Raw genomic sequence first — 57,222 nt, 5'->3', positions numbered from 1 at the left:
CGCATCGGCGAGATCCTCGACCTCCCCGCCGAGCAGCGCGAGGCGGCGGCAGCGGACGGCGCGGACGGCGACGCGGGCCCCTTCGAGGGGCGCATCGAGATCCGCGGGCTGACGTTCGCCCACCCCGGGGCCGCCCCCTCGACGCGGCACCTCGAGGGGCTCGATCTCGCCGTGGCGCCGGGGGAGGTCCTCGGGATCCTCGGGACCGTCGGATCGGGCAAGTCCACCCTCGTCGGCCTCCTGCCGGGGATCCTGAAGCCTCCCGCCGGGACGATCTTCATCGACGGCGAGGACGTGACGCGCATCCCGCTCCACCGCCTGAGGCGTCACATCGCGGTCGTCCCCCAGGAGCCCTTCCTCTTCAGCCGGAGCGTGAGGGAGAACGTGGCGTACGCCCCCCGCGGCTTCGACGAGGAGGAGATCCTGAAGGCGGTGGAGGCGGCGCGCCTCGCGCGCGACATCCCGGCCTTCCCGAGCGGCCTCGACACGGTCGTGGGCGAGCGCGGCTTCACCCTCTCCGGAGGGCAGCGGCAGCGCGTCACGCTGGCTCGCGCGATCCTCACGAGGCCGTCGATCCTGGTCCTCGACGATCCCCTCTCGAGCGTTGACGCCGAGGTCGAGGAGGAGCTGCTCGCGCGGCTCAAGGAGACGGCCCGGGGGCGGACGGTGATCCTGATTTCGAACCGGATCGCCGCCCTCTCGTGGGCCGACCACATCGTCGTCATGGACGCCGGGCGCATCGTGGAGCGGGGCGGCCACGCCGATCTTCTCAAGCTCGGAGGGCTGTACGCGTCGGTCGCCAGACGCCAGAGCCTCCAGGCGCTCCTCACGCTATGACGGCCGACGCCCACGAGGAGGACGTCCTCGGGAAGGCGTACGACGCGCGTCTCGCGCGGCGCCTGCTTCCGTACGTGCGGCCGCACCGCGCCCTCCTGTCGTTCTCGATCGCCTTCCTGCTGCTCATCTCGGCGGCCCAGCTCGCGCAGCCCTACATCATCAAGCTCGTCATCGACGGCCCGCTGGCGGCGGGCGACCCCGCGGGACTTCTCCCCCTCGCCCTCCTCTTCGCGCTCACGGCCGCCTTCGAGTTCGGCTTCCGGTTCGCCCAGATGTACAGCCTGGAGATCACAGGGCAGCGCGTGATCCGAGACCTGAGGAGCGACGTCTACCGCCACCTCCAGCGCCTCCCCGCGGCCTACTTCGACCGGAACCCCGTGGGGCGTCTCGTCACCCGCCTGACGAGCGACGTGGAGAACCTCGCCGAGATCTTCAGCTCCGGGATCGTCACCCTCCTCGGCGACTCGATGAAGCTCGTCGGGATCGTCGCGATCCTGCTCGTCATGGACCTGAAGCTCGCCCTCCTCACGCTGCTGAGCCTCCCCGTGCTCGCGGCCCTCGCCTTCTTCTTCCGCGTGAAGATCCGGGACGCCTTCCGCCTGGTGCGCTCGCGCGTCTCCCGCCTCAATGCCTTCCTCCAGGAGCAGATCACCGGGATGGTGGTGGTCCACCTCTTCCAGCGCGAGAAGGTCAACGACGCCGAGTTCGACGCCGTCAACCGCGCGCACCGCGACGCCGACATCTCGTCCGTGGTGTGGGACTCGATCTTTTCTTCCTTGATAGAGCTGTTCGGCTCGCTGACCGTGGCCGCGATCCTCTGGTACGGCGGCGTCCAGGTCGTCTCGAAGGCGATCACGTTCGGCACGCTCGTCGCCTTCATCGAGTACGTGCAGAAGTTCTTCGGCCCGATCCGCGAGCTGGGGGGGTACTACTCGGTGATGCAGTCGGCGATGGCCTCCGCGGAGCGCCTCTTCCAGGTGATCGACGAGCCCCCCGAGACGGACGCCGGGACCCATGCGGCCGCCGCGCCGGCGCGGGGGGAGATCGAGTTCCGGGACGTGAGGTTCGGCTACGCGGCGGGCTCGGAGGTGCTCCGGGGGCTGACCTTCCACGTCCGCCCCGGGGAGCGCGTGGCGCTCGTGGGGTCGACGGGCGCTGGGAAGACGACGATCGCCCGGATGCTCCTTCGCCTGTACACCCCCGGGAGCGGGTCGATCCTCTTCGACGGCGTGGACTCGCGCGAGATCCCGCTCGCGGAGCTTCGTCGCCGCGTCGGCGTCGTGCTTCAGGAACCATTTCTCTTCGCGGGAACGATCGCCGAGAACATCTCGCTGGGCGATCCGTCGGTCACGCGCGAGCGGGTCCTCTCCGCGGCCCGGGCCGTCTCGGCGTCACGCTTCATCGAGGCGCTCCCCGGCGGCTACGACGCCGAGGTGCGCGAGGCGGGGTCAAACCTCTCCGTGGGACAGAAGCAGCTCCTCTGCTTCGCCCGCATCCTCGCCTTCGATCCCCCCGTGCTCCTCCTCGACGAGGCGACCGCCTCGGTGGACTCTGAGACCGAGGCGATCGTCCAGGCGGCCTTCGAGAGGCTCACCAGCAGCCGGACGTGCCTCATCATCGCGCACCGGCTGTCGACGGTGAGAGGGTGCGACCGGATCGTGGTGCTCCACCGCGGTCGCGTCCACGAGGAGGGGAGCCACGAGGAGCTGTTGAAGCTCTCGGGGATCTACGCCGATTTCCACCGGCTGCAGACGGGTGGTGCGGCTCTTTAGCTCGCCGTGCCCCGGAGCACCACCCCTGCCGCGACGTGCGCGGGATCTCGCATGAACCGAGCATCCATCCTTCCGGCGAGCGCCCCCTTCGGATGGTCGGCGAGCACACGCGCCCGGTACATTCCGTGCCGCGGGTCGAACTCCACCTCGACGTCGTGGAAGTCGAGCGGGGTGCGCGTCACCGGGAACCAGCACTTGTAGAAGGCCTCCTTCGCGCTGAAGAGGAGCTTCGCCGCCTCGGCGCGCGCCAAGCCGGACGCCCCGGAGGCCCGCGCCAGCTCGGTTTCCGAACAGACGAGGTGAATCGTCTCCTCCGGGAGTCCCTGAGACCCCTCCACGTCGAGGCCGATCGACTCGAAGTGGGACGCCCGCGCGATCGCCACGGCGCAGAGGCCGTCGCAGTGCGAGATGCTCCCCACGAACCCCGGAGGCCAGATCGGAGTCCTGTCGGCCGCGGCCACGATCGGCACGCCGCTCACCCCGGCGAGCGCCAGAAGACGCCGCGCGCCGACCCTTCCCGCCGTGAACTCGCGCCTCCGCTTCGGCACGGCGCGGACGACGCACGCCTCCTCCTCCGGAAGGAGGGTGCCGTCCCACATGTCGGGGGTGGCGACGAGGGTCATCACTTCGGCCGGAAACAGGCGCTCGATCATGGGTGCGGGAAGCGTATCACCGTGCTAGCTTCGCGCGTGAATCTGAGAGCCCTGAGGGCGACCGCGTTCGCCGCCGCGCTCGCCCTGACCACCGCCGTCCGCGCCTCCGACTCCCCCGCCGAGATCCGGATCGGCGTGACGGACACCCCCGTCCGCCTCGACGGCATTCTCGACGAGGAGGCGTGGCGGCACGCCGCGATCATCCCCGACCTCACGCAGCAGGATCCGAAGCCCGGCGAGCCCACCCCCTTCACGACCGAGATCCGGATCGTCCGCGACGCGCGCTTCATCTACATCGCGGCGATCTGCCGCGACCCCGACCCGTCGAAGATCGCCATCCACACGATGCTGAGGGACGGCGGCCTCACCGGCGACGACTCGATCGCCGTCCTCTTCGACACCTTCGAGGACGCGCGCACGGGCTTCTACTTCGCGGTGAACGCGGCCGGCGCGCGCACCGACGGGCTAGCGTCGGGATCGGGAGACCCCTCCCTCGACTGGGACGGGATCTGGGACGCGCGCGCGCGGCGCACGCCCGACGGATGGACGGCTGAGATCGCGATCCCCGCGCAGACGCTCCGCTTCGCGACGAACGGCGCGACATGGGGATTCAATGTTCAGCGGCGAGTTCCGAGAAACCGGCTCGTCGTGCGCTGGGCGGGAACCACTCTCGATTCGTCCTTCTACGACCTGAAGCGCGCCGGGAAGATCACCGGGGTCGACGGCTTTCGCCAGGGAACGGGGCTCTCGGTCAGCCCCTACGCGCTCGGGCGACGCACCGCGGAGTTCGATCCGAGCGCGGCGAGCGGCGGCGGGGAGGCCGGGCTCGACGTCACCGAGAACTTCGAGTCCGGTTTTTCCGCCGTCGGGACGCTCAACACCGACTTCGCCGAGACCGAGGTCGACACGCGCCAGATCAACCTGACCCGCTTCCCCCTCTTCTTCCCCGAGAAGCGGACCTTCTTCCTCGAGGGGTCGAACCAGTTCGACTTCGGCGGCGGCACGGGGCTCGACCAGGATTTCATCCCCTTCTTCTCCCGCCGGATCGGCCTCGTCGACGACCACCCGGTCCCGATCCGCGGCGGGATCAAGCTCGTCGGCCAGAGAGGGCCGTTCGGGATCGGGATCCTCGACACGTCGGCGGACGACTCACCGAGATCGCGCGCCACGAACCTCTTCGCCGGCATGACGACCCTCGACGCCTCGGATCACCTCCGCTTCGCGGCGCTCGCGACGGTCGGCGATCCCACGGGGGCGGGACAGAGCTGGCTCGGCGCCGTCAACGCGGTGTACCGGACGGAGAAGTTCCTCGGCGACAAGAATCTCGGCGCCGGCGCGTGGAGCGCGAGATCGGGAGGGGACCCGGCGGGATCGGGGGATCGCAACGGCTGGGGGGCTCACGTCGAGTACCCGAACGATCTGTGGGACCTCTACGCGACGTTCAGGGATTTCGGGGACTCGCTCGAGCCCGCCCTGGGGTTTCTCCCGAGGCGCGGGACGCGACAGTACGATTTCGGGGGGGCGTATCAGCCCCGGCCGACGTCCGTGGGGTGGTCGCGATGGGCGCGCCAGTTCTACTACGAGACCTTCGTCACGTACGTCACCGACATGGACGGAAACCCCGAATCGTGGCGGGCCTTCGTGACCCCCTTCAACGTGGGAACGCTCGGAGGCGGGCACACCGAGGCCAACTGGGTCCCGTACTACGAGCGTCTCACGTCGCCGTTCGAGATCTCGCGCGGGGTCGTCATCCCGCCGGGCGACTACCACTTCACGCGCTACCGGTTCGAGTCGCAGACGTCGCTCGCCCGTCGGCTCCGCGCGGGGACGAGCGACTGGTTCGGCGAGTTCTACGACGGGAAGCTCACCCAGCTCGGCGCCTTCGTCAGCTACACCACGACGGAGGGACACGTCTCGGTTCTCCTCAACACCGAGAACGATCTCGCGAGCCTGCCTCAGGGGGACTTCACCGACCGGCTTTTCCTTCTCCGCGCGGTCTTCGCGGCGACGCCGGACCTCGTCTTCTCCTCGAACGCGCAGTACGACTCGACCAGCCGCACGCTCGGGTTCAACAACCGCGTGCGCTACACGATCCGCCCCGGAACCGACCTCTACGTCGTGTGGAATCGGGGGTGGACCCGCCCGTTTCCCGATCCGGGCGATCTCACGCTCGGCCCGCAGCGCGACGAGATCGTCGTGAAGCTAAGGCACACGTGGCGCCCCTGATCCGACGCCACCGCCCGGCCGCCCCTCCCAATCGTGCACAGCGGATCCGGGCCATTTCCACAGGATTCCCGCAGCGTTTCCACCCCAAGATCGTGGGGCTTATCCACAGGTACATCACCATATCTTGCGATTCGAGCACGATTTACCCTTGACACTCCTCTCGCGATTCTGTTAGGTTCCACAGCACTCACAATCATCTCCGCAATCACCGTTTTCCAGGGAAGCCCCGCGCATGCTCACGGCCAACGCGCTCCGCGTCCTCGAGAAGCGATATCTCCGCCGGGATGCGGACGGGACGACGATCGAGACCCCCGAAGAGATGTTCCGGCGGGTCGCCTCGGCCGTCGCCGAGCCCGACGCCCGCCTCCCCTTCCGCGGGCGCCGCGATCCATCGGCCACGGCGCGCGAGTTCCACGACATCCTCTCCTCGCTCGAGTTCCTCCCGAACTCGCCGACCCTGATGAACGCGGGGCGCGACTACCCGCAGATGTCGGCCTGCTTCGTCCTGCCCGTGGAGGACTCGATGGAGGGGATCTTCGACGCGCTGAAGCACACGGCGATGATCCACAAGACCGGCGGGGGGACCGGCTTCTCGTTCTCGCGGCTCCGCCCGAAGAACAGCCAGGTGAGATCCACGAGCGGCATCGCGAGCGGCCCCGTCTCCTTCATGAAGGTCTTCAACGCGGCCACGGAGGCGGTGAAGCAGGGAGGGGCGCGGCGCGGGGCGAACATGGGGATCCTCAGGGTGGATCACCCCGACATCCTCGAGTTCATCCGGTGCAAGCGCGACCAGGCCGAGGTGACCAACTTCAACATCTCGGTCGCCGTCACCGACGAGTTCATGCGGGCGGTGCGCGAGGGGAAGCGCTACCGCCTCGTCTCCCCCGTGCCGGGGGGTGACGCCGGCACCCTCGACGCGCGGGAGGTCTTCGAGGAGATCGTCGAGGGGGCGTGGCGCTGCGGCGATCCCGGCGTCGTCTTCATCGACCGGATCAACGAGCACAACCCCACGCGCCACATCGCGGAGATCGAGGCCACCAACCCCTGCGGCGAGCAGCCGCTCATGCCGAACGAGGCGTGCGTTCTCGGATCGATCGACCTCGGAAGGATGGTGGCCGGCACCGCCGTCGACTGGGCTCGCCTCGCGCGGGTCGCCGCCGCGGCGACGCACTTCCTCGACAACGTCATCGAGGCGAATCTGTACCCGATTCCCGCGATCGAGGCGGTCACGCGCGCCAACCGGCGCGTGGGGGTCGGGGTGATGGGGTGGGCCGACATGCTCATCCGCCTCGGTCTCCCGTACGATTCGCAGGAGGCGGTCGAGATGGGCGGCCGCGTCATGGCCTTCATCGACTCCGAGACCAAGAAGGCGAGCGCCCAGCTCGCCGCCGAGCGCGGGGCCTTCGCGAACTGGCAGGGAAGCTCCTGGGAGCGCGAGGGGGGACCACCCCTGAGGAACGCGACCACCACGACGGTGGCCCCGACGGGGACGATCAGCATCATCGCCGGGGCGAGCAGCGGCATCGAGCCCCTCTTCGCCGTCTCGTACGTGCGCCGCAACGTCCTCGACGACGACGAGCTCTTCGAGGTCCACCCCCTCTTCGAGCAGGTCGCGCGCGAGCGCGGCTTCCACACGGAGGCGCTGATGCGCCGGGTGGCCGAGAGCGGGGGGGTCCAGCACGTCGACGGCGTCCCCGCCGACGTGAAGCGGCTCTTCGTCACCGCGCACGACATCGCCCCCTACTGGCACGTGCGCATGCAGGCCGCCTTCCAGGAGCGGGCCGACAACGGCGTCTCGAAGACCGTGAACTTCGCGTCGCACGCGACGCGCGACGACGTCCGGTCCGTCTACATGCTCGCCTACGAGATGGGGTGCAAGGGGGTCACGGTCTTCCGCGACGGGTGCCGCGACAAGCAGGTCCTGAACGTCGGAGTCAAGCCGGCCGCCCCCGGCGTCCCCGAGCCGCCTCCCGTCCTCCTCCGCATCGCGCCGAGGGCGCGCCCCGTCGAGACGAGCGGCTCGACGCGGCGCGTGAAGACCGGCTGCGGGAATCTCTACGTCACCGTCAACACCGACGAGAAGGGCCCTTTCGAGCTCTTCACGTCGATGGGAAAGTCGGGAGGGTGCGCGTCGGCCCAGTCCGAGGCGATCAGCCGCCTCGTCTCGCTCGCCATGCGGGCGGGCGTCGAGATGGAGGCGATCACGAAGCACCTTCGCGGCATCCGCTGCCACCTGCCGGTCTACGACGCGGGGTCCCAGGTCCTCTCGTGCCCCGACGCGATCGGCATCGCGCTGCAGCACGCGCAGCAGCGCGGAGCCGCCGGCTCGGCCGGGATCGCCGTCGCCCCGAACGCCGACCCCCCCGAGCTCGAGCCCGCCTACGTCGCCTCTCCGGCCCGGCTCGCCTCTCCCGCCGCCGTCCTCACGCGCCCCGGCGGAGGCCTTGGATGTCCCGATTGCGGGAGCACCCTCGCCCACGAAGGCGGCTGCGTCGCCTGCTACACCTGCGGGTTCTCCCGATGCGATTGACCCTCTCTCATCCCCGGATCACGACCGGACGGACACACCTCACGGCGCCCCCATCCCCGGCGCCGGCACTCCTCAATGGGCCAGCAGCCCCCTCACACTTCGCCCTTCGCGCACCACTCAATCCGTAGATCCGGGATCCCGCGACCGGAGGAGCACCCCGCTCCTCCGGTTCTTTTCACTCGAGCTTCGCGGTCACGCTCTTCGTCTCATCGCCCTTCGCCAGGGAAGTATCCGCCGACGGGTGCCCATCCTTGAGGGAAGGCGTGACGCTGAACGCGCGGTAACCGTCGTTGGCCTTCACGGCCTCGGCGACAACCACACGGAGCGACTTCTTCGCCTTCGTCATCGCGCCGCCCTGAGCCTTCGCGGCCGCGAGATCCTCTCCGCTGGTGATGGCCTCGACCTTCACGACCTTGCCGCTCACGTGGTCCACGACGACCTCGAAGAACTTCTCGGCCTTCATCGTGTAGACGGAAAGCTGGAGCTTCCCCTCGTCCATTTCGAACTTGGCCGAGATGGGAGTCCCCTCGTGCTCGCCTGCGAGCAGCGCCTGTTCCAACGAGACCTTGGCCTGTGGGAGCGCCTTGAGCAACGTCGCCTGATCTTCGTCGTCGTCATCGTCGTCGTCCTGCGCCAGGACACGCGGAGCGCCGAGGACGAGCAGGGCCGTCAGGATGACCAGGACCACTTCCATCCGTCTTCTCATTGCCAGATCCTCCTTGCGCCGAGATCCTCGGCGTAGCAGGTGGGACTCAAGGCGCCGGCGGCACGTAGGTGACGTAGCCGCGCCCCACCTTCATGCCGTGGAGAAGCGCGGGGCCGAAGCCGATCGAGAGGGCCGCGCTGCTCACGGCGTGCGCGGCGGCCAGCGCGAAGAGGTTGGGGTTGCGCCGGTAGAGGATGGACCAGATCCACCCTCCGGTGAAGGTCGCGATCATCAGCCGCCAGTTCGGGAGATGGCAGAGGGCGAAGATCGCCGCCGTGGCCAGCTCGCGGGCGGCGTTGCCGCGCACGATCTCGTTCACGCGGCGGTGGACGAAGGACTGAAGGACGAACTGCTGGAGGAAACCCCACACGACGAGCCACGGCAGGCGCGAGACGGTCACCGCCCAGTCGGGACGGATCGTGCCGAGCCACCCCCCGGCGACGAGGAGCCCCGCCGCCGCCGCGATCGTGACGATGCCTGCCTCGGAAAGCGCGCGCGCGAGGTTGTCGAAGCGCGCGCCGATCTCCCGCGCCCGCTCCCGCCGCGTGAGGGCCCCGGCGATCGCGATCCCGAGCACGCCGGCCGACACGAGGTAGATCCCGCGGGGGATCAGCCCCGACCAGAGCCAGAGGTACGACTGCACCAGCGCGAGCATGAGCGAGAGCTCGGCGAGCGCCTGGCGCGGCCGGGGGGCGCTCAGAGCGCCAGCTCCATCCCCTCCCACGCGACCTCGCATCCGGCGTCGCGGATGGCGGCCGCGGCCGCCGAGCCGGGATCGAGGGCGGGGTTCTCGTGGCTGAGGTGGGTGAAGATCACGCGGCACCGCGACGGCGCGGCGCCCCGGAGCGATTCGATCGTGGCGCGGATGAGAGGGTGAGGGACCTCGGCCGGATCGCGCCCGGGGATCTCGCCGGCGTCGAAGAAGGTGCCGTCGAGGAGCGCGGCATCCACCTCGCCGAGGAAGGACGCGAGCGGCCGCTCCCACCGATCGAACGCGTCGGTGTCGGGAACGTAGAGGAGGCGCTTCGAGGGTCCCGTCACGACGAACCCCACCGTGTCCGAGTCCTCGTCGCGGTGCGGGACCGTGATCGGGCGGGCCTCGATCCCCGGGGCGAGGGCGACGCTCTTCCCGGGCTCGAGCGGGCGGAGATCGACGTGCCCCCACTCGACGAGGCGGCTCCAGGGCTTGTTCGCCTTCAGGAAGGCGGCCATCCTCGGTGTCGCGTGCACGGGAAGGGCGCGCGCCGCCATCGACTCGCGCCCGAGGTACATGAGGCCGGTGTAATGTCCGATGTGCGCGTGCGTCAGGAGAATCGCGCCGACCGGCGCGCCGAGCTCCGCGGCCTGCGATCGGATGTCCGGTGTCGCGTCGATCAGGAACGCCTCCCCCGACGGAGCGCCGGAGATCCCAAGGCACGCGACGCGGCGCGCGCGCGAGGGATCTCGGCGCGCGGCGACGCACGCGCTCCGCGAGCAGCCGAGCTGGGGGATCCCTGCGTCCTGCGCGATCCCGAGGACGCGCGCCCTCACCGAGGGCGCTGCGGGCGTCGGCACCGGAGTGGCTTCTCCTCGCGCGAGAGAGGCCGAGACCGCGGCCGCGGCCGCGCCCGCCGCGCCGGCGAGGAAGTTGCGGCGGCTCGGCACCTCAGAACTCGCGGACCTGGGCGAGGTAGGTGTGGAGGTTGCGGCGCGTCTCCTCGACGCCGTCGCCGCCGAACTTCTCGAGGAAGGTGTCCGCGATCGTCAGCGCCACCATCGCCTCGCCGATGACCCCCGCCGCGAGAATGGCGCAGGTGTCGGTCCGCTCGACGACGGCCTGGGCCTCCTCCTTCGTCACGAGGTCCACGGTGCGGAGCGGCTTCGGCAGCGTCGAGAGGGGCTTCATGAAGCCGGTGACGCGGATCTCCTCGCCGTTCGACATCCCCCCCTCGATCCCGCCGGCGCGGTTCGTGCGCCGGAAGAACCGCTTCACGCCGGCGTCGTAGAAGATCTCGTCGTGCACGGCGGAGCCGCGAAGGGAGGCCGCGGCGACCCCCTCGCCGATCTCGACCGCCTTGATCGCCTGGATCGACATGACCGCGCGGGCGAGCCGGGCCTCGAGGCGCGTGTCCCACTGGCGCGAGGAGCCCAGCCCCGGCGGCACGCCGCGCGCGACGATCTGGAAGGCGCCGCCGACGGAGTCCTTCGCCCGCTGCGCCGCGTCGATCTCGACCATCATCGAGGCCTCGACGGCGACGTCGACGCACCGCAGCGGCGAGTCGTCGGGGATGGAGGCGATCTCGTCCCACGAGGCGTGCCGGTCCCTGGGGAGGGCCGCCTCGCCGACGGCCACCGTGTGGCCGAGGACTTTGATCCCCATCTCGCGGAGAAAGATCTTGGCGAGCGCCCCCGCCGCGACGCGCGCGGCCGTCTCGCGCGCGCTCGCCCTCTCGAGGACGTCCCGCGCGTCGTGGAGATCGTGCTTGAGCGCCCCGGCGAGGTCGGCGTGGCCGGGGCGGGGGTGCGTCACCCGCCTGAGGTCCTGTTCCGCCGTCCCTTCTGGGGGGATCTCAGGCGACATCGCGATCGACCAGGAGGCGAAGTCGCGATTGTCGATCGCGAGGCTCACGGGGCCGCCGAGGGTGCGGCCGTGGCGCACGCCGCCCGTGATGCGCGCCGCGTCGCTCTCGATCTTCATGCGGCCGCCCCGGCCGTATCCCATCTGCCGGCGCTTCAGGTCGCGATCGATCGCCGCCGCCTCGACGGGGAGGCCGGCGGGAAGGCCGTCCACGATGACCGTCAGGAGCGGCCCGTGGCTCTCGCCCGCGGTGAGGAATCGGATCGGCATGGGAGGTCAGGTTAACCCATGGAGCGTGATTCCGGGATCAGGGCTCTTCCGGGGCGCGGCTCTTCGTTACTGTGACAATCGCCGACGCCTCGCGCGCGTTTCCCGAGACGTCCGTCGCCCGGTACGTCACCGTGTACGCGCGGGCGCCGTACCTTGCGGCGCGCTCAGCCCGCAGGCTGAAAGCGAAATCCGCCGTGCCGATGTCCGCCCCTCGAATATCCCCCCGGGTCCTCCCGTCTCCCGTGCCGTTCGCGTCGTCGGGGTCGCTGCTCGTGATCGAGACGAGCTCGACCGGCGCCGCTCCGCACAGATCCGCCGCGAGGACCTCCGCGGTGGTGTCGACGAGACGGTGGTTCGGCGGCCAGAGAAGATCGGGCGTCAGCGTCACCGAGATCGATGGCGCGGTTGTGTCGACCACGCGTGCAACGATGTCATCGGTGGACGTGAGGCCGCCCCGGTCCGTGACGCGGAGCGCGATACGGTGGGCTCCAAGGGGAAGCTGCGCCATGATGCGGGCCCCCTCGCCCAGCGGGCGTTCCGACGGGAGCCCGAGATCCTCGATCCACTCGAACCGGGTGATGTCGTCGTTCGTACCCGGCGAGGAGTCCGGATCGCTCGACGCCGATCCGTCGAGGCTCGCCCATGCCCCCGAGGGCGACGTGCACTCCTCTCGGAGATCGCCTCCCGCGACGGCGACGGGCGGGAGGTTGTGCCCCTTCCGGACCGTGAAGTCGTCGCGCACGGCGCCTGTGGCGTCGAGGAAGCGGGCGTGGAGCTCCTTCCCGTGGACGTCGAGGACCATCGAGCCGAGCGTGTTGAGCGAGAGATACATCGCGGGATGGTTGAGGGGCCCCCCGGCGATCTGCCCCGAGCTCCCGGCGACCGCGTAGACGGCCCCCTCGTGAGGGGCCGGCCCCACGGTGAACTTCGAGTACGGCCCGCCGGCGCCGACCCGCCCGCTTCCCGGATCGAGCTTCATCGACGGCGTCAGCGTGTTCGACGTCCCGTAGTGTCCGTCGAGGAGGAACGACCTCTCGTAATCGTGGCTGTGTCCCGCGAGGACGAGATCGACCCCGACCCCCTCGAGGATCGGGAGCGCGAACTCCCGCATTTCAGTCGACTCGCTGAAAAAGTCCGTGTCGTGCGACCCCTTGCTGTAGGGAGGGTGGTGCCAGAAAGCGATCACCCAATCCTGCTTCGTCGCGCGCAGATCGGCCGCGAGCCACGTCATCATGGCGCCGCCCGGCGACCGATCGATGTCGTACGAGTCGAGGCAGACGAAGTGGATGTTCGCGTGGTCGAACGCGTAGTACGCCTCGGTCCCCGAGGGGACCCCTCCCGCCTCCGCCGCACGGGGGAGCGTGAAGATGTCGTAGTACGGGCCCGACTGGCTGGATGATCGCGCGGAGATCCCATCATGGTTTCCGAGCGTCGGCCAAAGCACCGACCTCGCCAGCATTTTCGGGTAGACGTCGAAGACCGCCGCCTGGTACTCCGCGTCGGTCCCGCTCTGGTAGGCGTTGTCGCCCAGCATGAGCCAGAGATCGGTCGCACGCGATCCCGTGTAGGCCTCGTAGGCATCCCGCACCGCTCTCGGCCGCGCGTCGGCGGTTCCCGAATCGCCGATGACCCAAATGCGCGTCGGCTTTGGCGTGCCCGGTTGCGGAGGCGTGGTGAAGGTGTGGTCGAGGTCGTCCCCAGCGATGTCCGCCGAGGACGATCCGATCGCGTAGACGTAGTTCGTCGCAGGCGCGAGTCCCGTGACGGAGACCACGTGCTCCGTCGTGACGGCCGCATCCTCGACGGTCACCGCGAGATTACCCGGCGCCTCGCCGAGCCGCACGCGGCTGTCGGTGGCCGTATCGGTCCGCCACCTCACGACGAGCCCGGTCGGCGTGCCGCGCTGCAGGTAGGGACCGCGCGTGAGTTTCGCCGACCGATTGACGTCGAGCCGCGGGACGAGGACGAGATCGCTCGAGGGAAGCGTCGTGTTGAAGACCGCCGCCGCGAAGAGGTTGTCGCCGCTCCGGAGCGCCGGAAGCGCCGTCGCCGTGATGTCGATCCCCGCGCCGTAATTCGGGACCGGGGCGTTGCTCGACTCGTGCGACACGGCGCGCGTGTTCCAGAGGAGAGCCCCCGCCGGCATCTGGGGCGAGCGGAAGATCTCGACGCCGTTGATCCACGCGACGTACCCGTCGTCGTAGTCGGCGCCGAGGAAGAGGGTTCGCACCGCTGAGACGTCAGCGATCTGAAACGTCGTGCGCGTGAAGACGGACGCGGTGTTCACGGGAACGTTCGTGCGAATCAGGTTCTGCGCACCGGTCCCGGCTTCGTAGCCGACACCGAACAGGCCGACTCCCCACGACGAGTCGTCGAAGGTGGCGCCCGTCCACGCGAGGCCGACGCCGGGGTCCGAACTGTTGGCGAGGTATCCGGTCGTCGAGGCGAAATCGACGAGGATGGCGGGAGGCGCCGCGGCCACCGTCGCGACCGTGGGATCGAGATCGTCGACCGGCGCTCCGGCGTAGGGCTGGGTGTCGCCCGGGGGCATCTCCACGTCGCCGCGCTTCGCGCGGAGCTTCGCGAGGGCGAGCTCGAGAGTGATCGGGTGGCCGAGACGGGCGAGACCTTCCTCGAGGCCGGCGATCGCTTCGTCGAGGTGGGCGGGCTCTCCGGTCGCGTCGAGGGCGCGGGCGCGGTCGAGGTACAGTTCCGGCGGCGGCGTATCGTCGCCGCGGTACAGTGAGATCGCGCGCGAGGCGTCCTCGACCGCCGCGAGGAGCCGCCCGAGCTTCACGCACGCTCTCGCCCGAGCGATGAGACCGTCGGCGCGATCGGGCTCGGCGGCAACGTATCGGTCGAGAGACGCCATCGCCCGTTCGGGTCTCCCGGTGTCAAGCATCAGGAGGCCCGTGCAGAGATCCACGGCGGTAAGCTTCGGGTCGAATCGCCTCGCGCGGCGATAGTCCTCAAGCGCCTTCGCCCACTCGTGCCGGAACCGGCGCTGCTCCCCTCGTCTCAGATAGAGCTGCGCGTCGGCCGGGTTTTTCCGGATCTGCGCCGTGAGATCGGCGATCTGCTCTTCGGGAGGCTGGTGGGCGACGGCGCCGGAGACGGCCAGGAGGAGCACCGCGCACGCGAGCGCTGCTCTATTCATCCGCGGTCCGCAGCTCGACATTCCAGGTGCCGCTCCGATCGCGCGCGACCTCGACCTGCCACGGCCGGCAGCAGACCGGACAATCCTGCACGTAGGACTGCCTGGTGCCGCCCCCGTCGTCGATGTCGAGGTCGACCTCCTCACCGCAGTAGGGGCAGAAATGCGACGGCATCGCACTGGGCTCCGTTGGATTCGTCGTTCCGGCTCCAAGTATACGGCCGCTCCCGCGTGACGGCCCCTACCTCTTCCCCGCCCCCTTCACGATCGTGAAGTGATCCCGAACCGCAGCGTTCGAGTCGATGAACGACTCGTCGAGCCGATCGCCGTGGAACTCGAGCATCACCGACCCGAGCACCTTCTGCGACGTGAACATCGCCGGGTGGTTCATCGGGCCGCTCCCCGTGTGGCCGGACGAGCCCGCGACGATGTACACGGTCCCCTGGTGCGGCCGACGATCGCGGGTCGGCTTCGAGTAGACCCCCGACCCGTCCTCGCGCCCGTCTCCGCCATCCCTCCTGGCCGACGCGGTGAAGGTGCCCGACGGGCCGTAGTGGCCGTCGAGGAGGAACGAGCGCTCGTAGTCGTGGCTGTGGCCGCCCATGACGAGATCGGCGCCGGCCTCCTCGAGGAGGGGAAGGGCGATCGACCGCATGTCCGTCATCCGCCGGTCGTGATCCGAGTCCTCCGACCCCTTCGCGTACGGCGCGTGGTGAAAGTACGCGACGAGCCACTCCTGATGCGCCGCCGCGAGGTCGGCTTGCAGCCACGTGAGCATCGGCCCGCCGACCGAGCGATCGTCGGTGCACGAGTCGAGGCTGATGAAGTGGACGTTCCCCCAGTCGAAGGAGTAGAAGTTCGGCGTCCCCGAGGGGGCCCCCCCCGCCTCGCCCCGCGTCGGCAGCGTGAAGATCTCGCCGTGGACGCCGCTCCCCCCGGTCGAGCGCGAGTGCGCGTCGTGATTTCCCACCGCGGGCCAGAGCGTCGCGTGCGCGAGCATCGCCGGGTACATCCGGAAGACGGCCGCCTGGTACTGCCGGTCGGTGCCGTCCGGGTACGCGTTGTCGCCGAGCATCAGCCAGAGATCGGTGCGCTTGCCGGCGGTCACCTTCAGGTACGCGTCGCGGACCGCCCGCGCCGGATCCTTCGCCGTCCCGGAATCGCCGAGCACCCAGACCCGGATCGGCGCGTCGCTCCCCGCGACGGGAGCGCTCACGAAGGAGAAGGGCTCGGCCCCCGCCGGACTCCCCTCCACCGCATAGTAATAAGGAGAGGCGGGAGTCAGCCCTGAAATCGGAACAACGTGCTCCGCCGTCGGCGCGCCCTCCGACGCCTCCTTCGACAGGTCGGCCGCAGAGGATCCGAAGTGCACGATGCCGGCCACGGGAAGCTCGGTGCGCCAGCGCACGACGACACCCGTGGGGGTCCCGAGCTGGAGATACGGGCCCCGCGTGATCACCGCGGAGCGGTTCATCGAGAGGTTCGGCGCCAGCAGGAGCGACCCCGACGACTCCCCCGATCGACGGACCTCGGCGGCGAGGAGGTTCCTGCCCGCCTTGAGCGCGCCGATAGCCGGCGCCGAGAGATCGATGAGGCTCGAGACGCCCCCCGTCGATTCGGGCGATCGATGGACCTCTGCGCCGTTGATCCACACCGTCATGTCGCCGCGCCACTTCCCCGAGAGGAAGAGGTTCTTCACACCGTTCGGATCGGCGATGTCGAACGTCGCGCGCGCGAGGAGCGCAGAGGCCGTCCTGTCCTCGACCGGATACTTCCCCACGGTCCAGGCCGCGTCGTCGAAAGAGGCGCCGGTCCACGCCGCATCGGCGGGCCCCGCGGTGAACCGGATCGGCGTCCCCCCCCGGACCAGGAACGTCTTGTGCGAGGGGGCCTGAGTCGAGCGCGCCTCCGCGTCGGCCCGGTGCTTCGCGCGCGATCGCTCGTGCGAGACGGCGGCGCGCAGGGCGACGGCCACCGCGGCCGCCACGGCGATCGTGCAGAGGATGGTGATCCACTTTCTCGAGCGTCGATGTGATGGCAATTTGGGCGCCTCCGGGCGGGACGGGCATGATAACCGAGAGTAGAATGCCGGGCATGGTGATCCTCACGGCGGAGCAGATGAGGCGCATCGACGCCCGCGCGGAATCCGATCACGGCGTTCCCGCCGACGCCCTGATGGACAACGCCGGACGGGAGATCGCCCTCGCCCTCGCGCGCCGCTTCCCGGATCTCGCGCGGCGGCGGACCCTCATCCTCTGCGGCAAGGGGAACAACGGCGGCGACGGCCTGACGGCGGCCCGGCACCTGAAGTCCGCGGGGATCGCGTCCCGCGTCGTCCTGCTGTGCCCCGCGAAGGACCTGCGCGGGGCCGCGGCGGGGGCGCTCTCGAAGGCCCGGGCTGCGGGGATCACGGTCGAGGAGATCCGCGACGACGGTTCGTGGGCTTCCGTTCGCCGCGCGCTCGGCGAGAGCGATCTGATCGTGGACGCCCTCCTCGGAACGGGGGCGCGCGGTGGGGCGACGGGCCTCCTCGGCGAGGCCATCGAGGCGATCAACGGCGCCGGATCGACCGTCGTGTCGGTGGACGTCCCGAGCGGCCTCGGCGAGGCCGGCCCGGCACCGGCCGGATCGACCGGGCCGGTGGTCGAGGCCGACGTGACGATCGCCCTCGCCGCCCTGAAGACCTCGCTCGTCTTTCAACCCGGCGCGCGATATGCCGGGGAGATCGAGGTCGTCGACATCGGCATCCCGGCGGCGGCGATTGCGGCCGAAAAGGCCGACCTCCACTGGATCGACGCCGCGACCGCGGCATCGTGGATCCCGCGCCGCGACCGCGCCTCCCACAAGGGGGACTTCGGCCACGTCCTCGTCGTCGCGGGGTCGCGCGGGAAGAGCGGCGCCGCGGTCCTCCTCGCCCGCGCGTGCCTGCGCTCGGGGGCGGGGCTCGTCACCATCGCCTCCCCCGAGTCGGCGCAGCCCATCATCGCCGCGGCGGTGCCGGAGGCGATGACGGCGCCCCTCCCGGAGACTCCCTCGGGATCGCTCGCCGGCGCCTCCCTCCCTTTGCTGCTGAAGCTCCTCGACGATCGCGACGTCCTGGCGACGGGGCCGGGGCTCGGGATGGAGGACGAGACGGCCGCGACGGTGCGATCCCTCGTCGCCGCGTGCCGCAAGCCGATGGTCCTCGACGCCGACGCCCTCAACGCGATCGCGATCCGCGGCACGCGCCCGGCGCTCGACTCCCCCGCCGTCGTCACCCCGCACCCCGGCGAGGCGGCGCGCCTCCTGGGGGTGACGAGCGCGACGGTGTCGGCCGAGCGGCTCTCCGCGGCGAGGCAGCTCGCCCGCGATCTCGGCGCCGCCGTCGTGCTCAAGGGATGGCGCACGCTGACGGCGAGCCCGGACGGGATGGTGCGCGTCAACTCGACGGGGAACCCGGGGATGGCGACCGGCGGTTCGGGGGACTCCCTGACGGGCGTCGTCGCCGCGTGGCTGGCCCAGGGGCTCGATCCGGCGACGGCCGCCGCCCTGTCGGCCTTCGTGCACGGCCTGGCGGGAGATCTCGCGGCCGCGGATCTCGGCGAGATCTCGATGATCGCGGGGGACATCGTCGATCGCCTGCCGGCCGCCTACCGCCTCCTGCTCGCGGCGCCGCGCCCCGGGCGATGACCACCATCCCCGGAATCCACACCACCCGCAGCGACGACGAGACGGCGGCGCTCGGGCGCGCCCTCGCGTCCGACCTCGCGCCCGGGGCGTGGATCGTCCTCGTGGGGCCGCTCGGCGCGGGGAAGACGGCGTTCGTCCGCGGCCTCGCCGCAGGGCTCGGCATCGATCCCGCGAGGATCCACTCCCCCACGTTCACCCTCGTCTCGGAGCACCCGGGGCCGAAGCCGCTCGCCCACGTCGATCTCTACCGCGTGGAGCGCCGCGCGGAGCTGGCCGAGCTGGGGCTCGAGGACCTGAGGGAGCGCGGCATCCACGTGGCCGTGGAGTGGGGGGAGCGGCTCCCCGACGAGTACCTCGACGGCGCCTGGGTCGTCGGGATCGAGCCGGCGGGTGCCGACGCGCGGCGCATCACCATTCGCCCCCCGGCCTGAAAAAAGGGTTGACGCGGCGGCGACCCCGGCGTACTTTCAAGCCTACTACTCTATAGATTTACTAGAATAAACTGGGCTCGCGCCGCCGGGAAGGAGAGACGGGTGCTGACGCGAAAGACGAAATACGGGCTCCAGGCCGTCCTGAGGCTGGCCCGGGAGCTCGGGAAGGGCCCCGTCCTGATCGCGGATCTCGCCGAGGGCGAAGCGATTCCGCGCAAGTTTCTCGAGCAGATCCTCCTGGAGCTGCGAAGGCACGGCGTGCTCCAGAGCCGCAAGGGGAAAGGAGGGGGCTATTCGCTGGCGCGGCCCCCCTCGGAGATCTCGTTCGGAGAGGTCGTCCGGATCCTGGACGGACCCCTCGCCCCCATCTCGTGCGTCAGCCTCACCGCGTACCGGGAGTGCGAGGAGTGCGAGGACGAGGCGACGTGCGGCATCCGGATGGTCATGAAGAACGTGAGGGATGCGAACGCGCGAATCCTCGACGGGACGACCCTCGAGGACGTCCTCGAGAGCATCGGGAAGGCGGAGAAGTCGAAGCGCCGTCCATCGAGTGCCCGGTAACGCGGAGACCCGCCTGCATGTCGATCGTCCTCGAGGATCTCGCGAAGTTCTACGAGGGGCACGCCGTCGTCAGCCGCGTCTCCGTCGAGATCGGGGACGGCGAGCTCTTCGTTCTCCTCGGCCCCAGCGGCAGCGGGAAGAGCACGATTCTCAGGATGATCGCGGGGCTCACCGCCGCCGATCACGGCAGGATCGTCCTCCACGGGCGCGACGTGACGCTCACCCCCGCGCAGAAGCGCGGCGTCGGCTTCGTCTTCCAGCACTACGCCCTTTTCAAGCACATGACGGTGGCCGAGAACGTCGGCTTCGCGCTCAGCATCCGGAGGGCGGCGGAGGCCGAGAGGCGGCGGCGCGTCGAGGAGCTCCTCGGGCTCGTCGGCCTCTCGGGGTTCGGCGGGAGGATGCCGGGGCAGCTCTCGGGGGGGCAGCAGCAGCGCGTCGCTCTCGCGCGCGCCCTCGCCCACCGCCCCTCGGTGCTGTTGATGGACGAGCCCTTCGGCGCGCTCGACGCTCGCATCCGGAGCGACCTGCGCCGGACGATTCGCGCGGTTCAGAGAGAGCTCGGCGTCACGACGATCTTCGTCACGCACGATCAGGAGGAGGCCTTCGAGCTGGCCGATCGGATCGGCGTGATGACCTACGGGAGGCTCCTCGAGGTCGGCTCCCCTCAGGATCTGTACCTGAGGCCACGCACGGAGTTCGCGGCGACGTTCCTCGGAAGGGCCAACCTCATGATCGGCGTCGCGAGCGGCGGCGAGGTCCGCGTCGGAGGGGTGTCGATGGCCGCGCCTCTCCCGGACGGCGGCGCCGGCGCGACGCGACGCGTGCAGGTCCTCTTCCGCCCGGAGGACGTCCTCCTCCGGGAATCGCGGGAGGCGATCGCCTCCCCCGTCCTCGGGCAGGGGACGGTCGAGGAGCGGATCTTCTCAGGGACCCTCGAGAAGCTCACGCTGAGACTCCCTCCCCTCCCCGGGGTGCGCCAGATCGCCCCGGCCCCTGCTTTTGGCGGCGACCATCTTCGCGTCGAGGCGCTGCGCTCCCAGGACCAGGCGCTCCGGCATCCCCTGAAGCCCGGCGAGAGCACCTGGGTCGGCGTCCGGCGGATCCACACCCTCGCGCATCCGGGCCTGAGCCTCCTCATCCTCCTCGACGGCACGCCGGGGGCGCGGGCGGCGCTCGCATTCGCCGCGCAGCTCGCCCGCCTCGCGCACCCGACCGTCTCCCTTCTCGCGATCGGGGAGGCCGACCAGGATGCCGAGATCCGCCGCGCCCGCGAAGTCCTCGCCGGCGCGAACGTGCGGGACGCCCGGACCTCGCGGGAGATCACGGTCGAGGCGATCGCCTCGGGGGCCGAGCCGTACGACATCATCGTCGCCGGGCTCCCCGCGCGCGACCTCGGCGATTCGGTCGAGCGCCTCCTGCGCGCGAGCGACGCCCACCTGCTGCTCGTTCCCGGCGAGAGAGTCGAGTCCGGGCCGCCCGCGCGCGTGCTCGTCTCCGCCGCGGTCGGAGAGCCGGGCAAGCAGACGATCCTCTTCGCGGGGCGGGTCGTCCGGCACTTCGGCGCGGAGATCCGGATCCTCACCGTCCTCTCCCCCGGAGCGCCGGATAACGCGGCCGGGCAGGCGGAGCGCTTCCTCGCGGCCGGGGTCACGTCGCTGAAGACGATCGGCGTCCCGTCGCGGGGACGCCCGCGGCGCGGCGCGGTCGCGCGCGAGGTCGGCGAAGAGCTCGCGGAAAGCCGGGCCGACCTCCTCGTGCTCGGCGCGCCGATCCAGGGGGGCGACGCGGAGCTTCGCCTCAGCGGCGCCGCCCGCGAGCTGATCGAGCACGGCAGGAGGTGGCCCATCCTCGTCGTCCGCTCCGGCGAGACGGCGCGAACGGAGGTGAGATCGTGAATCCTTGCAGAACGGCGCTTCTCGCGATGGGCGTCGCGGCGGCGATCGCGACGGGGGCCCCCGCGGCGGAGATCACGCTGCTCAACTTGTCCTACGATCCGACGCGCGAGCTCTACCAGGACTACAACGCGGCCTTCGCGAGGCACTGGAAGGAGAAGACCGGCGACACCGTGACGGTGCGGCAGTCGCATGGCGGGTCGGGCAAGCAGGCGCGCTCCGTCATCGACGGCCTCGAGGCCGACGTCGTGACGCTCGCCCTCGCCTTCGACATCGACGCCATCGCCGAGAACGCGAAGCTGCTTCCCCGCGACTGGCAGGGCCGGCTCCCGAAGAACAGCTCCCCCTACACCTCGACGATCATCTTCCTCGTCCGCAAGGGGAACCCGAAGGGGATCCGGGACTGGGACGATCTCGTGAAACCCGGGATCTCCGTGATCACGCCGAACCCGAAGACTTCGGGCGCCGCCCGCTGGAACTACCTCGCCGCGTGGGGGTACGCCCTCCGGAAGAGCGGCGGCGACGAGGCGAAGGCGAAGGAGTTCATCGGAAAGCTCTTCAGGAACGTGCCGGTGCTCGACTCGGGAGCCCGCGGGGCCACCACGACCTTCATCGAGCGGGGGATCGGCGACGTGCTGATCAACTGGGAGAACGAGATCCTCCTCGCCGGGCGCGACCTGGGAACGGACCGGTTCGAGGTCGTCGCGCCGCCGACGAGCATCCTCGCCGAGCCGGCCGTCGCCCTCGTCGACCGCGTCGCCGACAGGCACAGGACGCGCGCGGTGGCGGAGGAGTATCTCGCGTACCTCTACTCCCCCGAGGGGCAGGCGATCGCGGCAAAGCACTACTACCGGCCGACCGACCCCGCCGCGCTCGCGAAGGCCTCGGCTCTTTTTCCGAAAGTCGATCTCTTCACGTTGAAGGATGTCTCCGGCGACTGGCGAACGGCGAACCGGGTTCATTTCGCCGACGGCGCGATCTTCGACCAGATCTACCAGCCGGGACGCTGAACGATGGGTGACAGGAGGCGCCGGATCCTCCCGGGCTTCGGCCTCACGATGGGGTTCACGCTCTTCTACCTGAGCCTCGTCGTCCTCATCCCGCTCACCGCCCTCCTCCTCAGGACGTCGGCGATGACGTGGGAGAAGTTCCGCGCCGCCGTCACCGATCCCCGCGCGATCGCCTCCTACGAGCTCACCTTCGGCGCCTCGCTTTTCGCCGCGCTCGTCAACCTCGTCTGCGGCTTCCTGGTGGCATGGGTGCTGGTCCGGTACACCTTCCCTGGAAGGAAGCTCATTGACGCCCTCGTCGATCTGCCGTTCGCCCTCCCGACCGCCGTCGCCGGGGTGACGCTGACGACGATCTACGCACCGCACGGCTGGCTCGGCCGGCCGCTCGAGGCGATCGGCGTCCACGCCGCCTACTCCCGGCTCGGCGTCGTCCTCGCGCTGACGTTCGTCGGCCTCCCCTTCGTGGTGCGCACGGTGCAGCCGGTCCTCGAGGGGCTCGACCCGGCGATGGAGGAGGCGGCCCCCAGCCTCGGCGCCGGCCGGCTTCAGACCTTCCGGCGCGTCATCCTCCCCGTCGCGGCCCCCGCGGCCGTGACCGGCTTCACGCTCGCCTTCGCGCGCGCCGTGGGGGAGTACGGCTCCGTCGTCTTCATCTCCGGCAACATGCCGATGCGGACCGAGATCACGCCGCTCCTGATCGTGACGAAGCTCGAGCAGTACGACGTCGCGGGGGCGACGGCCCTCGCCGTGGTCATGCTGGTCTTCTCGTTCGCGATGCTCCTCGTCGTGAACGTCCTCCAGGCGGCCGCCAGGCGGCGGGCGGGAGGATCGTGATGGAGTCCCGCGCCGTCCGCACCCTCCTGATCGCCGCGGCGCTCGCCTTCGTGGCCCTCTTCCTCCTCGTCCCGCTCGCCGCGGTCTTCGTCGAGGCCTTCAGGAAGGGCGCCGGCGTCTACCTCGCCTCGCTCGTCGAGCCCGACGCGCGCGCCGCCATCCGGCTCACGCTCCTCACGGCCGCCGTCGTCGTCCCCCTCAACGTCGTCTTCGGCGTCGCGGCCGCGTGGGCCATCTCCCGCTTCGACTTCCGCGGAAAGAGCGCGCTCATCACGCTCATCGATCTGCCCCTCTCGGTCTCGCCGGTCGTCTCGGGGCTGGTCTACGTGCTCCTCTTTGGCCTCCAGGGGATGCTCGGGCCGTGGCTCGCCGATCACGACGTGAAGATCATCTTCGCCGTCCCCGGGATCGTCCTCGCGACGACCTTCGTCACGCTCCCGTTCGTGGCGCGCGAGCTGATCCCGCTGATGCAGTCCCAGGGGTGCGAGGAGGAGGAGGCCGCCCTCACGCTCGGGGCCTCGGGGTGGCAGATGTTCGCGCGCGTCACGCTCCCGAAGATCCGGTGGGGGCTCCTCTTCGGCGCCGTGCTCTGCAACGCGCGCGCGATGGGCGAATTCGGGGCCGTGTCGGTGGTGTCGGGGCACATCCGCGGCGTGACGACCACGATCCCGCTCCACGTCGAGATCCTCTACAACGAGTACCAGTTCGCCGCCTGCTTCGCGGTCGCATCGCTTCTGACGCTGCTCGCGGTCGCGACGCTCCTGCTGAAGAAGCTCGTGGAGATGCGCGTCAGGTGACGGGCGTCACTCGACCCGGTAGTTCGGGGCCTCCTGCGTGATCACGACGTCGTGGACGTGGCTCTCCTTGAGCGAGGCCTGCGTGATGCGCATGAAGCGGCCGTTCACCTGGAGGGCGGTGATGTCCTTCGTGCCGCAGTACCCCATGCCGGACCTCAGGCCCCCGACGAGCTGGCGCACGAGGCCGGAGACGCTCCCCTTGTACGGGACGCGCCCCTCGATACCCTCGGGGACGAGCTTCTCGTCGTCGACGCCGGCCTGCGCGTAGCGATCGCGGCTCCCCTTCCGCATCGCGCCGATGGAGCCCATCCCGCGGTAGGCCTTGAAGCTGCGCCCCTGGAAGAGGATCGTCTCGCCGGGCGACTCCTCGGTTCCCGCGAGGAGCGATCCGATCATCACCGACGAGGCCCCGGCGGCGATCGCCTTCGTGATGTCCCCCGAGTACTTGATGCCGCCGTCGGCGATCACGGGGATGTCCTTCTTCCGCGCCACGGCCGCGCAGGCGCTGATGGCGGTGATCTGCGGCACCCCCGCGCCGGTGACGATGCGCGTGGTGCAGATCGATCCGGGCCCCATCCCCACCTTCACGGCGTCGACGCCGTGATCGATGAGGGCCTCGGCCGCCTCGGCGGTCGCGATGTTCCCCGCGACGAGCTGCACGTCGGCGTACTTCCGCCTCACGAGGTCGATCGTCTCGAGAACCCCCTTCGTGTGGCCGTGCGCCGTGTCGATGACCAGGAGATCGACGTTCGACTCGATGAGGGCCGCCGCGCGATCGACCGCCTCCTCGCCGACGCCGAGGGCCGCGCCGACCCTCAACCTTCCGAGCGAGTCCTTGCAGGCGAGCGGGTAGCGGATCGCCTTCTGGATGTCCTTGACGGTGATGAGGCCCTTGAGCTTTCCCTGATCGTCCACGACGGGGAGCTTCTCGATGCGGTGCCGGTGGAGGATCGCCTTCGCCTCCTCGAGCGTCGTCCCCTGAGGCACCGTGACGAGCCCTTCGCGGGTCATCAGATCCGAGACCTTCAGGTTCGTCTTCGCGCCGAAGCGGAGATCGCGGTTGGTGAGGATGCCGACGAGCTTTCCGTCCGCGCGGGTGACGGGAACGCCCGCGATCCGGTACTTCTTCATGAGATCCAGGGCGTCCTCGACGCGCGCGTCGGGGCTGACGGTGATGGGGTTCACGATCATCCCGCTCTCCGAGCGCTTGACCTTGTCGACCTCCTCCGCGTGCGCCTCGATCGGGAAGTTCTTGTGGATGATCCCGATCCCCCCCTCCTGCGCCATCGCGATCGCGAGGGCGGCCTCGGTGACCGTGTCCATCGCCGCCGAGACGACGGGGATGTTCAGCCGGATCCCCCGCGTGAGTTGCGCGGAGACGTCGGTCTTCGCCGGGACCACGTCGGAATACGCGGGGATGAGAAGGACGTCGTCGAAGGTGAGGCCGTCGGGGATGGGGCCCTGAAGCATCGTGGTCGCTCTCCTCGATTCTCTGGACGGTGGCTGTTGAATCCCGGTCAGGAGACGGGCTTGCCGCAGCTCACACAGAAGCGCGCGCCGACCGGCGAGACGGAGCCGCAGCTCCGGCAAATCGCGCCGGTGGCCTGCGCCGCGCCGCACGCGGGGCAGAACCTCCCTCCGGCGGGGATCGGCGCGTTGCACGCGGCGCACGCCCCCATGGCCGCGGCCGACGGGTCGGCGGGGGCCGGGGCCTTCGATCCGCCGGCTGCCGCTCCGCCGCCTCCGGCCGGAGACGGGCTCGCCGCGAAGGCGTCGCGCATCATCTGGGGAATGGCCATCCCGAGGCCGGCGCCGACGCCGAGTCCCATTCCGGCCGCCGCCGTCCCGCCGGCATCGCCGCCTCCTCCTCCGGAGCCTCCCACGCCGTGCGCCGCGTCGCCGAGGGCGCGCGCCGCCTTGAAGCGCATGTACTGCCCCATGTCGCCGACGGCCGACATGCCGGTCCGCTCGTCGATGAGCTTCGCGACCTCCTCGGGGGGGGTGATCGCGTTGATGAAGAAGTCGGTCAGCTCGAGCCCGTAATTCCGGAAATCGCCGCCCACGCGCGCCTTGAGCGCCTCCGCGAGCTCGTCGTAGTGCTTCGGGAGATCGAAGATCGACTTCAGCGTCTCGCCGAGGACGTCGTTGAGGCGCGCCACGATGAGATCCCGCAGGTACCCTTCGATCTCCCCTGTGACGTAGCGCCCCTGGCTCCCGACGAGGTTGTTGACGAAGAGCTGGGCCTCCTTCACGCGCACCGCGTAGACGCCGAAGGCACGGAGGCGCACCATCGCGAGCTCGGCGTCGCGGAAGGCGACGGGCTCCTTCGTCCCCCACTTGAGATCGGTGAAGATCTTCCGCGCGACGAAGGTGACGTCGCTCCGGAACGGGCTCGTGCCGCCGAAGGGAATGGACAGGAGGCGCGTCAGGAGGGGGATGTTCGCGGTCGTGAGGGTGTGGCGGCCGGGGCCGAAGACGTCCAGGGCCTTGCCGTCGCGGAAGAAGACGGCCCACTGGTTCTCGAGGACGACGAGCTGCGCCCCCATCCGGATGTCGCCCCCAGGGGAGAAGCGGTGGACCATCTCGCTTCCCGTCTCGTCCTTCCACTCGATGACTTCGATGAGCGCCATCGTCGGCTCCAGGGCGGCCGTCGGGCCGGAATCAGGTCGTGGGCGTGTCGAAGAGGTACTTGCGGTTCGAGACCTTGAGCTCGATCGAGGCGAGGATCCCCTCGACCTCGCGGAGCGTCAGCGTCCCGATCGCTTCGTACTTCAGCGATCCGAGGTCGCGCTCCAGGAGATCGAGGTCGCCGAGGATCGCCTCATCGTACGCGTAGAGGCGGTCGAGCTCCTCCTCGCGGATCTTCACCTGGTCGAAAAAGCCGCTGTAGCCGTAGTCGGCGAAGCGGAGAGCGTCGGCGGTGCGCTGGATGCGGGAATCGAGGCGCCCCAGATCGTCGAGCATGTCGAGGTCCCCTTCCCCCGTCGCCGCCAGCTTGATCTCCTCGACTCTCGCGCGGAGATCGTCGAGCCGTGAGGCGACGTGCTCCCTCAGCCTCTTGTCGGTGTCGCGCCGGGCTTCCTTCGCGCGGTAGCCGGCGAGGCCGGGGATGAGATCGGCGACCTTCTCCAGGAAGTTCTTCTCGGACTGCGGCATCGCCATCGCCCGTCTCTCCTCAGCGCCCGGCGGCGCGTCCCGCGGGGGCGGCGCCCGCGCCGGCCCCCTCGGCGTCGCCGTGGCACTTCTTGAACTTCTTCCCCGACCCGCACGGGCAGGGATCGTTGCGCCCCACCTTGTCCATGGCCTTCTTCGCGACGGGGGCCGGCGCCTCCTTCGGCGGGGCCGAGAAGACCAGCGCGCGCTCGCGCGCCCTCGCCCGGCGCTCCTGCTCCTTCCGCTGCTCCTCCTCGTTCACCGGCTCCAGGTGGAAGAGGAAGCGGACGATCTCGTTCTCGATCCTCTCCTTCATGGCGGAGAACATGTCGAACGACTCGCGCTTGTACTCGGTGAGGGGATCCCGCTGGCCGTAGCCGCGAAGGCCGATCCCCTCCTTGAGGTGATCCATCGCGTACAGGTGATCCTTCCACTGCGAATCGACGATGTTGAGCATGATGACCTGCTCGTGCCGGCGCATCATCTCGGGGCCTATGGCCTTCTCCCTGGCTTCGTACCGGGTGGTGGCGGCCCCCAGGAGGTGCTCGCGGAGCTCGGGGAAGTTGATCTTCGCGAAGTCGACGTCTGCGTCGGCGAGCTTCAGCCCGAAGTGGTGGAGGTAGGCGTTCCGGAGCTCTTCCGTGCGCCACTCGGAGGGGTCTTCCTTCTCGCCGGCGTGCGTCTCGAGGAGCCAGTCGACGATCTCCTCGGTCTTCTGCAGCACGTACGCGCGGCTCCCCTTCCCCTGGAGGATCTCGAGGCGCCAGCGGTAGACTTCGGTCCGCTGCTTGTTCATGACGTCGTCGTACTCGAGGAGGTGCTTGCGGGTCGTGAAGTGCTGCCCCTCGACCTGCTTCTGCGCGCGCTCGATCGATCGGCTGACGATCCCCGCCTCGATCGGCACGTCGTCCTCCATCCCGAGCTTGAGGAAGAGCCCCTTCAGGCGATCGCCGCCGAAGATGCGCATGAGATCGTCCTCGAGCGACAGGTAGAAGCGCGACGAGCCGGGATCGCCCTGGCGGCCGGCGCGCCCGCGGAGCTGGTTGTCGATGCGCCGCGACTCGTGCCGCTCCGTGCCGAGGATGTGAAGCCCGCCGAGCGCGATCACCTCGGCGTGCTCGGCCTCGCACTGCGCGCGCATGTCGGTGAGGACCTGCTCGAACTGCAAGGGCGAAGGCGGCGGCTCCATGGCGGCGGCCTTCTTCTTCGCCATCATCTCGGGGTTCCCGCCCAGGAGGATGTCGGTGCCGCGCCCCGCCATGTTGGTGGCGATCGTCACCCCCGCCTTCCGGCCGGCTTGCGCGACGATCTCCGCCTCCATCTCGTGGTACTTCGCGTTCAGGACGGTGTGAGGGACCCCGTCCTTCTTGAGCTGCGCGTGGAGCAGCTCGGAGTTCTCGATCGACGTCGTGCCCACGAGGACCGGCTGCCCCTTCTCGTAGAGCTCCGCGATCTCCCGCACGACCGCGCGGTACTTCTCCTCGCGCGTGCGGTACACGACGTCGGGGTTCTCGAGCCGGATGAGGTCGCGATTGGTCGGGATGACGGAGACCTCGAGCTTGTAGATCTGGTCGAACTCGTGCGCCTCGGTGTCGGCGGTGCCGGTCATCCCGGAGAGCTTCGAGTACATGCGGAAGTAGTTCTGGAAGGTGATGCTCGCGAGGGTCTGGTTCTCGCGCTCGATCCGCACCCCCTCCTTCGCCTCGATCGCCTGGTGCAGCCCGTCGCTCCACCGGCGCCCCGGCATGAGGCGGCCCGTGAACTCGTCGACGATGAGGACCTGGCCGTCCTTGATCATGTAGTCGACGTCGCGCTTGAAGAGGGTGTGCGCCCGGAGCCCCTGGCTCACGTGGTGGAGCACGTCCATGTTCACCGGGTCGTAGAGGTTCGTGATCCCGAGCGCCTTCTCGGACTTCTCGATCCCCTCCTCGGTCAAGGAGACGGTCTTCGCCTTCTCGTCGATGACGAAGTCGGTCTCCTTCTCGAGTCGGGGGATGATCTTGTCGATGCGGTGGTAGAGATCCGTCGACTCCTCGGCCGGGCCGCTGATGATGAGGGGGGTGCGCGCCTCGTCGATGAGGATGCTGTCCACCTCGTCGACGATCCCGAAGTTGTGGCCGCGCTGCTGCACGTACGACTCCAGCGAGTACTTCATGTTGTCGCGGAGGTAATCGAAGCCGTACTCGTTGTTGGTGCCGTACGTCACGTCGCTGCCGTACGCCTGCTGCCGCTCGGCGTCGCTGCTCGAATGCTGGATCAGCCCGACCGAGAGGCCGAGCGCCCGGTAGATCTGCCCCATCCACTCGCTGTCGCGCCGGGCGAGGTAGTCGTTGACGGTGATGCAGTGCACCCCCTTCCCGGAGAGGGCGTTGAGGTACGCGGGGAGCGTCGCCACGAGCGTCTTCCCCTCGCCCGTCTTCATCTCGGCGATCTTCCCGTTGTGGAGGACCATGCCGCCGATGAGCTGCACGTCGAAGTGGCGCATGCGGAGCGTGCGCCGGGACACCTCGCGGACGACCGCGAAGGACTCGTGCAGGACGTCGTCGAGGGAGGCCCCGCGGGCCACTTTCTCCCTCAGGACTGGGGTCTTCGCGGCGAGCTCGGCGTCCGTGAGCTTCTGGATCGCGGGCTCGAGGAGGTTGATCGCCGCGACGTGCGGGCGGAGGCGCTTCATCTCGCGCTCGTGCTTGGTGCCGACGACCGAAGCCGCGAGGGCGTTGAGAAGCGACAGCATGTGAGCTCGACTCCGCGCCGGGGTGCACCACCCCCCGGGGATCTGGCCACTCGGTGGTCGCCGCGCTGGATTGGGGCCGGCCGTCAGGCCGCCGGCTTCAGCGGGTCGCGTCCCCGAATCGGGGGCGCACCTTGGACGTTGCGACGCATCATAGACAGCCGCCTAAGCTCACGTCAAGGCAGGGGGTTGCGGGCCGGACTCTCAGGGCCGGCCCGCGGGAGGGGGTCAGGAGATCTGGTCGGTGTCGAGGATGTAGTTGATCGGATCGACCTTCGAGCCCTGGTAGAGGACCTCGTAGTGGAGGTGGGCGCCGAGGCTCCGGCCGGTGTTGCCGACGTAGCCTATGGTGTCGCCCCGCTGGACCTCCTGGCCGACGCGCACGGCGAAGCCGCTGAGGTGGCCGTACCGGGTGACGATCTCGTTGCCGTGCGAGATGAAGATGACGTTGCCGTACCCGGCGTCGCGCATCACCTGCGTCACGACGCCGTCGGCCGGGGCGATGACCTTCGTCCCCGCGTTGGCGACGATGTCGAGGCCTTCGTGAAACGCTCTCTGTCCGGTAAAGGGGTCGCGCCGGTACTGGAACCCGTACGCGATCATCCCGTGCACCGGGGCGATCGACGGCGTGGAGGCGAGGAGGAGCGACTGGTCGTGGTAGACCTTCTCGAGGATGCCGAACGAGTCCTTGAGGACTCCGCTCCGCTCGTCGAGGGTCTGCATCTCCTCGCGGAGGACGCGGCCGTTGACGGCCCCCGTCCCTCTCGGGCCACGCGCCAAGCTCTCTGCCGGCTCGCGGACGCCCCCGACCGGCTGCGCGGACGGCAGATCCGACACGCCGGCCATCATCGCGAACTTGGTCGCCTTCGTCTCGAAGAAGGCGAGCCTTTCCCTCAGGCCGGCCAGGTTCTTGTCGACCTCCAGGCCTGCCGTGCGCAGGTCTCGATTCTCCGCTTTCAGATCCCGGACCTCGGCCGCCCGCGCCTTGGAAAGGTGGACGTAAATCGGGAGCAGCCCGGTCGCGACGACGCCGGCCAGCGCGATGATGGATAGGATGAGGACGAAAGACGCGCTGACCTTGAACTTGGAGAAGCGAGCCCGCGTGTGAGGGACGATCATCACGGTGTAGAACTTGCCCTTCATGATGGTCTCCTTGAAACGGGGTGGTACCATGAAAAAAGGATGCCGCTTGGAAAAATGCGCGCGCATCGTAACACGGCACTCTGCGGGGCTTCAACGAATTTGTGACTTCCGTAACAGAATGTCCAGCCGAAACCACGGGACGTCCCACCTGCGAGCGGGCGCGCGCGTCGAGAAAATCCCGACCCGTTGCAGGCGCCCGCCGCGTCTGAGAGAATCGGCCGCATGTCCATCAAACCGTCCGTCCGCCCTGTCGACCCTGTCGGCCAACTCCTCTTCGTCGGGATCAGCGGGACCGTGCTCACCCCCGAGACCCGGTCTCTCCTCGAGCGCGTTCGCCCCGGCGGGGTCATCCTCTTCAAGCGCAACGTCGACACCCTCCCGGGGCTGAAGGCGCTGGCCGCGGAGATCCAAGGCGCCGTATTCCCCCCTCCCCTTCTCGCGATCGACGAGGAGGGGGGCCGTGTCACGCGCCTGACACCCCACATCTCGGGGCTCCCGGCCGCGTGGACCACCGCCTCCTTCGGAGCCGCCCGACTGACCGAGTACTGGAAGCGCTACGGCGAGCTCCTCGCCGCCCTGGGGATGGACATCGATTTCGCGCCTGTCGTCGATCTGTGCCCGAACGACGCCCCGAACGGAATCGCCGATCGCTCCTACGGAACCGACCCGGAAAAGGTCATCGAGTGCGCCTCGGCGGCGATCGCCGGGCTCCGGGCGGCGGGGATGACGCCGACGATCAAGCACTTCCCGGGCCTCGGCGACACGCTCCTCGACTCGCATCATCACCTCCCCTCGGTCCAGAAGAAGCGGGAGGCCTTCGAGCGGGAGGATCTCGTCCCCTTCACCCGGCTCGGCGCGACGTCGCCGGCGGTGATGGTCGGCCACGGGCACTACCCCTGGTACGCCGGCCCCGATCCCATCGCCGCCACGCTCACGAAGGAGATCAGCACGGCCCTCCTCAGGAATCGCTGCGGCTACCGCGGCTGCGCCATCTCGGACGACCTCGAGATGAAGGCGGTCGCGGTCCGCGTCGCCTGGGACGAGCTGGCCCCGCGCGCGATCGAGTCGGGGAACGACATGGTCCTGATCTGCCACACCGCCGAACGGATCCTCGCCTCCCACGAAGCGCTGAGGCGCCGCGCCGAGCGCGAGCCGGCCTTCGCCGCGCGGGCGCACGAGGCGGCGGGGCGCGTCGCCGCCCTCAGGGCGGAGGCGGCGGCGATCCGCGCGGCGGCCCACCCGGCGGGCGCGATCGAAGGCGCCCGGACCGCGCTCCTCGAGGCCGCGGGGGCCGGGGCGGCGCGCGCCTGACTTGTCCGCTCCTTCCGGGGAACACTAAACTCGCGCGCGGCCGGCGACGCCCGCGGGCCGAAAGGGGGAAACACCCGACATGCCTGCGCAGAGTGCACCGAACGTCCAGGGCCTCCAGCTCGAGGTGGCCTACCGCAAGAAGCTCGGCGACATCACGAACCTCTTCAACTCGGCGCCGTCGCTCAACCACATCCTCGTCAACCTGAAGGACAAGATCCTCGAGCTCGTCGGCTGCGAGCGCGTGACGATCTTCGCCATCGACACGAAGAATCAGGAGCTCTACTCGCTCCAGAAGACCGGCGGCGACATCAGGGAGATCCGCGTCCCCAAGACGTTCGCCTCCATCGCCGGGTTCGCGGCCCTCTCGCGCCAGCCCGTCCGCGTCGTGAACGCCTACGACACCGCCGAGCTCGCGAAGATCCACCAGCACCTGAAATTCGACGCGCGGTGGGACAAGAGCTCCGGGTACAAGACGAAGCAGGTCCTCGGCGTCCCCATCGTCTTCGAGAAGTACCTCATCGGCGTCCTCGAGCTGATCAACAAGACGACCGGACCGGCGTTCACCGAAAGTGACCAGGAGGCGGCGGAGGAGATCGCGCGCATGCTCGGCATCGCCTTCTACAACCAGAACCGGGCGGCCCGGCAGAACCGCCCCGGCAAGTTCGGCCTCCTCGTCGACAAGGGGATCATCTCCGAGAAGGACGTCGAGGACGCGGCCGCCTCCGCGCGCGTGAACAACACCGACGTCGCCATCGCCCTCATGGAGAAGCACAAGATCCCGAAGGAGGAGATCGGCTCCGCCCTCTCCCACTTCTACCGCCTGAGCTTCTTCAACTACACGGGCGGGGAGAAGATCCCCGACGACTTGAAGCAGCGGATCCCCTTCGACTTCCTCAAGAAGAACCTCGTCGCCCCCGTCGAGAAGAAGGGCGGGACGCTCGTCATCGCCATCGATGACCCGCTCGATCTCGTGAGGCTCGACGGCTTCAAGGCCCTCGCCCTCGCCCCGAACCACGAGGTGCAGGTCGCCCTGAAGGACGACCTCCTCATGTACATCCACACCTCGTACGGCCAGCCGATGGAGGCGACGCCGGCCGACGCTTCCTTAGGCCGCATCCTCGTCGAGCTGGGCGAGGGGGAGCACGAGGTCGAGGTCGAAGAGCGAAAGGACGAGGTCGACGAGACCGACAGCGGCATCGTGCGCCTCGCGAACCAGATCGTCGTGGACGCCTACAACCGCGGCGCCTCCGACATCCACATCGAGCCGAACGGCCCCACCCTTCCGACGATGATCCGCTTCCGCGTGGACGGCGACTGCGTGAAGTACATGGAGCTCCCCGGGCCGCACCGGAACGCGCTCGTCCAGCGCTTCAAGATCATGGCGCAGCTCGACATCTCCGAGCGCCGGAAGCCCCAGGACGGCAAGATTCGCTTCAAGACGCCGCAGCTCGTCATCGAGCTCCGCATGGCGACCATCCCGACCTCGGGGAACAACGAGGACGTGGTCATGCGCATCCTCGCCGCGAGCAAGCCGCAGCCGCTCGAGAAGATGGCGATGAGCGATCGGAACCTCGCCGAGTTCAAGAGGATCATGGCGAAGCCGTACGGCATCGTCCTGTGCGTGGGGCCGACCGGGTCGGGGAAGACGACGACGCTCCACTCGGCCCTCGGCTACATCAACACCCCCGATCTCAAGATCTGGACGGCGGAAGACCCGGTCGAGATCACGCAGATGGGCCTCAGGCAGTGCCAGGTCCACCCGAAGATCGACTTCACCTTCGCCGCCGCGATGCGCTCGTTCTTGCGCGCCGATCCCGACGTCATCATGGTCGGCGAGATGCGAGACACCGAGACCGCCCAGATCGGCATCGAGGCGTCTTTGACGGGGCACCTCGTCCTCTCGACGCTCCACACGAACAACGCGCCGGAGACGATCGTCCGCCTCCTCGACATGGGGATCGATCCTTTCAACTTCGCGGACTCCCTCCTCGGCATCCTCGCCCAGCGGTTGGCGCGCACGATCTGCGGGAAGTGCAAAGAGCAGTACCATCCCGACGGGGCGGAGTTCGAGGAGATGCAGGAGGCTTACGGCGCCGAGGGGTTCGAGCGTCTCGGCGTCAAGTACGACGACGACTTCAAGCTCTCGCGCGGCACGGGGTGCCGCGAGTGCCTCGACACGGGGTACAAGGGGCGCATCCCGCTCCACGAGCTCGTCGTCGGCACCGACGCGGTGAAGCGCCTCATCCAGACGAAGGCGGCGATCGAGGAGATCCGCAAGCAGTCGATCGCGGACGGGATGACGACGCTCCTTCAGGACGGCATCGAGAAGATCCTGAAGGGGGTGACGGACTTCAAGCAGGTGCGCGCGGTGTGCATCAAGTAGGGGGCGCTCGATGCGCATCCTGGCGATCTCGGGAAGCCTTCGCGCGGCATCGTCGAACTCCGCGATCGTGCGGGCCGCGGCCCTGCTCGCCCCTGACGGCGTCAACGTCGAGATCTACGACGGCCTCGGCTCCCGCCCCCACTTCAACCCGGATCTCGACACGGAAGTCCCGCTTCCACCCGTCGGAGATTTCCGGTCGCGTCTGACGGCGTCGCACGCGGTGCTGATCTCGTGCCCCGAGTACGCCCACGGCGTCCCTGGCGTGATGAAGAACGCGCTCGACTGGCTCGTCGGAAGCGGCGAGCTCTCGAGAAAGCCCATCGCGCTCATCAACGCCTCGCCCATCGCAACGCTCGCCCAGGCGTCGCTTCGCGAGACGCTCACCGTGATGGAGGGGATCATCGTCCCCGAGGCGTCGATCGCGCTCCCGGTTCAGGGAAAACACCTCGATGCGGAAGCGATCGCTGCGCACCAGGAGTTCTCGAAGAGCCTGCGGGCCTCGCTCGTCGCGCTCCTGAAGGCGGTCACCGGGCACGAGACCGCCCGATAAGATCAGTGCGCGTGGCGGTGGTGAAGGTCCGGCACGTGCGGATGATCGTGCACGAGGCTCGCGTGCCGGTGCGGGTGGGAATGCGGCTCCGCACCGCCGGTGCCATCCGGGTGATCGTGCCGGTGATGCTCGTCGTGGACGTGGAGATGATCGTGCGTCATCTCCTCGTGCGTGTGCGCGTGACGGTGCCGCTCGATGAGAAGCAGTGCCGCCCCCACCGCCATCAGCGCCATCGCCGCGACATCGGCGAGCCGCAACCGCTCGCCGAGAAGCGCGACGGCGCCGATTGCTCCCGCGAAGGGAGCCGTCGCGAAATACGCCGCCTCCCGCGCCGCCCCGAGGAGCCGCAGCGCGTACGTGTCCAGCACCAGGCTGAGCCCGTAGCACACGACGCCGACCGCGCCCGCGGCGACGATCGAGCCGACCCCCGGCCACCGCGCTGACGTCACCCTCGCGAGAAGGAGCGTGCACGTCCCGGCGCCCAGCGCCTTGACCCGGACGATCGCGACGGGATCGCGCAGCGAGAGGCGCTGCGTGAGATTGTTGTCGAGCCCCCACAGCAGGCAGGCCCCCGCGATCTCGATCGCGCCCAGGGACTCGACGCGCCACTCCCCCGGCTGATACGTCAGGACCACCGCGCCGACGAGAACGAGAAGGCCGGCCAGACCTGCGCGAACCCCCAGGTGCTCCCCGAAGACGACGAGCGCGAGGAGGATCGTGAACGGCGCCTCGAGGTTGAGGAGAAGCGACGCGCTGACCGCCGTGATGCGTCCGAGCCCGTCGAGCATGAGGACAGGTGCGAGGACGCCGCCGGCGAGAATGATTCCCGCGACGAGCGGAATGTCCGCGCGGCGCAGCGGCGCTTCCCGCGTGGTCGAGCGCGAAACGACGCGAGCCACGGCCCCGTACACCACGAGTCCAAGCCCCGCGCCGAGGTACAGGAGCGACGCCAGCGGCAGCGGCCCCGTTCCCGGCAGGAGGAGCTTGGCGAGCGGCGTGCTCACGCCGAAGAGAGCGGCGGCACCGAGGCCGAAGAGGGAGCCTTTCATTGTTGAGGGCGCGCGAGCATGGCGACCCGGGCAGCGATGGAGAAGATTTCGGCGAGCCTCCGAAGATACTTAGAACTAACGAGATATGGAGTACCCCACTGACTAGTATGGCCCGTCAGGTCATTCTGGGCGTATACTCTCTCCGAAACCAGTGAAGGTCGTTGGAGGTACCCATGGTCAACCCGCCGCAGGTCATCGCCGAGCGCGGCGAGCAAATTTACCGCGAGCGTTACAAGGACGAGTACGAAAGGCTCTACTCTGGGCAGTTCGTCGCGCTGGACGTCGATTCCGGAAGTCCATTCGTCGCGGATACGCCCGAGGGTGCGCTCGACGCGGCACGTCGCGCCCAACCGACGGGTCGATTCCACTTGATCAGAATCGGGTCGCCGGGAGTTTTTCGCATGAGCTACGCCGGCAGCGGGAGTCATGGCGACTGGATATTTGGCAAACGGTGAGCCGTTCATCGAAATCGGGCTCGCCGGCGCCTTAACCCCGCCCCCCAAGAAGCTTGCCTGTCTGATCGATACCGGGTTCACCGGATTCCTTTCGATTCCGCTCGTGGACGCGCTTCCGTTCGGGCTCATCCTAAGTGGAACGACCTCTGTCGTGTTTGCGAATGGCACTACCGAATTTCGTCTCACATGCCTTGGCGTCGCGTCAATCGACGGTCAAACCAAGGCTGGCGTGATCACCCTCGAGCCGCAAGGAACGAACGTTCTTCTGGGAATGGACTTTCTTCGAGTTTTCGGGCTGCAGCTTCGCGTTGATCCGTCTACTGCGACTGTGGAACTCAGTTCCACAGTCCCGCCTTTGCCAGCCGTGCCGAGCTCACCGTCGACCTCTTAAACTGCCGGCCGGTGGTCCGTGCCGACTGGATCCTCTGCATGTAAACGCCCCTGCTGGGGACGATCGAGCGGGGCGGCGCGTCGAGCCATACCCACTTCAAGTCCCTCCGGTTCAGGGCCTGGCGCCGGCAAGCGACTCGCGCGGTTCCTTCGTGCGGCGACGAGCGACCGTGAGGTCTGGCCCAGATTGCGGGCGGCATGCTCGTGATACGAACGCTACAGCTTGCCGCGGCTCTTGAGGTCTCTGACGAAGGTCTCGAAGTTCAAGTCGGGCTCGTTGGCCCGAGTCTCGAACGCTTCGAGATCCGCGGCGTCTTCGAGTCGGCGGCGCTCGGTCGAATCGAGAGGAACCGTTGGGCGCTTGACGTTTCGCATGGGTCACTCCCCCTTCACGGCGTAGTCGTCGCCATAATACTTGCTCGTGGTCGCCGTGTGGAACTCGATCGCGCGCACGGGCGCGTACCGCGGGCTCGGCAAGGATGGCAGGACTTCGAGGATCTCCTCCTCCCACAGGTAGACGTTCATCGGGAAGGAGACGCGCGCCAGCTTCCGCTGGTCGGGGTCCCGTGGCTTCGACACGCGGTGCGTCGTCGACGGGAGGATGTCGTTCGAGATCCTCTGCATGTAGTCGCCGGTGTTGAGGATGATCGACCCCGGCGGCGCGTCGAGCCTCACCCACTTCATGTTCTTCCGGTTCAGCACCTGGAGCCCCTCGAGACGCGGCGCCGGCAGGAACGTGAACATCGTCACGTCCTCGTGGCCGAGTAGGCGGGCCGCGCCGGAGAGATCGTCGGCCTCGGACACGGGTGGGTAGTAATTGAGGCGCAGCGCGAAGTTCGTGTTCGTGAGGCGCGCGTCGTAGAGGTGCTCGTCGGCGCCGAGGTGGAGGAGGAGCGACTGCATCACGGGGACGATGAGCCTCTCCTGCTGGAGGGCCATCTCCCTGAAGAACCGCTCGTCGGAAAGATCCGGCCAGAACTCCTCGAGGCGCGGCGGATCGGATCGGCCGTCCGGAATGTCGAAGGCGCGCCGGCAGAAGACCCACCCCTCGACGAGATCGGGGTGAATCCCCGAGGTCTCCTTGATCGGGAAGTACCCCTGGTTCACCGAGCCGTGCCGCCGGGCCGCGAACCTCATCTTCGTGTCGAGCGACGCCCGCGTGAAGACCTCCTCCACCCGAGCGAACGCCTCGTCGTGGATCGCGGGATCGACGCCGTGCCCCTCGAGGATCGCGAAGCCGATCTCCCGGAGCGCCTCACCCAACTCGCGCGCGAACGCGCGACGATCGGCCGCGCCGCCGTCGAGGAACCGCCCGATGTCGCAGGTGCGGACCCGGAAATCGTCGTCGAAGGCCTCGGCCCCCGACGCCTCGGCGAGGCGGTACTTCTGGTCCTTCCGGACCTGGTCGTAGTCGATGAAGTCCCGGTTCGTCGCCGAGACGTCGTCCTTCCGGTCGGCCATCGCGCTTCCCCGGCGTGTCGTGATGAGCGATCATGCGGCACGCTCGACCGGGAGATCAAGGATGCCGGAAACGCCGAGGGAGACGTTCAGCTCGAAGGTCGGCGTGATCCTGACGACGATCGGCGTCGCCGTCGGGCTCGGAAACGTCTGGCGCTTCCCCTACATGGTCGGGAAGTACGGCGGCGCGGCCTTCGTCGCCTTCTACGTCCTTGTGGTCGTGGCCATCGGCGTGCCGGGCCTCGTGGCCGAGTTCGCCCTCGGGCGAAACACGCGGCGCGGCACCGTCGGCGCCTTCGAGCGGAGCGGATTTCCCGGCGGAAGGGCCGTCGGCTGGTTCTTCTTCGCCGTCGTCACCGCGGCGACGGCGTATTACACGAACGTGATCGGCTGGGTGCTCCTCTACGCCGTCTCGCAGGCGGGAACTCTCGCGGGACTGACGATCGACCCGTCCTCGATCCTCCCGCCCGAGACGGGATTCTCCGCGAGGAGCGTCGGCCTCCAGATCCTCTTCACGTCGATCGTCATCGCGGGGTGCGCCTGGGTCCTCGTCGCGGGGGTGCGCCGCGGGATCGAGAGGGCGAGCCGCCTCATCATGCCGGCCTTCTTCGTGATCCTCGGCGTGCTCATCGTGAGGAGCGTGACGCTGCCCGGCGCCTTCAAGGGGATCGAGTGGTACGTCCTCAAGCTGCGCTTCGCCGATCTCAACGGGAGCGTCATGGTGGCGGCGATGGGCCAGGCGGTCTTCTCCCTCTCCCTCGGCGGGACGTTCATGGTCGTCTACGGGTCGTACCTCGGGGACGACATCGACGTGCGGCGCGTCGCCTGGTGGACGGCCATCGGCGACACGGCGGCGGGGCTCCTCGCGGGGCTCGCGATCTTCCCGGCGGTCTTCGCCTTCGGCATCGAGCCGTCGAGCGGCCCGTCGCTCATCTTCTCGACACTTCCGCGCGCCTTCGCGCTGATCCCTGCCGGGGGCCTCTTCGGCGTTCTGTTCTTCCTGGGCCTCGTCGGCGTCGCGTTCCTTTCGGACGTCGCCGCGTTCGAGGTGCTCGTCGCCGGCCTCGCCGACAACACGAGGATCCCGCGGCGGCGAGCGGTGCTCCTGATGTCCCTCGCCGTCCTCGCGCTCTCGATCCCGCCGATGATCAACATGCGCGTCTTCGTCGGCTGGGACCTCACGTTCGGATCGGGGATGCAGACGCTGGGGGCTCTTCTCGCCGTCGTCGCCGTCGCCTGGTCGATGAACCGGGCCGCCGCGCTCGAGGAGATCGGCAAGGGGGGAGGCCCCGCGCATCCATGGCTCCTCGCCTGGCTCCGCTACGTGGTCCCCCTCGGCATCGTCTCGGTCGGGGGGTGGTGGATGCTGCACGACGTGCTCGGCGTTCTCGCCGGGCCCTGAGGCGCCGTCAGGGGGCGTCGAGGCTCATGGCGCCGTCGTGGAATTCCGAGGGGGGAGGCCGCCCGCCGCATCCAGATGACCGAGCAGCTCGTCGGCGCTGGGGCGCTTCGTGTAGGTCTCCGAAATGGAGCGCCACGCGATCCGGCGATCCTTGCCGATGACGAAGACCGCCGGCCACGCGATGCCGTTCTCCTCGTCGACGACGCCGAAGCTCTTCGCCACGTCGAGCGCGGTGTCCGAGAGAACCGGGTACGTCAGCGCCAGCCCCTCGACCAGGCTCCGCGTCTTGTCGACCGCGTCGACCGAGACCGCGACGAGCCCGGCGCCTCGTTCCTTGAACTTCGCGACGTTCGCTTGCAGCTCACCGAGCTGCGTTCGGCAGTACGGTCACCAGGAGCCGCGGTAGAAGACGAGGACGACCGGCCCCTCCTGAAGCGCCTTCGAGAGATCCCAGGTCCCACCCTGGGAGGACTCGAGGACGAACGAGGGAGCGACCGCGCCCGGGGCGACGGCGCGCCCCTCGATGCCGCTCGGAGGGGTCTGCCGGCGGGGATTCGGGACGGCGGCGATCGCCGCAGCCGGGAGAATGGCCACGAGGAGGATCAGGATGACTCGACGGACGGCGCCACCGGTTGGAATCACGCCGGAATCCTAGCACGCTCGCGTTGAGTCGGACCCGCGTCGCCGCGGCCAACACTTCTCCCCGGGCGCGGATTCCGTTCCGTTCCCCTCACGGTCGCCGGCGCGCGTGATCTACGTTGGCGCCTCACGGGAAATTGCCAAGACGAGGAGATCCGCCATGAACCTCTACCAGATGCTGCGGGAGAAAGTGACCAAGCACGGGGCGATCAACAACCCCTATCTCGATCGCTTCGCGCGCGGCGAGATCGACGACGCCGATCTCCGGGACTTCGCCGTCCAGTTCTACGGCTTCGTGAAGCACTTCCCGCGGATCCTCGCGACGCTCCTCGCGAACACCCCCGACCAGCGGGCCGCCGACGAGCTGTGCGTCATCCTCGCGTCGGAGCTGGGGAACGGGAAGCCCGCCGAGCGGCACGAGTACCTCTACCACGCCTTCCTGAGATCGATCGACATCGACCCGAAGCTGGCGCTCGCGGCCGGCCTCGAGCCCGAGACCGAGGACTTCGTGCGGGGGATGGCGGAGCTGTACGGCCACCGCGACTACGGCGTCGCCCTCGGGGCGTCGTTCGGCCTGGAGAACATGGCCATCTCGATGTGGGATCACCTCCTCCCGGGGCTCACGAAGCTGAAAGGGACGTCGCGCCGCGGGATGGACCTCACGTACTTCACCTTCCACCGCGAGCTGGAGTCGACGCACGAGGACGGGATGGAGTCGGCGCTGGCGGTTTCGACGGAGCTCGAGATCGACAGCCTGAAGTACGGCGTCGACACGATGCTGAACTACCTCCAGCGGATGTGGATGGGGCTCGAGAAGAGGTGGCACGCGCGCCGCGGCGGGAAGAGGGTCTCAGCCCCCGGCTTCTACGCCGTCCCGAAGGACGTGGTCTGAGGGGTTGAGGGGCGCTTCACCCACCGAGTGATCGACGCCGGTTGCCCCGGCCGGCGGCCGGCCCTATCTATCCCGGGATGAACCCGTCCCCCATCGCGGACCTCGACGTGGGCGTCATCCCCACGATGCCGCGCGTGGCGATCCGCGTGCGCGAGCTGGTCACCGAGTCGAGGACTTCGGTGTCCGACGTCGTCAAGATCCTCTCGCTGGATCAGACGATGGCGGCGACGGTGCTGAAGGTCTCGAACTCGGCCGCCTTCGCGGTCCGCGGCGGGGTCACATCGCTCTCGCAGGCGATCGTCGTGATGGGCTTCCGAACGCTCCAGTCGGTCGTCACCGCCGCCTGCACCGCCTCTCTCCACCACAAGGCGAGCGCCTCCTTCAAGGATCAGGTCCTGTGGGATCACTCCCTCGCCGTCGCCCTCGCGGGGAACCGGATCGCGCGCGCGTGCGGCTACGTGAAGGTGGAGGACGCCTTCCTCGCCGGATTGATGCACGACATCGGGAAGCTCGTCCTCGACTTCAACCGCCGCGAGAGCTACGCGAAGGTCGTCGAGCGCGTCTACAACGAGGACGTGACGTTCCTGAGGGCGGAGCGCGAGGAGCTGGGGTTCGATCACACCGCCGTCGCCGCGCGGGTGGCCGAGGAGTGGAAGCTCCCCCAAGAGCTGGTCGAGGCGGTGAGGCAGCACCACGAGCCGGCGATGGCGAAGGGCGACCCGACCCTCTGCGCGATCGTGAGCCTCGCGAACTCCCTCTGCGTGAAGCTCTGCATCGGCCCCGAGCGGCATCCGGATCTCGATCTGGCGCAGCTCGAGCCGACGGCGACCCTCGGGATCAAGCCTTCGCAGCTCGACGAGATCGGCGAGGAGCTCCCCGCGCTCCTGGCGAAGGAGAAGAGCCTCTTCAGTTGAGCGGGTGCGGAACGCCGGGCTCACTTCCCCGCGCGCGCGAAGGTCAGCGGGAGCGACGCCCCGCCCTGCTTCCAGGTCCCTGCGATCTGTTCCTTCTCGTGGTCGAACTTCCCCGCGTACGCGAACCCCTGCTTCTCGATGCCGAACGCGAGATCCGGGGCGGCGTAGGTGATCGAGGTGATGACGAGGCCGGTCACCCCCTGGTCGGGGCTGTCCATCGTGGCGGACAGCGAGCCGTCCTTCCCGTCGGTCACGTGAATCACGACGTGGAGCGAGCCGTGGCCTGTGTCGAGCACCCCGACCCAGTCGCCGGCGACGTCGGCGGCGGCGCTTGAGCCGGCGGCGGCGAGGCCGAGCATCCCGAACAATGACGACACGAGCGCGAACGCGAGCCGGACGTTTCTGAATCTTCTCACCCTAAACCTCCTTTGAATGGATCGTCGGACGAACGCCCTCATACCGATCTTCCTTCCTTCGAACGCCGGGTCCTGCGAATCCACCACTGCGCGGCGCGATCGACGGCGTACTTCAGGACCCATCCCGCGGCAAGAGTCGCCGGGATGAGCCACCATCCGAGAACCTCTCTCGCGCCATCCGGAGCGGCGCCGTCCCAGACCAGAGTGACGGGCCACCTCTCCCCCGGCGCGTACCACGCGCCGACGCTGGATGGAGAGAAGAGCTTGTGGACGGTCACGCGCAACAGCGTGATGACAATCGAGTAGCCGGAGATGTACAGGACCGTGGCCGCGACGCGGCCGGCGGATGTCCGTGTCGCGTTCCGCAGCCCCTGGAGGATGACGAGGGGTGACCCGCTGCACTCCGCGTGGGCCATGAGGTTATGGGCGCGGTACGTCTTCGCGAGATCGATCGGGTCGCCGAGCGACTGGATGGCGCCCTCGACGCTTCCTCCTGCCCCCTCCGCGACCTCGGCGATGTGGCCGCGGAGCTCCCGGAGGATGTCCTCGATCTCGGCGTCCGGCATGCCCCGAAGGGCCGCGCGCAACTTCGAGAGGAAAGCGTCGATCATCTATCGCCTCTCTTTCAAGACGGGCGCCAGGAGATCTCCCAGCGTCCCCGCGAACCGCGCCCACATCTTCGCCATCTCGGCAGCCCGGCGGCGACCCACGGACGTCAGCTGGTAGTACTTGCGGGGATGGCCGGCGTCGGCCTCCACCCACTCCGACTCGAGGAGCCCGTCGGCCTTGAGCCGGGCGAGGAGCGGGTAGACGGTCCCCGCCGACAGCGCGAGATCCGACTCGGTCTCGAGGCGCCGCAGGATCTCAAGGCCGTAGAGGCGGCCGGGCCAGAGGCACCCCAGGATGGCGAGCTCGAGCGATCCTTTGCGGAGCTGCACTTCCCACCTGTCGAGGTGCTCCGCGCTCGCGGACGCGGCGCCCTTTGATGTCGTCATGCACGATAGTATGTAATACGATACATCGGGCGTCAAGGGGGATCGTGAAGAAAGTTCGAGGGTGCGCGCAGGAGGGAGGCGGTCAGCGCGGGGGAGCGGCGAGGTGCGCGTCGATCCAGCCGCGCCACGTCGCCATTTTCGCGGCGTAGGCGGCCCCGGTCATGCCGGCGATCTCGGCGTTGCCGGCGTCGGAGAGACCGATGAACTCGTACGTGACCGACGCCTTCGTGCGCCCCGCCCCTGCCGCGACGCACCTCACGGTGACGCGCGCGACGTAGTGCTCCGGCTCGACGCGATGGTACTCGACGTCGTGCGCCGCGCGGTCGAGGCGCAAGACGACCCAGACCGCCTCCCCTCCCCGCTCGAGCTTCGTGCGAAAGATCATCCCCCGCTCCCACACGGCGCCGGGCGGGTGAAGGATCTCCGGATCCCACCCCGGAACCCACGCCCGCTCCCCCTCGGGCGAGAAGAGCGGGAAGACGGCGTCGAGGGGGCCGGCGAGGGCGATCTCGCCGGCGAGCGTGACCGACTTCGCCGCGAAGCTCCCCTGACCGGCCACGGCCTAGACGATCTCCCGGCCGGTCAGCCGCCTGTGGATGTCGAGGTAGCGCTTGCGGGTCCCCTCGACGATCGCGCTCGGGAGGGACGGGACGGGGGGGTTCTTGTCCCACTTGATCGACTCGAGGTAGTCGCGCACGAACTGCTTGTCGAACGACGGCGGCGAGATCCCGACGCGGTACGTCTCCCGGTCCCAGAAGCGCGACGAATCGGGGGTGAGGACCTCGTCAGCGATGACGATCTCCCCATTCCCGCCGTCGAGGCGGCCGAACTCGAACTTGGTGTCGGCGATGATGATCCCCGCCGACTCCGCCCTCTCCCCCGCCTTCCGGAAGACGGCGAGGCTCAGCTCCCGCAGCTTCTCCGCGTCGGCCTTCCCGACGAGGGACACCATCGTCTCGAACGGGATGTTCTCGTCGTGGCCGGTCTCGGCCTTGGTCGAGGGGGTGAAGATCGGCTCTCTGAGGCGGCTCGCCATCTGGAGGCCCGCCGAAAGCTTCACGCCGGAGACCGCCCCGGTCTTCATGTACTCCTTGTGCCCGCTCCCCGCGAGGTAGCCGCGCACGACGCACTCCACGGGGAACATCTTCGCCCTGTGGACCAGCATCGAGCGCCCGGCGAGCATGAGGGACTGCGCCTGCGCCTCGGCCGGGAAGTCCTTCACGTCGGTCGAGATCAGGTGGTTCGCCACGATATCCTTCGTCAGCGAGAACCAGTACCGCGACAACTGCGTGAGGACCTTCCCCTTGTCGGGAATTCCCACGGGAAGGACATGGTCGAAGGCGGAGATGCGATCGGTCGAGACCATCAGCAGGCGGTCGCCAAAGGAGAAGATGTCGCGGACCTTGCCGGAGCCGAGGTGCTTCGCTCCGGGGATCCGGACGCTGGTGACGGCGCTCATGTCGTAGACTCCAGGGGAATGTTGGACGGCGTGGGCGCGATGCTAACAGAAACTCCCGCGAGCGCTCAACCCCGGGGATTCAGGAGAACCGCATGCTGACGCGACGGCTGACCGCCGAAGGGCACCTCATCGACTCCGGGCTCATGTCCCGGTTCCTGAAAGTCGTTCTCGAGGACGGGGGGACTTACGAGATCCTCGGCTTCGACATCGGCCGGACGGTCGGCGACTACTCGAAGATGGAGCTGCAGATCACCGCCCCCGACGAGGCGCGCCTCGCGACGATCCTCGACAACCTCGTCGCCCTCGGGTGCCGCCTCGTCCAGACGGTCGAGGAGGACGCGATCCTCAAGTTCGCGGAAGCGGACGGCACCGTCCCCGACGACTTCTACTCCACGACGAACCACCGCACGCGCCTCCGCATCGCGGGGTCCTACGTCGACGTGGCCGAGCAGCGGATGGACGCGGTTCTCCGCGTGAAGGACGGCCGGGCCGCCTGCGTGAAGCTCCGGGACATCCTCAAGGGGGACATGGTCGTCTGCGGCGTGAAGGGGGTGCAGGTCTTCCCTCCCTTCAAGGATCGCGAGACGATGGACTTCGTCTTCATGGATCGCGACGTCTCGTCGGAGCGGCGCGTCGAGATCGTCGTCACCGACCTCGCGAAGACGATGGCGGAGATCCGCGAGAAGAAGGGGCGCACGGTCATCGTCGCGGGCCCCGTCGTCGTGCACACGGGAGGGGCCGAGCACATGAGCCGCCTCATCCGCGGCGGGTTCGTGCAGGCGATCCTCGCGGGCAACGCCCTCGCCGTCCACGACGTGGAGCGCGCGCTCTACGGGACATCTCTAGGGGTCCATCTGGGCACCGGAGTCCCGGTCTATGAAGGCCACAAGAACCACATGCGGGCGATCAACTTCGTGCGGAAGGCGGGGGGGATGAAAGCGGCCGTGGACCGCGGGCTCCTCCGCTCGGGGGTGATGTTCGAATCCCTCAAGGCCGGGGTGGAGGTCGTCCTCGCCGGCTCGATCCGCGACGACGGGCCGATGCCCGAGACGATCATGGATCTGATCGAGGCGCAGGATCGCTACTGGCGCGCGCTCAAGGGGGCCGACCTCGTGCTGATCCTCTCGACGATGCTCCACGGGATCGGGACCGGCAACATGACGCCGTCGTGGGTGAGGACGGTCTGCGTGGACATCAACCCGGCGGTCGTCACGAAGCTCGTCGATCGCGGCTCGGCCCAGGCCGCCGGCATCGTCACCGACGTGGGGCTCTTCCTGAGGCTCCTCGCCGACGAGCTGGCGGTGGCGGCCTCGCCTCGCTGATGGGTGGCGGCCGCATCCGCGAGGGGGCCCCGGAGCCCGATGAGTCGACGGCGATCGAGATCGAGGAGTGACAGGCCGACCGATGCCAATCCTGGCAGCCTCGCTCGTGGTTCTCGGCCTGACCTCCGCGGTTCCGGCCCGGGAGCCTTGGGGCGATCCGTCCGAGGTCGTGATCTACGCGGCCGCGAGCCTGAGAGACGCCCTCGAGACCCTGGCCCCCGCCTGCGAGAGCGCGAACGGAGTGAAGCTCGTCTTCAACTTCGGGCCGTCGAACGACCTCGCGCACCAGATCGAGCGCGCCCGCAAGGCCGACGTTTTCTTCTCCGCGGACGAAGGCTGGATGGACTACCTCGGAAAGGCGGGAGCGGTCGATGCCGCATCGCGGACCTCTCCCCTCTCCAACCGGCTCGTCGTCATTGGCCGGCTCGACGGCTCGGTGAGCGTCGCGTCGCCGAAGGATCTCGTGAGCCCGGCGATCCGCTGGATCTCCCTGGCCAATCCGGAGGCGGTGCCCGCCGGCAAGTACGCGAAGGCATGGCTGACGAAGACGGGGCCGTGGGACGCGATCAAGGATCGAGTCCTGCCGGCTCCCGACGTCCGCGCCGCCCTCGCGGCGGTCGCATCGGGCGGCGCCGAGGTCGGCGTCGTGTACCGGACCGACGTCCAGGTCTCCCCGCAGGTGCGCGTTCTCTACGAGGTCCCCGAGGGAGACGCTCCTCACATCTCCTACGCCCTTGCCGCGATGCGGGATCGGCCGCACCAGGAAGTCGTCCGGCGCGTGGTGGCCTTCCTCGCGGGGGCGGAGGCGGCCGCGACGTTCGAGAACCTCGGATTCATCGTCGCGCACCCCGGAGGTGCCCAATGAAGTCGCCGCTCAGAACGTTCTCGATGATCGCCGTCGCGTCGACGGCCCTCCTGCCTCCGGCGCTCGCCGCGGTGCCGCTCTACGACGGGCCGAACGGGAAGCTCGACGCCGAGATCCGCCTGATGTTCTGGGGGGGCTCCGACGGACGGAACTCGATCCCGGCCGGAGCGACCGCCCAGAACGAGCACGTCAACGATTTCCTTCTCCGCCGCGTCCACCTCGAGCGTCAACCGGTCGGTCGACCTGACGTACTTCGCGAAGAGCCACGATCACAAGATCCAGCTCGACTGCACGAAGAAGACCGAGAGCGTCACCGAGCTCGACAACGACGAGCCGAGGCTGTCGCTGGTGACGGTGTTCTGAGCGGTGGGACGGGGCTCAGTCCCCCCGCAGGATGTTCCCCAGGAATCCTCCGGGGGTCGCGCCCCCTCCGCCTCCGGTGCGCGTCGGGATCCTCGGGATGAGCCACGACAGGAAGGCCTGCGTGCTGCGCGTCTGGAGGTAGAGGTTCCCCTCCCCGCGGAACTCGCAGACGAGCCCTTCGCCGCCGAGGAGCGTCGACTTCCAGTTGCCGACGCTCCGCACGTCGAAGTCGAGCCCCTGGGTGAAGGCGACGACGTGCCCCGTGTCGCAGACGTACGGGCGCCCGGGCGCTATCGGGACCTTGTGAATGGCGCCGTACGACGAGACGAGGATGTCGCCGCTTCCCGTCGCCTTCAAGAGGAAGAGCCCCTCCCCTCCGAAGAAGGTGCGGGCGCCTCCCCACTGCGCGTCGAGATCGACCGTGGGGTCTCCCGCGAGAAAGGAGCCCGACTGGATGTAGATCGTCTCGCGGTCGATCCGGATGTGGTTGATGTCTCCCGGGAGCGAGGGGGCCAGCGTCACCTCGGCCGGCCCTCCCTCGGCCATGAAGGTGTTCCAGAAGAGGCTCTCGCCGCCGAGGACCTTCCTCTTGAGGGCGCCCATGACGCCCCCCTTCATTCCGGTCTCCATCGCCAGGTTCGACGACATCGAGACCATCGCGCCGGACTCGGCCTGGATGCGCTCGCCGACCGCGAGAGTGACGATGGCGAGCGAATACGACGGCTGGTACTTGATCTCGATCTGCATGTCGCAACGCCTCCATTGAAGGTACCGCGCTCTCGAACGCGTGTGGGCCGATGGTACCATCGCCCGATGCGCCGCCGAATCGTCGTCACACGCCGCCTCTTTCCCGAGGCGGAGGCGATCCTGGCGCGCCGGTTCAACGTGAAGAGGCCCCGAAAGTTGCGGATGGGGCGCGTCGAGCTGGCCGGGGCCCTGAGAGCGGCCGACGGACTGCTCTGCCAGCTCACCGACCCTATCGACGAGCCCCTCCTCTGCGGCGCCCCGGCCCTGCGCGCCATCTCCGTCTGCGCCGTCGGCTACGACAACGTGGACGTCGCCGCATGCCGGCGCCGCGGAATCCTCGTGGCTCACACGCCGGGAGTGCTCACCGAGGCGACGGCCGACCACGCGTGGGCGCTCCTTCTCGCCGCCGCGCGCAGGGTCGTGGAGGGGGACGCCCTGTGCCGCCGGGGGGAGTTCCCGAAGTGGGATCTCGAGTTCATGCTCGGCGCCCAGGTGGCGGGTGGGACGCTCGGCGTCGTCGGGATGGGGCGGATCGGGCGCGCGGTGGCGCGGCGGGCCGTGGGTTTCGGGATGACCATCTTCTATGCGTCGAGATCGGCGGCGAGCTTCGAGGGGGCGGACTCACCTCTCGCCGGGGCCGCGCGCCGCGTCGCGCTCGCCGAGCTGCTGCGCCGGAGCGACTTCGTCACGCTGCACGTGCCGGCGAGCGCCGCGACGAGGCATCTCATCGGCGGGGCGGAGCTCGCGCGGATGAAGCGATCCGCCATCCTGATCAACACGTCGCGGGGAAGCGTCGTGGACGAGAGCGCGCTCGCGGCCGCCCTTTCGGCGGGGCGGATCGGCGGGGCGGGGCTCGACGTCTTCGAGGACGAGCCGCGCGTTCCGGGGTCGCTCACGCGGCGGCCCAACGTGGTCCTTTCGCCGCACGTCGCCTCGGCCACCTCCTCGACGCGGCGGGCGATGGCCTGCCTCGCGGCGCGAAACCTCGCCGCGATCCTTGGCGGCCGCCCCTCGGCGGCGACGCTCGTGCCTACTTCTTCGGCGGGGGCTGCGGCATCTTCGCGCGCGCGGCCTTGAATCCGTCGGCCAGCCTCCGGATCGTCTCGTCCCGCCCGCGCGTCCCGTCGAGCCAGCCGTTCCACGCCGCCTCGTACGCGGAAACGCACGGGGCGTACGTCTCCGCGGCCCCCGGCCCCCGGAGGCCGACGGGCTTGTAGACCTTGTCCATGTAACGGGTGACCAGCTCGCCCGCGTTGAACGTCACCAGGCCGTGAATGAAGGTGTCGATCGCCTCGGGCGGAGCGTCCTTCGGGAGCGCCTGCCTCACCTCCTTGAGCATCCACGACCCGGAGGCCGGCTGCGCCGTGTCGATGAGGTGCGTCGCCTCGTGGACCGACGTCTCGACGAACGAGGCGACCGACTGGAGGTAGACGCCGATGACGGTGTAGTACCCCTTCGTCGTCTTCCCCCAGCTCGAGACGGGGCCGGCGCGGATGACGCCGAGGACGCGGATCTTCCCGTCGATCGGCGCGAAGGCCATCTTCTCCATGAGCGCCTCGGCGAGGCGGAGCTCGGCGCCCCCGTACCGACGGTGCGCGGGGATGATGACGCGGTTCAGCGACTTGAGATGCTCGGGCCAGTAGGCCGAGACGAAGATGGGGTACGCCGAGTCGAGGGCCTCCACGAGGCGATCCACCGCCGTCCGGTTCCCCGGGGTCGAGATCGACGCGGGGAGCGTGGCCGCGCGCCGGCGGACCTCGGCGGGATCGGGCCCTTCGACGACGAGGTCCTCGAACCAGTGCCAGACCGACGCGTCCCGGATCGCCTGGGTCGCGGCGCCGTACGCCGCGGCCTGCGAGCTGAGGTCCCCCGTCTTCCCGGACTGCGGCCTCTCGCTCCCGTCCCACGTCTTGAGGAGGAAATGGCACTCGACGAGGGGATCTGTCTCGAAGACGATCTCGACGCGGGGCTTCCACGGTCCCGTGGCCTCTGCGGCAGCGGCCTCGACCGCGGAGCCGAGGCCTGCCGCGAGCGCGAGGAGCGCAATAGATCGAATCGTCGGCTTCATGGGAGAGGTCTCCTTCCGGGCGTGCCGGAATGGCGGGGGACGCCGGGCACGGAATCGTAGCTCAGCGGGGCGGCTTCGTCACCGGCGGGGCGGGTTCGGGGCGAATCTCAGCCGGAGCATCGTCCAGATCGCCGTCAGGCCGTCGTGCCAGCGGATCTTCTTCCCCTCCGCGATGGAGCGTGGGGCGTACGTGATCGGCGCCTCGACGATGCGGCGGCCGGCCCGCACGAGCCGCGCCGTGAGCTCCTCGCAGAACTCGAAGCCGTCGCACGCGAGCCCGAGCTCGAGGGCGTCCTCGAGGCGAAAGATCTTGTAGCACGTCGTGACGTCCGTGAGGCGCTGGCCGTACACGAGGTTGAAGATCGCGGTGAGGAGCCGGCCCCCCCAGTAGTACGAGAAGTACGACTTCGGGTTCGACCCGAGGATGCGCGAGCCGTACGCGGCGTCGGCTCCGGAGGCCCGGAGGGCGTCGAGGAGCGCCGGGAGATCGGCGGGGTCGTACTCGCTGTCGGCGTCCTGGATCACGATGAAGTCGCCCGTGGCGGCGGCGAACCCCACGCGCAGCGCCGCCCCCTTCCCCCGGTTCGGCGCCTGCCGGCGCGCGGTGAGGTCGGGGCCGGCGAGGGACGCGATGACGCCAGGAGTCCCGTCGATGGAGCCATCGTCGACGACGATGATCTCGCGCTCCCACCCCGGAGTCTCGATCGCCCGGACCCGGCCGACGATGTCCGCGAGGGTCCTCTCCTCGTTGAAGGCGGGGATGACGACGCTGAGCTTCAAGAATCGCCGAGCGTGGCTCCACCGGGCGGCTCGGCCGCCGCGGCCTCGCCCTCCGGGGCCTCCGCGGCCCGTGCGTCGCGCGACGCCGCCTTCCGCTCGTCCATCATCCGGACGAAGTCGTCGAAGAGGTAGAGCGCGTCGTGGGGGCCCGGCGAGGCCTCGGGGTGGTACTGCACGGAGAAGGCCGGGTGCGATCGATGCCGGAAGCCCTCGACCGTCCCGTCGTTGAGGTTGACGTGGGTGATCTCGATGTCGGCGCCGAGGGATTCGGCGTCGACGGCGTAGCCGTGGTTCTGCGACGTGATCTCGACGCGGCCCGTGCGGAGGTTCTTCACCGGATGGTTGACGCCGCGGTGGCCGAACTTGAGCTTGAAGGTCCGGCCCCCGAACGCGAGCCCCATGATCTGGTGCCCGAGGCAGATGCCGAAGATCGGCACGCGCCCGAGAAGCGTTCGAACCATCGTGGCCGCGTAGTCCAGGGTCTCGGGATCGCCGGGGCCGTTCGAGAGGAAGACGCCGTCGGGCGCCCCCGCGAGGATCTCGTCGGCGCCGGTGCGCGCCGGCATCACCGTGACCTTGCAGCCGGCGCCGGTCAGGGAGCGCGGGATGTTGTCCTTCATGCCGAAGTCCAGGGCCACGACCTTGTGCCTCGCGGCGCGGCGGCGCAGCGGCGCCCCCAGCCAGGCGACCGGACCGCCCCCCCGCCAGGGCGCCGCCGAGGCGGACGTGACGCGGCCGACGAGGTCGATGTCCGCGAGGCGCGGGAGCGCCCGGGCCTTCCGGACGAGGCTCTCCTCGGAGAGATCGAGGGCCGACAGCACGCCGCGGAGAACGCCCCCCGATCGGAGATGGCGCGTGAGCGCGCGCGTGTCGATCTCGGAGATGGCGGGGATGTCGCTCTCCCTGAGGTACTGCGGGAGATCGCGGCGCGATCGCCACGACGAGGAGATCTCGCTGCACTCGCGCACGGCGAACCCCTCGACCTGGATCCTCCGGCTCTCGACGTCCAGATCGTTGACGCCGTAGTTGCCGATCTCCGGGGCGGTCATCACGACGATCTGGCCGCGGTACGAGGGGTCGGTGAGGACCTCCTGGTACCCGGACATCGACGTGTTGAAGACGACCTCGCCGCCGCGCTCGGCGGAGGCGCCGAACGAGCGGCCCCGGAAGACCCGCCCGTCCTCGAGCGCGAGCACGGCCTCCATCAGAGCTTCATCCCGACGAGATCGGCGATGGCGCGGACCTCCGTCATCAGCCGCTCGAACTGCTCGGGAAGGAGAGCCTGCGGCCCGTCGGAGAGGGCGCGATCGGGGTTGGCGTGCACCTCGATCATCAGCCCGTCGGCGCCGACCGCGACCGCCGCGCGGGCGAGCGGCGCGACCTTGTTGCGCTGGCCGGTCCCGTGGCTCGGATCGACGATGATGGGAAGATGGCTTTGCGTCTTCACCGCGGGAACCGCCGAGAGGTCGAGCGTGTTGCGCGTGTGCGTCGAGAAGGTGCGCACGCCCCTCTCGCACAGGAAGATCTGGTAGTTCCCCTCCGACGCGATGTACTCGGCCGACATGAGCAGCTCGTCGAGGGTCGCCGACATCCCCCTCTTGAGGAGGACGGGGCGGCGGCAGCGGCCGGCCCGCTTCAGCAGCGGGTAGTTCTGCATGTTGCGCGCGCCGATCTGGATGACGTCGGCGTATTCGGCGACGACGTCGAGCGTCTCGGTGTCGAGGGCCTCGGTGACGATCGGCAGCCCCGTCTCCTCGCGGGCCCTCGCGAGGATCTTCAGCCCCTCGACCTCCAGCCCCTGGAAGGCGTACGGGGAGGTCCTCGGCTTGTAGGCGCCGCCGCGAAGGAAATGCGCCCCCGCCCTCTTCACGGCGTGGGCCACGAAGAAGCTGCGCGGCGTGTGCATGTGCGTGGTCGGCCTGTACGGGAACGCCGCCTCGCGGATGGCCGAGTGGGTGCCGAGCAGCGGCGCCTACGCCTACGGCGGGTACCCCGACGTCGACGCGCTGTACAAGCAGCAGGCGCTCGAGACCGACCGGGCCAAGCGCGAGGCGATGTTGCACCAGATCCAGCACCTCCTTCACGAGCGCGTGAGGTTCGCGCCGATCTGGGACTACACCTGGCCGAGCGGCGTGGGCCCGCGGGTGGAGGAGCCCGCGCTGATGCTGATCAATCCCTATCCGTGGTCGGCGCCTCTGGAGGACGTGCGGCTGAAGAAGAAATAGGCGCTCGCGCGCCACGGCCTCGGCGACGGCGCTTGCGCTCGGGCGGCTTCCCGCATACGTTCTGACCCAGAGCCTGGAGGGAGTACTCTCGCACCGAGGAGGATGGGGCATGACCCGACGCGTGGCGTTCCCGGATCACATCGAGCCGCTCGTGCAGTTCGTGGAGGAGACGGCGCCCGAGCGGATCGTGGCCGCCACCCGTGACCGGCTCGCGGCGGGCACGTCCGTGAAGGACATGCTGCTCGCCTCGGCGCTGGCGGTGGTGCGGTCCTCGGACCTGCCGCCCGGCCACCACGGCGGTCCGCTCCATCCGCTGGCGGGGATCCACGCCGTGCGCCACATCGCGGCGCGGCTGCCCGGCGAGTATGCGATGATGCCCGTGATCCAGAACGTGGCCGTGGCCAACAAGCACATCCACTCGCCCGCCATGGGTCCCTACATCCTGGCCGAGGCGCAGCCGGTCTCGGAGCACGACGACCTGGACGCGACGCTCCAGGCGTTCCGCTACGCGGTGGGCCGCGGCGTCTACAACGCGTGCGACCACTACTTCCTCTACCTGCTCGAGCGGCTCTCGCCGATGCAGGTCCTCGGGCACCTGCTCGAGGTCGCCGTGCCGAAGAACCAGCTCGACGACCACTACTTCTTGTTCCCGGTGTTCACCTGGCGCGCGCTCGAGTACCTCGGCTGGGAGTACGCTCGGTTCATCGGGCGCGCGCCGGTCCGCTACATCACGCGCCCGACGGCGCCGACCTCCCTGGAGGAGGTCGATCGGCTGATCTCGAAATACGAGCTGCTCGAGCGCGACCTGCGCTTCGAGACGGGCGAGGACGAGACCGCGAGCATCACCGCGCTCGCCGACGAGATCGGCCGCGTGAACGACCTGGCCGAGGTCCCGGGCATGCTCGCGCGTGCGCTGGGCGACGGGCTCTCGCTCGAGGGCGTGGGCGAGGGGCTCTCCGTCGGCGGCTCCACGCTGTTCCTGAGATCGCAGACGGGCAACCCCATGGACGTGCACATCAACACCGGCGCCAACACGCGACGCTACCTGCTGCGGCAGCCCGAGCTCTCGCGGCGGATCAAGCTGCAGGCGCTCTTCATGTGGAACACCGGGCCGGAAGTGCGGATGAGCTGCTCGAGGAGATCGAGGCGCTGATCGGCCGGCTGCCCGTCGGTGAGCGTTTGCCCGCGGCCAACCTCGCCACCTGGCGCTCGACCGACGAGGTCAAGCAGGCGGCCGCCCTGGCCCAGCAGTACGCCGATCGTGGCTACGCGCCCGAGCCGCTCATCGCGATGCTCGGCAAGATCGCGTGCCGTGACAACTTCACCGAGATGCACGCCTTCAAGCATCATCAGGCGACGTACGAGGAATTCCACGCCACCCGCCCGTCCCTGCGCTGGCGGCACCTCGTCGCGGCCGTCCAGGCCGCGGCCATCTCGCACGGGCGCATCCAGGACGTCTTCGAGCACGCCGCGGAAGTCATGCACTTCTAGCGTTCCCGTGCGCGAGGTGATGGCGGCGATCGAGCGCGCGGCGGGGGCGGCGGGGGCGTGCGGCAGGGGTCACCGGGACCACGCCGTACGCGACCGCAGACCGTTGGCGGCTGGGCTCCATCCGGGCGCGCTGCTTCCGCTTTCCAGTTGGAGGGGTACGGGTCCGGTTGACCCCTGCCGCACGCCCCCGCCGCGCCCGACTCCCCGTTCGTTTATCTCGACATGACTTCGAGGGCGGAACACTAGATGGCTGGGTTTCGTGTTGGGGTCGATATCGGGGGGACGTTCACCGATATCGTTTTTCTCGACGATCGGGGGCGGATCCACACGCGGAAGGTGTCGTCGAGCGTGGACGACTACGCGCGGGCCATCGTGGAGGGCGTGCGCGAGCTGTTTCGCGACACCGGGCTCGGGGGCGACGACGTGGGCGAGGTGCTCCACGGCACCACGGTGGCCTCCAACGCCATCCTCGAGCTGCGGGGCGCGCGTACCGGGCTCATCACCACCAAGGGCTTCCGCGACGTGCTCGAGCTCCGCCGGCTCCGGATGCCGCGCCTCTACGACCTCCGGTGGGAGAAGCCCGCGCCGCTGGTGGAGCGCTACCTCCGCGCGGAAGTCACCGAGCGGATCAACGCCCAGGGGATCGTGACCGTGCCGCTCGATCCGGCCGAGGTCGAGCGCGTGCTCGACCGCCTGCTGGGCGAGGGGATCGAGGCGCTCGCGGTGTGCCTCATCAACGCCTACGCCAGCGCCGCCCACGAGGAGCAGATCCAGGCGATCGTGCGGCGGCGCGCGCCGGATCTCCCGATGTGCATCAGCGCCGAGGTGCTGCCCGAGATCAAGGAGTACGAGCGGACCTCGACGACCGTGATCAACACGTACGTGATGCCGGTCGTGCAGCGCTACCTCCGGACCCTCGCGGCGGGCTTCGACGAGATCGCCGTGCGGGCGCCCCTCATGATCATGCAGTCGAACGGCGGGCTCATGACCGCGGGGGCCGCCGCGCGGATGCCCATGCACATCATCGAGTCCGGGCCGGCCGCCGGCGTCATCGGCTGCCAGGCGCTCGCGCGGCGCATGAGCCTCGGGCGCGTCATCACCTTCGACATGGGCGGGACGACCGCGAAGGCCTCGATCATCGAGGACGGTGAGGTCAACCGCGCCTCCGAGTACCAGGTGGGCGGCGGCATCATGCTCGGCTCGCGCCTGCTCACGGGGGCCGGCTATGTCCTGCGCGTGCCCGCCGTCGACCTCGCCGAGGTCGGCGCCGGCGGCGGCTCGATCGTCTCGATCGATGCCGGGGGCTCGCTGCAGGTGGGCCCGCGGAGCGCCGGCGCGTGGCCCGGACCGCTCTGCTACGACCTCGGCGGCACCGAGCCCACCATCACCGACGCCAACGTGATCCTCGGGTATCTCAACCCGGCGTACCTCGTCGGGGGCGCCGTGAAGCTGAACGCGGCGCGGTCGCACGAGGTGTTCGAGGAGCGCATCGCCCGGCCCCTCGGGCTCGGCCTGGAGCACGCCGCCTACGGCGCCCACCTGATCGCCGCCTCCAACATGATCCGCGCGCTCAAGGCGGTGTCGAGCGAGCGCGGGCGCGACCCGCGCGACTACGTGCTCTTCGCCTTCGGCGGCAACGGGCCGCTCTTCGCGGGCGGCATGGCGGCCCAGCTCGAGATGGCGAGGATCGTGGTGCCGCCGGCGCCCGGGCTCTTCTCGTCGTTCGGCCTGCTCTACGCGGACGTCGAGCACCACGACGTGCGCACGTATCGGCGGCAGACGCGACAGCTCGACCTCGAGGCGCTGAGCGCGACGCTCCGCCGCATGGAGGCCGACGCCCTCGCGCTGCTCGCCGGCGAAGGCTTCACGGGCGACCGGGCGCGCGTCAGACGCTTCGCGGATCTGCGCTATCACGGCCAGTCCTTCGAGCTGACGGTGCCGCTGCCCGCGGGCGATCTCGGGCCCGAGGCCATCGCCGCGCTCGAGCAGGCGTTCGGCCGCGAGCACGAGCGCGTCTACGGCCACCGCGCGGGCCCCGACGAGCCCGTCGAGCTCGTCACCCTCCGGCTGGTCGGACAGGGCATCCCCGAGCGGCCACGCGTGCCCGACCGCGTCGTGA

Annotated in this window: 53 protein-coding genes (1 of these 53 only partly in view); 25 read left to right on the top strand and 28 right to left on the bottom strand. The window is 69.4% G+C overall.

The genetic code is table 11. The features are described 5' to 3' along the window. Both HY049_02270 and HY049_02265 read left to right on the top strand, forming a co-directional pair. A protein-coding gene (locus HY049_02270; GenBank protein MBI3447738.1) for an ABC transporter ATP-binding protein crosses the window boundary here: on the top strand, positions 1–837 show its final stretch. The gene continues 927 nt to the left of window position 1, outside the view; only the last 837 of its 1,764 coding nucleotides appear in the window; its start codon lies off the left edge, out of view; it ends in the stop codon at positions 835–837. Next, positions 834–2,609: an ABC transporter ATP-binding protein gene (locus tag HY049_02265; protein ID MBI3447737.1), complete on the top strand. Its 1,776-nt coding sequence runs from the start codon at positions 834–836 to the stop codon at positions 2,607–2,609. The genes HY049_02270 and HY049_02265 overlap by 4 nt, the downstream gene beginning before the upstream one ends. Here HY049_02265 and HY049_02260 read toward each other — a convergent pair. Beyond that, positions 2,606–3,262 (bottom strand): 4'-phosphopantetheinyl transferase superfamily protein, encoded by a 657-nt coding sequence (locus tag HY049_02260; GenBank protein MBI3447736.1) that lies wholly within the window; start codon positions 3,260–3,262, stop codon positions 2,606–2,608. The genes HY049_02265 and HY049_02260 overlap by 4 nt on opposite strands. Before the next feature lie 36 nt (positions 3,263–3,298). Here HY049_02260 and HY049_02255 point away from each other — a divergent pair, with 36 nt between their 5' ends. Both HY049_02255 and HY049_02250 read left to right on the top strand, forming a co-directional pair. After that, positions 3,299–5,488, top strand: coding sequence for a carbohydrate binding family 9 domain-containing protein (locus HY049_02255; protein MBI3447735.1), 2,190 nt, complete (start codon positions 3,299–3,301; stop codon positions 5,486–5,488). Positions 5,489–5,720: 232 nt separating this feature from the next. Next, on the top strand, positions 5,721–8,018 hold the full coding sequence (locus tag HY049_02250; protein ID MBI3447734.1) for a vitamin B12-dependent ribonucleotide reductase: 2,298 nt from the start codon (positions 5,721–5,723) through the stop codon (positions 8,016–8,018). Between the two features lie 175 nt (positions 8,019–8,193). Here the strand turns inward: HY049_02250 and HY049_02245 are convergent, their stop codons facing one another. From HY049_02245 to HY049_02215, 7 genes are all read right to left on the bottom strand, one after another. Continuing rightward, entirely contained in the window at positions 8,194–8,724 is a 531-nt protein-coding gene (locus HY049_02245; protein MBI3447733.1) for a PepSY domain-containing protein, read from the bottom strand. 46 nt (positions 8,725–8,770) lie between these two features. Next, positions 8,771–9,379 (bottom strand): CPBP family intramembrane metalloprotease, encoded by a 609-nt coding sequence (locus HY049_02240; GenBank protein ID MBI3447732.1) that lies wholly within the window; start codon positions 9,377–9,379, stop codon positions 8,771–8,773. A gap of 41 nt (positions 9,380–9,420) precedes the next feature. Next, positions 9,421–10,368 (bottom strand): MBL fold metallo-hydrolase, encoded by a 948-nt coding sequence (locus tag HY049_02235; protein ID MBI3447731.1) that lies wholly within the window; start codon positions 10,366–10,368, stop codon positions 9,421–9,423. 1 nt (position 10,369) lies between these two features. Continuing rightward, entirely contained in the window at positions 10,370–11,545 is a 1,176-nt protein-coding gene (gene aroC / locus HY049_02230; protein ID MBI3447730.1) for a chorismate synthase, read from the bottom strand. A 43-nt stretch (positions 11,546–11,588) separates the two neighbouring features. After that, positions 11,589–13,697: a metallophosphoesterase family protein gene (locus HY049_02225; GenBank protein MBI3447729.1), complete on the bottom strand. Its 2,109-nt coding sequence runs from the start codon at positions 13,695–13,697 to the stop codon at positions 11,589–11,591. Between the two features lie 1,003 nt (positions 13,698–14,700). Further along, positions 14,701–14,880 carry a CPXCG motif-containing cysteine-rich protein gene (locus tag HY049_02220; GenBank protein ID MBI3447728.1) on the bottom strand — a complete coding sequence of 60 codons (180 nt, stop codon included), beginning with the start codon at positions 14,878–14,880 and terminating at the stop codon, positions 14,701–14,703. A gap of 66 nt (positions 14,881–14,946) precedes the next feature. Then, complete coding sequence (locus tag HY049_02215; protein ID MBI3447727.1) at positions 14,947–16,179, bottom strand: metallophosphoesterase family protein; 1,233 nt, start codon at positions 16,177–16,179, stop codon at positions 14,947–14,949. A gap of 611 nt (positions 16,180–16,790) precedes the next feature. Between HY049_02215 and HY049_02210 the strand changes: the two genes are divergently transcribed. From HY049_02210 to cysW, 7 genes are all read left to right on the top strand, one after another. Beyond that, complete coding sequence (locus tag HY049_02210) at positions 16,791–18,374, top strand: NAD(P)H-hydrate dehydratase (protein MBI3447726.1); 1,584 nt, start codon at positions 16,791–16,793, stop codon at positions 18,372–18,374. Continuing rightward, complete coding sequence (gene tsaE / locus HY049_02205; protein ID MBI3447725.1) at positions 18,371–18,805, top strand: tRNA (adenosine(37)-N6)-threonylcarbamoyltransferase complex ATPase subunit type 1 TsaE; 435 nt, start codon at positions 18,371–18,373, stop codon at positions 18,803–18,805. Before HY049_02210 ends, tsaE begins: the two co-directional genes overlap by 4 nt. Before the next feature lie 102 nt (positions 18,806–18,907). Beyond that, the gene (locus tag HY049_02200; protein MBI3447724.1) at positions 18,908–19,366 is read left to right on the top strand and encodes an Rrf2 family transcriptional regulator; all 459 of its coding nucleotides are present in this window, start codon (positions 18,908–18,910) and stop codon (positions 19,364–19,366) included. A gap of 17 nt (positions 19,367–19,383) precedes the next feature. Then, a complete protein-coding gene (locus tag HY049_02195) occupies positions 19,384–21,264 on the top strand; it encodes an ATP-binding cassette domain-containing protein (GenBank protein MBI3447723.1) in 1,881 nt (626 codons plus the stop codon). Positions 21,265–21,290: 26 nt separating this feature from the next. Next, positions 21,291–22,271 (top strand): sulfate ABC transporter substrate-binding protein, encoded by a 981-nt coding sequence (locus HY049_02190; protein MBI3447722.1) that lies wholly within the window; start codon positions 21,291–21,293, stop codon positions 22,269–22,271. 3 nt (positions 22,272–22,274) lie between these two features. Then, positions 22,275–23,105 carry a sulfate ABC transporter permease subunit CysT gene (gene cysT / locus HY049_02185; GenBank protein ID MBI3447721.1) on the top strand — a complete coding sequence of 277 codons (831 nt, stop codon included), beginning with the start codon at positions 22,275–22,277 and terminating at the stop codon, positions 23,103–23,105. Continuing rightward, the gene (gene cysW, locus HY049_02180; GenBank protein ID MBI3447720.1) at positions 23,105–23,902 is read left to right on the top strand and encodes a sulfate ABC transporter permease subunit CysW; all 798 of its coding nucleotides are present in this window, start codon (positions 23,105–23,107) and stop codon (positions 23,900–23,902) included. Before cysT ends, cysW begins: the two co-directional genes overlap by 1 nt. A gap of 6 nt (positions 23,903–23,908) precedes the next feature. On the opposite strand, the gene guaB is transcribed toward cysW, so the two are convergent. From guaB to HY049_02155, 5 genes are all read right to left on the bottom strand, one after another. Next, positions 23,909–25,372, bottom strand: a complete 1,464-nt coding sequence (gene guaB, locus HY049_02175) for an IMP dehydrogenase (GenBank protein ID MBI3447719.1) — start codon at positions 25,370–25,372, stop codon at positions 23,909–23,911. Between the two features lie 47 nt (positions 25,373–25,419). Next, the gene (locus tag HY049_02170) at positions 25,420–26,532 is read right to left on the bottom strand and encodes an SPFH domain-containing protein (GenBank protein ID MBI3447718.1); all 1,113 of its coding nucleotides are present in this window, start codon (positions 26,530–26,532) and stop codon (positions 25,420–25,422) included. A 31-nt stretch (positions 26,533–26,563) separates the two neighbouring features. Then, the gene (locus HY049_02165; GenBank protein ID MBI3447717.1) at positions 26,564–27,064 is read right to left on the bottom strand and encodes a hypothetical protein; all 501 of its coding nucleotides are present in this window, start codon (positions 27,062–27,064) and stop codon (positions 26,564–26,566) included. Between the two features lie 13 nt (positions 27,065–27,077). Next, a complete protein-coding gene (gene secA / locus HY049_02160; protein MBI3447716.1) occupies positions 27,078–29,789 on the bottom strand; it encodes a preprotein translocase subunit SecA in 2,712 nt (903 codons plus the stop codon). 225 nt (positions 29,790–30,014) lie between these two features. Then, positions 30,015–30,929 carry a M23 family metallopeptidase gene (locus HY049_02155; GenBank protein ID MBI3447715.1) on the bottom strand — a complete coding sequence of 305 codons (915 nt, stop codon included), beginning with the start codon at positions 30,927–30,929 and terminating at the stop codon, positions 30,015–30,017. 222 nt (positions 30,930–31,151) lie between these two features. Between HY049_02155 and HY049_02150 the strand changes: the two genes are divergently transcribed. The 3 genes from HY049_02150 (at position 31,152) to HY049_02140 (ending at position 35,173) form a co-directional block, all read left to right on the top strand. Then, positions 31,152–32,240, top strand: a complete 1,089-nt coding sequence (locus tag HY049_02150; GenBank protein ID MBI3447714.1) for a glycoside hydrolase family 3 protein — start codon at positions 31,152–31,154, stop codon at positions 32,238–32,240. Positions 32,241–32,319: 79 nt separating this feature from the next. Next, complete coding sequence (tadA, locus tag HY049_02145) at positions 32,320–34,623, top strand: Flp pilus assembly complex ATPase component TadA (GenBank protein ID MBI3447713.1); 2,304 nt, start codon at positions 32,320–32,322, stop codon at positions 34,621–34,623. A 10-nt stretch (positions 34,624–34,633) separates the two neighbouring features. After that, positions 34,634–35,173 carry an NAD(P)H-dependent oxidoreductase gene (locus tag HY049_02140; protein ID MBI3447712.1) on the top strand — a complete coding sequence of 180 codons (540 nt, stop codon included), beginning with the start codon at positions 34,634–34,636 and terminating at the stop codon, positions 35,171–35,173. A gap of 2 nt (positions 35,174–35,175) precedes the next feature. Here the strand turns inward: HY049_02140 and HY049_02135 are convergent, their stop codons facing one another. Continuing rightward, a complete protein-coding gene (locus tag HY049_02135) occupies positions 35,176–36,222 on the bottom strand; it encodes an EamA family transporter (GenBank protein MBI3447711.1) in 1,047 nt (348 codons plus the stop codon). A 173-nt stretch (positions 36,223–36,395) separates the two neighbouring features. On the opposite strand from HY049_02135, the gene HY049_02130 reads away from it, so the two are divergent. Beyond that, entirely contained in the window at positions 36,396–36,677 is a 282-nt protein-coding gene (locus HY049_02130) for a hypothetical protein (GenBank protein MBI3447710.1), read from the top strand. A 606-nt stretch (positions 36,678–37,283) separates the two neighbouring features. Here the strand turns inward: HY049_02130 and HY049_02125 are convergent. After that, a complete protein-coding gene (locus HY049_02125) occupies positions 37,284–37,442 on the bottom strand; it encodes a hypothetical protein (GenBank protein ID MBI3447709.1) in 159 nt (52 codons plus the stop codon). Between the two features lie 3 nt (positions 37,443–37,445). Beyond that, on the bottom strand, positions 37,446–38,528 hold the full coding sequence (locus HY049_02120; GenBank protein ID MBI3447708.1) for an isopenicillin N synthase family oxygenase: 1,083 nt from the start codon (positions 38,526–38,528) through the stop codon (positions 37,446–37,448). A gap of 61 nt (positions 38,529–38,589) precedes the next feature. Between HY049_02120 and HY049_02115 the strand changes: the two genes are divergently transcribed. Further along, positions 38,590–39,927 carry a sodium-dependent transporter gene (locus HY049_02115; GenBank protein ID MBI3447707.1) on the top strand — a complete coding sequence of 446 codons (1,338 nt, stop codon included), beginning with the start codon at positions 38,590–38,592 and terminating at the stop codon, positions 39,925–39,927. A 24-nt stretch (positions 39,928–39,951) separates the two neighbouring features. On the opposite strand, the gene HY049_02110 is transcribed toward HY049_02115, so the two are convergent. Next, positions 39,952–40,287, bottom strand: a complete 336-nt coding sequence (locus HY049_02110) for a peroxiredoxin family protein (protein ID MBI3447706.1) — start codon at positions 40,285–40,287, stop codon at positions 39,952–39,954. A gap of 27 nt (positions 40,288–40,314) precedes the next feature. Next, complete coding sequence (locus HY049_02105) at positions 40,315–40,569, bottom strand: hypothetical protein (protein ID MBI3447705.1); 255 nt, start codon at positions 40,567–40,569, stop codon at positions 40,315–40,317. 157 nt (positions 40,570–40,726) lie between these two features. Here HY049_02105 and HY049_02100 point away from each other — a divergent pair, with 157 nt between their 5' ends. Beyond that, complete coding sequence (locus HY049_02100) at positions 40,727–41,458, top strand: iron-containing redox enzyme family protein (protein MBI3447704.1); 732 nt, start codon at positions 40,727–40,729, stop codon at positions 41,456–41,458. 77 nt (positions 41,459–41,535) lie between these two features. Beyond that, on the top strand, positions 41,536–42,372 hold the full coding sequence (locus HY049_02095; protein MBI3447703.1) for an HDOD domain-containing protein: 837 nt from the start codon (positions 41,536–41,538) through the stop codon (positions 42,370–42,372). 20 nt (positions 42,373–42,392) lie between these two features. Here HY049_02095 and HY049_02090 read toward each other — a convergent pair whose 3' ends face one another. The 5 genes from HY049_02090 to HY049_02070 form a co-directional block, all read right to left on the bottom strand. Further along, complete coding sequence (locus tag HY049_02090; GenBank protein MBI3447702.1) at positions 42,393–42,788, bottom strand: hypothetical protein; 396 nt, start codon at positions 42,786–42,788, stop codon at positions 42,393–42,395. Between the two features lie 38 nt (positions 42,789–42,826). Next, on the bottom strand, positions 42,827–43,399 hold the full coding sequence (locus HY049_02085; GenBank protein MBI3447701.1) for a DUF1700 domain-containing protein: 573 nt from the start codon (positions 43,397–43,399) through the stop codon (positions 42,827–42,829). Next, positions 43,400–43,783, bottom strand: coding sequence for a PadR family transcriptional regulator (locus HY049_02080; protein ID MBI3447700.1), 384 nt, complete (start codon positions 43,781–43,783; stop codon positions 43,400–43,402). 82 nt (positions 43,784–43,865) lie between these two features. Continuing rightward, positions 43,866–44,342 carry a hypothetical protein gene (locus HY049_02075; protein ID MBI3447699.1) on the bottom strand — a complete coding sequence of 159 codons (477 nt, stop codon included), beginning with the start codon at positions 44,340–44,342 and terminating at the stop codon, positions 43,866–43,868. Positions 44,343–44,345: 3 nt separating this feature from the next. Beyond that, positions 44,346–45,242: a phosphoribosylaminoimidazolesuccinocarboxamide synthase gene (locus HY049_02070; GenBank protein MBI3447698.1), complete on the bottom strand. Its 897-nt coding sequence runs from the start codon at positions 45,240–45,242 to the stop codon at positions 44,346–44,348. A gap of 92 nt (positions 45,243–45,334) precedes the next feature. Between HY049_02070 and HY049_02065 the strand changes: the two genes are divergently transcribed. Beyond that, positions 45,335–46,564 (top strand): TIGR00300 family protein, encoded by a 1,230-nt coding sequence (locus tag HY049_02065; GenBank protein MBI3447697.1) that lies wholly within the window; start codon positions 45,335–45,337, stop codon positions 46,562–46,564. Positions 46,565–46,646: 82 nt separating this feature from the next. After that, positions 46,647–47,429 carry a molybdate ABC transporter substrate-binding protein gene (gene modA, locus HY049_02060; GenBank protein ID MBI3447696.1) on the top strand — a complete coding sequence of 261 codons (783 nt, stop codon included), beginning with the start codon at positions 46,647–46,649 and terminating at the stop codon, positions 47,427–47,429. A 378-nt stretch (positions 47,430–47,807) separates the two neighbouring features. Here modA and HY049_02055 read toward each other — a convergent pair whose 3' ends face one another. Next, positions 47,808–48,539, bottom strand: coding sequence for a TIGR00266 family protein (locus HY049_02055; GenBank protein ID MBI3447695.1), 732 nt, complete (start codon positions 48,537–48,539; stop codon positions 47,808–47,810). A 66-nt stretch (positions 48,540–48,605) separates the two neighbouring features. Here HY049_02055 and HY049_02050 point away from each other — a divergent pair, with 66 nt between their 5' ends. After that, a complete protein-coding gene (locus HY049_02050; protein ID MBI3447694.1) occupies positions 48,606–49,616 on the top strand; it encodes a D-glycerate dehydrogenase in 1,011 nt (336 codons plus the stop codon). Here the strand turns inward: HY049_02050 and HY049_02045 are convergent. The 4 genes from HY049_02045 to aroF all read right to left on the bottom strand — a co-directional run bounded on the left by HY049_02045 (position 49,570) and on the right by aroF (position 53,293). Further along, a complete protein-coding gene (locus HY049_02045; GenBank protein MBI3447693.1) occupies positions 49,570–50,607 on the bottom strand; it encodes a hypothetical protein in 1,038 nt (345 codons plus the stop codon). The two genes, HY049_02050 and HY049_02045, sit on opposite strands and share 47 nt — an antisense overlap. Before the next feature lie 78 nt (positions 50,608–50,685). Beyond that, positions 50,686–51,387, bottom strand: coding sequence for a glycosyltransferase family 2 protein (locus HY049_02040; protein ID MBI3447692.1), 702 nt, complete (start codon positions 51,385–51,387; stop codon positions 50,686–50,688). Next, a complete protein-coding gene (gene carA, locus HY049_02035; GenBank protein MBI3447691.1) occupies positions 51,384–52,592 on the bottom strand; it encodes a glutamine-hydrolyzing carbamoyl-phosphate synthase small subunit in 1,209 nt (402 codons plus the stop codon). Before carA ends, HY049_02040 begins: the two co-directional genes overlap by 4 nt. Further along, positions 52,592–53,293 carry a 3-deoxy-7-phosphoheptulonate synthase gene (gene aroF / locus HY049_02030; protein MBI3447690.1) on the bottom strand — a complete coding sequence of 234 codons (702 nt, stop codon included), beginning with the start codon at positions 53,291–53,293 and terminating at the stop codon, positions 52,592–52,594. Before aroF ends, carA begins: the two co-directional genes overlap by 1 nt. Here aroF and HY049_02025 point away from each other — a divergent pair. The 4 genes from HY049_02025 to HY049_02010 form a co-directional block, all read left to right on the top strand. After that, positions 53,286–53,612 (top strand): hypothetical protein, encoded by a 327-nt coding sequence (locus HY049_02025; GenBank protein ID MBI3447689.1) that lies wholly within the window; start codon positions 53,286–53,288, stop codon positions 53,610–53,612. The genes aroF and HY049_02025 overlap by 8 nt on opposite strands. A 109-nt stretch (positions 53,613–53,721) precedes the next feature. Continuing rightward, the gene (locus HY049_02020; protein MBI3447688.1) at positions 53,722–54,765 is read left to right on the top strand and encodes a hypothetical protein; all 1,044 of its coding nucleotides are present in this window, start codon (positions 53,722–53,724) and stop codon (positions 54,763–54,765) included. Further along, entirely contained in the window at positions 54,711–55,103 is a 393-nt protein-coding gene (locus tag HY049_02015; protein ID MBI3447687.1) for a hypothetical protein, read from the top strand. Before HY049_02020 ends, HY049_02015 begins: the two co-directional genes overlap by 55 nt. 246 nt (positions 55,104–55,349) lie before the next feature. Continuing rightward, positions 55,350–57,222: hydantoinase/oxoprolinase family protein (locus tag HY049_02010; protein ID MBI3447686.1), on the top strand; the 1,873-nt coding region annotated here is incomplete at its 3' end.

Source organism: Acidobacteriota bacterium (assembly GCA_016195325.1).
GTDB lineage: Bacteria > Acidobacteriota > Polarisedimenticolia > JACPZX01 > JACPZX01 > JACPZX01.
This window is presented reverse-complemented; position numbering and strand designations above follow the sequence as displayed.

Coding starts and splice junctions, on each gene's coding strand:
- HY049_02150 (MBI3447714.1), top strand. CDS start 31,152: ATGTCCATCAAACCGTCCGTCCGCCCTGTCGACCCTGTCGGCCAACTC.
- HY049_02135 (MBI3447711.1), bottom strand. CDS start 36,222: ATGAAAGGCTCCCTCTTCGGCCTCGGTGCCGCCGCTCTCTTCGGCGTG.
- HY049_02080 (MBI3447700.1), bottom strand. CDS start 43,783: ATGACGACATCAAAGGGCGCCGCGTCCGCGAGCGCGGAGCACCTCGAC.
- HY049_02250 (MBI3447734.1), top strand. CDS start 5,721: ATGCTCACGGCCAACGCGCTCCGCGTCCTCGAGAAGCGATATCTCCGC.
- HY049_02130 (MBI3447710.1), top strand. CDS start 36,396: ATGGTCAACCCGCCGCAGGTCATCGCCGAGCGCGGCGAGCAAATTTAC.
- HY049_02195 (MBI3447723.1), top strand. CDS start 19,384: ATGTCGATCGTCCTCGAGGATCTCGCGAAGTTCTACGAGGGGCACGCC.
- tadA (MBI3447713.1), top strand. CDS start 32,320: ATGCCTGCGCAGAGTGCACCGAACGTCCAGGGCCTCCAGCTCGAGGTG.
- cysW (MBI3447720.1), top strand. CDS start 23,105: ATGGAGTCCCGCGCCGTCCGCACCCTCCTGATCGCCGCGGCGCTCGCC.
- guaB (MBI3447719.1), bottom strand. CDS start 25,372: ATGCTTCAGGGCCCCATCCCCGACGGCCTCACCTTCGACGACGTCCTT.
- HY049_02050 (MBI3447694.1), top strand. CDS start 48,606: ATGCGCCGCCGAATCGTCGTCACACGCCGCCTCTTTCCCGAGGCGGAG.
- HY049_02190 (MBI3447722.1), top strand. CDS start 21,291: ATGGGCGTCGCGGCGGCGATCGCGACGGGGGCCCCCGCGGCGGAGATC.
- HY049_02095 (MBI3447703.1), top strand. CDS start 41,536: ATGAACCCGTCCCCCATCGCGGACCTCGACGTGGGCGTCATCCCCACG.
- modA (MBI3447696.1), top strand. CDS start 46,647: ATGCCAATCCTGGCAGCCTCGCTCGTGGTTCTCGGCCTGACCTCCGCG.
- HY049_02240 (MBI3447732.1), bottom strand. CDS start 9,379: ATGCTCGCGCTGGTGCAGTCGTACCTCTGGCTCTGGTCGGGGCTGATC.
- HY049_02210 (MBI3447726.1), top strand. CDS start 16,791: ATGCCGGGCATGGTGATCCTCACGGCGGAGCAGATGAGGCGCATCGAC.
- HY049_02260 (MBI3447736.1), bottom strand. CDS start 3,262: ATGATCGAGCGCCTGTTTCCGGCCGAAGTGATGACCCTCGTCGCCACC.
- HY049_02215 (MBI3447727.1), bottom strand. CDS start 16,179: ATGAACCGCTCCGCGGTGATCACGCGGGGCCCGTATCTCCAGCTCGGG.
- carA (MBI3447691.1), bottom strand. CDS start 52,592: ATGGAGGCCGTGCTCGCGCTCGAGGACGGGCGGGTCTTCCGGGGCCGC.
- HY049_02155 (MBI3447715.1), bottom strand. CDS start 30,929: ATGAAGGGCAAGTTCTACACCGTGATGATCGTCCCTCACACGCGGGCT.
- HY049_02245 (MBI3447733.1), bottom strand. CDS start 8,724: ATGAGAAGACGGATGGAAGTGGTCCTGGTCATCCTGACGGCCCTGCTC.
- HY049_02125 (MBI3447709.1), bottom strand. CDS start 37,442: ATGCGAAACGTCAAGCGCCCAACGGTTCCTCTCGATTCGACCGAGCGC.
- HY049_02165 (MBI3447717.1), bottom strand. CDS start 27,064: ATGGCGATGCCGCAGTCCGAGAAGAACTTCCTGGAGAAGGTCGCCGAT.
- HY049_02045 (MBI3447693.1), bottom strand. CDS start 50,607: ATGAAGCCGACGATTCGATCTATTGCGCTCCTCGCGCTCGCGGCAGGC.
- cysT (MBI3447721.1), top strand. CDS start 22,275: ATGGGTGACAGGAGGCGCCGGATCCTCCCGGGCTTCGGCCTCACGATG.
- aroF (MBI3447690.1), bottom strand. CDS start 53,293: ATGCACACGCCGCGCAGCTTCTTCGTGGCCCACGCCGTGAAGAGGGCG.
- HY049_02115 (MBI3447707.1), top strand. CDS start 38,590: ATGCCGGAAACGCCGAGGGAGACGTTCAGCTCGAAGGTCGGCGTGATC.
- HY049_02265 (MBI3447737.1), top strand. CDS start 834: ATGACGGCCGACGCCCACGAGGAGGACGTCCTCGGGAAGGCGTACGAC.
- HY049_02070 (MBI3447698.1), bottom strand. CDS start 45,242: ATGAGCGCCGTCACCAGCGTCCGGATCCCCGGAGCGAAGCACCTCGGC.
- HY049_02055 (MBI3447695.1), bottom strand. CDS start 48,539: ATGCAGATCGAGATCAAGTACCAGCCGTCGTATTCGCTCGCCATCGTC.
- tsaE (MBI3447725.1), top strand. CDS start 18,371: ATGACCACCATCCCCGGAATCCACACCACCCGCAGCGACGACGAGACG.
- secA (MBI3447716.1), bottom strand. CDS start 29,789: ATGCTGTCGCTTCTCAACGCCCTCGCGGCTTCGGTCGTCGGCACCAAG.
- HY049_02020 (MBI3447688.1), top strand. CDS start 53,722: ATGACCCGACGCGTGGCGTTCCCGGATCACATCGAGCCGCTCGTGCAG.
- HY049_02225 (MBI3447729.1), bottom strand. CDS start 13,697: ATGCCGGCGGGGGCTCTCCTCTGGAACACGCGCGCCGTGTCGCACGAG.
- HY049_02170 (MBI3447718.1), bottom strand. CDS start 26,532: ATGGCGCTCATCGAAGTCATCGAGTGGAAGGACGAGACGGGAAGCGAG.
- HY049_02220 (MBI3447728.1), bottom strand. CDS start 14,880: ATGCCGTCGCATTTCTGCCCCTACTGCGGTGAGGAGGTCGACCTCGAC.
- HY049_02100 (MBI3447704.1), top strand. CDS start 40,727: ATGAACCTCTACCAGATGCTGCGGGAGAAAGTGACCAAGCACGGGGCG.
- HY049_02140 (MBI3447712.1), top strand. CDS start 34,634: ATGCGCATCCTGGCGATCTCGGGAAGCCTTCGCGCGGCATCGTCGAAC.
- HY049_02065 (MBI3447697.1), top strand. CDS start 45,335: ATGCTGACGCGACGGCTGACCGCCGAAGGGCACCTCATCGACTCCGGG.
- HY049_02120 (MBI3447708.1), bottom strand. CDS start 38,528: ATGGCCGACCGGAAGGACGACGTCTCGGCGACGAACCGGGACTTCATC.
- HY049_02085 (MBI3447701.1), bottom strand. CDS start 43,399: ATGATCGACGCTTTCCTCTCGAAGTTGCGCGCGGCCCTTCGGGGCATG.